The 57,671-nt window shown below is 66.1% G+C and carries 51 protein-coding genes and 2 pseudogenes (1 of these 53 cut by a window edge); 23 read left to right on the top strand and 30 right to left on the bottom strand.

What is annotated here, in order from left to right; genetic code table 11:
* Positions 1 to 3 precede the first annotated feature (3 nt).
* From cobO to mqo, 4 genes are all read right to left on the bottom strand, one after another.
* On the bottom strand, positions 4 to 618 hold the full coding sequence (gene cobO, locus ACFVAV_RS05955; RefSeq protein WP_379030678.1) for a cob(I)yrinic acid a,c-diamide adenosyltransferase: 615 nt from the start codon (positions 616 to 618) through the stop codon (positions 4 to 6).
* Between the two features lie 154 nt (positions 619 to 772).
* Complete coding sequence (locus ACFVAV_RS05960; protein ID WP_379031804.1) at positions 773 to 2,863, bottom strand: magnesium chelatase subunit D family protein; 2,091 nt, start codon at positions 2,861 to 2,863, stop codon at positions 773 to 775.
* Positions 2,864 to 3,069: 206 nt separating this feature from the next.
* Positions 3,070 to 3,507, bottom strand: a complete 438-nt coding sequence (locus ACFVAV_RS05965; protein WP_379030681.1) for a GNAT family N-acetyltransferase — start codon at positions 3,505 to 3,507, stop codon at positions 3,070 to 3,072.
* Positions 3,504 to 5,036 carry a malate dehydrogenase (quinone) gene (gene mqo / locus ACFVAV_RS05970; RefSeq protein WP_379030683.1) on the bottom strand — a complete coding sequence of 511 codons (1,533 nt, stop codon included), beginning with the start codon at positions 5,034 to 5,036 and terminating at the stop codon, positions 3,504 to 3,506. The genes ACFVAV_RS05965 and mqo overlap by 4 nt, the downstream gene beginning before the upstream one ends.
* Positions 5,037 to 5,269: 233 nt before the next feature.
* Between mqo and ACFVAV_RS05975 the strand changes: the two genes are divergently transcribed.
* Entirely contained in the window at positions 5,270 to 6,313 is a 1,044-nt protein-coding gene (locus ACFVAV_RS05975; RefSeq protein ID WP_379030686.1) for an alpha/beta hydrolase, read from the top strand.
* Positions 6,314 to 6,353: 40 nt separating this feature from the next.
* Here the strand turns inward: ACFVAV_RS05975 and ACFVAV_RS05980 are convergent, their stop codons facing one another.
* The 8 genes from ACFVAV_RS05980 to ACFVAV_RS06015 all read right to left on the bottom strand — a co-directional run bounded on the left by ACFVAV_RS05980 (position 6,354) and on the right by ACFVAV_RS06015 (position 15,012).
* On the bottom strand, positions 6,354 to 6,917 hold the full coding sequence (locus ACFVAV_RS05980) for an alpha/beta hydrolase (RefSeq protein ID WP_379030690.1): 564 nt from the start codon (positions 6,915 to 6,917) through the stop codon (positions 6,354 to 6,356).
* 321 nt (positions 6,918 to 7,238) lie between these two features.
* Positions 7,239 to 7,781 (bottom strand): hypothetical protein, encoded by a 543-nt coding sequence (locus ACFVAV_RS05985; protein WP_379030693.1) that lies wholly within the window; start codon positions 7,779 to 7,781, stop codon positions 7,239 to 7,241.
* A gap of 152 nt (positions 7,782 to 7,933) precedes the next feature.
* On the bottom strand, positions 7,934 to 9,136 hold the full coding sequence (locus tag ACFVAV_RS05990; RefSeq protein WP_379030696.1) for a HipA domain-containing protein: 1,203 nt from the start codon (positions 9,134 to 9,136) through the stop codon (positions 7,934 to 7,936).
* Positions 9,133 to 9,756 carry a helix-turn-helix domain-containing protein gene (locus tag ACFVAV_RS05995; RefSeq protein WP_379030698.1) on the bottom strand — a complete coding sequence of 208 codons (624 nt, stop codon included), beginning with the start codon at positions 9,754 to 9,756 and terminating at the stop codon, positions 9,133 to 9,135. The genes ACFVAV_RS05990 and ACFVAV_RS05995 overlap by 4 nt, the downstream gene beginning before the upstream one ends.
* 75 nt (positions 9,757 to 9,831) lie before the next feature.
* Positions 9,832 to 10,098, bottom strand: a complete 267-nt coding sequence (locus ACFVAV_RS06000; protein WP_379030701.1) for a YdeI/OmpD-associated family protein — start codon at positions 10,096 to 10,098, stop codon at positions 9,832 to 9,834.
* A gap of 12 nt (positions 10,099 to 10,110) precedes the next feature.
* Complete coding sequence (locus tag ACFVAV_RS06005) at positions 10,111 to 11,712, bottom strand: cobyric acid synthase (RefSeq protein ID WP_379030704.1); 1,602 nt, start codon at positions 11,710 to 11,712, stop codon at positions 10,111 to 10,113.
* Between the two features lie 127 nt (positions 11,713 to 11,839).
* Positions 11,840 to 12,703 (bottom strand): type I methionyl aminopeptidase, encoded by an 864-nt coding sequence (map, locus tag ACFVAV_RS06010; protein WP_379030707.1) that lies wholly within the window; start codon positions 12,701 to 12,703, stop codon positions 11,840 to 11,842.
* Positions 12,704 to 12,717: 14 nt separating this feature from the next.
* Entirely contained in the window at positions 12,718 to 15,012 is a 2,295-nt protein-coding gene (locus tag ACFVAV_RS06015) for an FdhF/YdeP family oxidoreductase (RefSeq protein WP_379030710.1), read from the bottom strand.
* Between the two features lie 150 nt (positions 15,013 to 15,162).
* Here ACFVAV_RS06015 and ACFVAV_RS06020 point away from each other — a divergent pair, with 150 nt between their 5' ends.
* Positions 15,163 to 16,146, top strand: coding sequence for a class I fructose-bisphosphate aldolase (locus ACFVAV_RS06020; RefSeq protein ID WP_379030713.1), 984 nt, complete (start codon positions 15,163 to 15,165; stop codon positions 16,144 to 16,146).
* A gap of 100 nt (positions 16,147 to 16,246) precedes the next feature.
* Here the strand turns inward: ACFVAV_RS06020 and ACFVAV_RS06025 are convergent, their stop codons facing one another.
* Complete coding sequence (locus ACFVAV_RS06025) at positions 16,247 to 17,395, bottom strand: GAF domain-containing sensor histidine kinase (protein ID WP_379031807.1); 1,149 nt, start codon at positions 17,393 to 17,395, stop codon at positions 16,247 to 16,249.
* 5 nt (positions 17,396 to 17,400) lie between these two features.
* On the bottom strand, positions 17,401 to 18,057 hold the full coding sequence (locus ACFVAV_RS06030; protein ID WP_379030716.1) for a response regulator: 657 nt from the start codon (positions 18,055 to 18,057) through the stop codon (positions 17,401 to 17,403).
* A gap of 104 nt (positions 18,058 to 18,161) precedes the next feature.
* Here ACFVAV_RS06030 and ACFVAV_RS06035 point away from each other — a divergent pair, with 104 nt between their 5' ends.
* Entirely contained in the window at positions 18,162 to 20,363 is a 2,202-nt protein-coding gene (locus ACFVAV_RS06035; protein WP_379030719.1) for a transketolase family protein, read from the top strand.
* Complete coding sequence (locus ACFVAV_RS06040; protein ID WP_379030722.1) at positions 20,360 to 21,070, top strand: HAD-IA family hydrolase; 711 nt, start codon at positions 20,360 to 20,362, stop codon at positions 21,068 to 21,070. Before ACFVAV_RS06035 ends, ACFVAV_RS06040 begins: the two co-directional genes overlap by 4 nt.
* A gap of 231 nt (positions 21,071 to 21,301) precedes the next feature.
* On the opposite strand, the gene ACFVAV_RS06045 is transcribed toward ACFVAV_RS06040, so the two are convergent.
* Positions 21,302 to 22,735 carry a DHA2 family efflux MFS transporter permease subunit gene (locus tag ACFVAV_RS06045; RefSeq protein ID WP_379030724.1) on the bottom strand — a complete coding sequence of 478 codons (1,434 nt, stop codon included), beginning with the start codon at positions 22,733 to 22,735 and terminating at the stop codon, positions 21,302 to 21,304.
* A gap of 46 nt (positions 22,736 to 22,781) precedes the next feature.
* Positions 22,782 to 23,258 carry a MarR family winged helix-turn-helix transcriptional regulator gene (locus ACFVAV_RS06050; RefSeq protein WP_379030727.1) on the bottom strand — a complete coding sequence of 159 codons (477 nt, stop codon included), beginning with the start codon at positions 23,256 to 23,258 and terminating at the stop codon, positions 22,782 to 22,784.
* Between the two features lie 120 nt (positions 23,259 to 23,378).
* Here ACFVAV_RS06050 and ACFVAV_RS06055 point away from each other — a divergent pair, with 120 nt between their 5' ends.
* Complete coding sequence (locus ACFVAV_RS06055) at positions 23,379 to 24,389, top strand: LLM class flavin-dependent oxidoreductase (RefSeq protein ID WP_379030730.1); 1,011 nt, start codon at positions 23,379 to 23,381, stop codon at positions 24,387 to 24,389.
* Between the two features lie 21 nt (positions 24,390 to 24,410).
* Here ACFVAV_RS06055 and ACFVAV_RS06060 read toward each other — a convergent pair whose 3' ends face one another.
* The gene (locus ACFVAV_RS06060; protein WP_379030733.1) at positions 24,411 to 25,019 is read right to left on the bottom strand and encodes a DUF4126 domain-containing protein; all 609 of its coding nucleotides are present in this window, start codon (positions 25,017 to 25,019) and stop codon (positions 24,411 to 24,413) included.
* 183 nt (positions 25,020 to 25,202) lie between these two features.
* Between ACFVAV_RS06060 and ACFVAV_RS06065 the strand changes: the two genes are divergently transcribed.
* Complete coding sequence (locus ACFVAV_RS06065; protein WP_379030736.1) at positions 25,203 to 25,679, top strand: DUF1772 domain-containing protein; 477 nt, start codon at positions 25,203 to 25,205, stop codon at positions 25,677 to 25,679.
* A gap of 50 nt (positions 25,680 to 25,729) precedes the next feature.
* A complete protein-coding gene (locus tag ACFVAV_RS06070; protein WP_379030739.1) occupies positions 25,730 to 26,128 on the top strand; it encodes a PPOX class F420-dependent oxidoreductase in 399 nt (132 codons plus the stop codon).
* Between the two features lie 316 nt (positions 26,129 to 26,444).
* On the opposite strand, the gene ACFVAV_RS06075 is transcribed toward ACFVAV_RS06070, so the two are convergent.
* Positions 26,445 to 26,843 (bottom strand): VOC family protein, encoded by a 399-nt coding sequence (locus ACFVAV_RS06075; protein WP_379030742.1) that lies wholly within the window; start codon positions 26,841 to 26,843, stop codon positions 26,445 to 26,447.
* A 103-nt stretch (positions 26,844 to 26,946) separates the two neighbouring features.
* On the opposite strand from ACFVAV_RS06075, the gene ACFVAV_RS06080 reads away from it, so the two are divergent.
* The 6 genes and pseudogenes from ACFVAV_RS06080 (at position 26,947) to ACFVAV_RS06105 (ending at position 37,820) form a co-directional block, all read left to right on the top strand.
* On the top strand, positions 26,947 to 27,960 hold the full coding sequence (locus tag ACFVAV_RS06080; protein ID WP_379030745.1) for a helix-turn-helix transcriptional regulator: 1,014 nt from the start codon (positions 26,947 to 26,949) through the stop codon (positions 27,958 to 27,960).
* A gap of 76 nt (positions 27,961 to 28,036) precedes the next feature.
* A pseudogene (locus ACFVAV_RS06085) lies at positions 28,037 to 28,172 on the top strand (transcriptional regulator); the annotation flags it as partial.
* A 74-nt stretch (positions 28,173 to 28,246) separates the two neighbouring features.
* Positions 28,247 to 28,423 (top strand): annotated as a pseudogene (locus tag ACFVAV_RS06090) (transcriptional regulator); the annotation flags it as partial.
* Positions 28,424 to 28,567: 144 nt separating this feature from the next.
* The gene (locus ACFVAV_RS06095) at positions 28,568 to 32,533 is read left to right on the top strand and encodes a Helicase associated domain protein (RefSeq protein WP_379030748.1); all 3,966 of its coding nucleotides are present in this window, start codon (positions 28,568 to 28,570) and stop codon (positions 32,531 to 32,533) included.
* Between the two features lie 530 nt (positions 32,534 to 33,063).
* Entirely contained in the window at positions 33,064 to 35,808 is a 2,745-nt protein-coding gene (locus tag ACFVAV_RS06100; RefSeq protein ID WP_379030751.1) for an ATP-binding protein, read from the top strand.
* Positions 35,809 to 36,386: 578 nt separating this feature from the next.
* Positions 36,387 to 37,820 carry a PIN-like domain-containing protein gene (locus ACFVAV_RS06105; protein ID WP_379030754.1) on the top strand — a complete coding sequence of 478 codons (1,434 nt, stop codon included), beginning with the start codon at positions 36,387 to 36,389 and terminating at the stop codon, positions 37,818 to 37,820.
* 189 nt (positions 37,821 to 38,009) lie between these two features.
* Here ACFVAV_RS06105 and ACFVAV_RS06110 read toward each other — a convergent pair whose 3' ends face one another.
* Positions 38,010 to 38,687 carry a hypothetical protein gene (locus tag ACFVAV_RS06110; RefSeq protein WP_379030757.1) on the bottom strand — a complete coding sequence of 226 codons (678 nt, stop codon included), beginning with the start codon at positions 38,685 to 38,687 and terminating at the stop codon, positions 38,010 to 38,012.
* Positions 38,688 to 38,738: 51 nt separating this feature from the next.
* Between ACFVAV_RS06110 and ACFVAV_RS06115 the strand changes: the two genes are divergently transcribed.
* The 3 genes from ACFVAV_RS06115 (at position 38,739) to ACFVAV_RS06125 (ending at position 42,090) form a co-directional block, all read left to right on the top strand.
* The gene (locus ACFVAV_RS06115) at positions 38,739 to 39,074 is read left to right on the top strand and encodes a hypothetical protein (protein ID WP_379030760.1); all 336 of its coding nucleotides are present in this window, start codon (positions 38,739 to 38,741) and stop codon (positions 39,072 to 39,074) included.
* 200 nt (positions 39,075 to 39,274) lie between these two features.
* Positions 39,275 to 40,924: a TerD family protein gene (locus tag ACFVAV_RS06120; RefSeq protein WP_379030763.1), complete on the top strand. Its 1,650-nt coding sequence runs from the start codon at positions 39,275 to 39,277 to the stop codon at positions 40,922 to 40,924.
* Between the two features lie 170 nt (positions 40,925 to 41,094).
* A complete protein-coding gene (locus ACFVAV_RS06125; RefSeq protein WP_379030766.1) occupies positions 41,095 to 42,090 on the top strand; it encodes a hypothetical protein in 996 nt (331 codons plus the stop codon).
* Positions 42,091 to 42,619: 529 nt separating this feature from the next.
* Here ACFVAV_RS06125 and ACFVAV_RS06130 read toward each other — a convergent pair.
* On the bottom strand, positions 42,620 to 43,141 hold the full coding sequence (locus ACFVAV_RS06130) for a hypothetical protein (protein ID WP_379030768.1): 522 nt from the start codon (positions 43,139 to 43,141) through the stop codon (positions 42,620 to 42,622).
* Positions 43,142 to 43,361: 220 nt separating this feature from the next.
* Between ACFVAV_RS06130 and ACFVAV_RS06135 the strand changes: the two genes are divergently transcribed.
* From ACFVAV_RS06135 to ACFVAV_RS06150, 4 genes are all read left to right on the top strand, one after another.
* Positions 43,362 to 43,508, top strand: coding sequence for a hypothetical protein (locus ACFVAV_RS06135; RefSeq protein WP_379030771.1), 147 nt, complete (start codon positions 43,362 to 43,364; stop codon positions 43,506 to 43,508).
* 814 nt (positions 43,509 to 44,322) lie between these two features.
* On the top strand, positions 44,323 to 44,583 hold the full coding sequence (locus ACFVAV_RS06140; RefSeq protein ID WP_379030774.1) for a hypothetical protein: 261 nt from the start codon (positions 44,323 to 44,325) through the stop codon (positions 44,581 to 44,583).
* 431 nt (positions 44,584 to 45,014) lie between these two features.
* Positions 45,015 to 45,320 (top strand): hypothetical protein, encoded by a 306-nt coding sequence (locus ACFVAV_RS06145; protein WP_379030777.1) that lies wholly within the window; start codon positions 45,015 to 45,017, stop codon positions 45,318 to 45,320.
* A 306-nt stretch (positions 45,321 to 45,626) separates the two neighbouring features.
* A complete protein-coding gene (locus ACFVAV_RS06150; RefSeq protein WP_379030780.1) occupies positions 45,627 to 46,142 on the top strand; it encodes a hypothetical protein in 516 nt (171 codons plus the stop codon).
* 213 nt (positions 46,143 to 46,355) lie between these two features.
* Here the strand turns inward: ACFVAV_RS06150 and ACFVAV_RS06155 are convergent, their stop codons facing one another.
* The 5 genes from ACFVAV_RS06155 to ACFVAV_RS06175 form a co-directional block, all read right to left on the bottom strand.
* Positions 46,356 to 46,958: a DUF5753 domain-containing protein gene (locus ACFVAV_RS06155; protein WP_379030783.1), complete on the bottom strand. Its 603-nt coding sequence runs from the start codon at positions 46,956 to 46,958 to the stop codon at positions 46,356 to 46,358.
* A 207-nt stretch (positions 46,959 to 47,165) separates the two neighbouring features.
* Positions 47,166 to 47,657, bottom strand: coding sequence for a DNA-directed RNA polymerase subunit beta (locus ACFVAV_RS06160; protein ID WP_379030786.1), 492 nt, complete (start codon positions 47,655 to 47,657; stop codon positions 47,166 to 47,168).
* Between the two features lie 3 nt (positions 47,658 to 47,660).
* On the bottom strand, positions 47,661 to 48,386 hold the full coding sequence (locus ACFVAV_RS06165; RefSeq protein WP_379030789.1) for a class I SAM-dependent methyltransferase: 726 nt from the start codon (positions 48,384 to 48,386) through the stop codon (positions 47,661 to 47,663).
* Positions 48,383 to 49,063: a B3/4 domain-containing protein gene (locus ACFVAV_RS06170; protein WP_379030792.1), complete on the bottom strand. Its 681-nt coding sequence runs from the start codon at positions 49,061 to 49,063 to the stop codon at positions 48,383 to 48,385. Before ACFVAV_RS06170 ends, ACFVAV_RS06165 begins: the two co-directional genes overlap by 4 nt.
* A 36-nt stretch (positions 49,064 to 49,099) precedes the next feature.
* Complete coding sequence (locus ACFVAV_RS06175) at positions 49,100 to 49,591, bottom strand: hypothetical protein (RefSeq protein WP_379030795.1); 492 nt, start codon at positions 49,589 to 49,591, stop codon at positions 49,100 to 49,102.
* Between the two features lie 193 nt (positions 49,592 to 49,784).
* Here ACFVAV_RS06175 and ACFVAV_RS06180 point away from each other — a divergent pair, with 193 nt between their 5' ends.
* Positions 49,785 to 51,059 carry an XRE family transcriptional regulator gene (locus ACFVAV_RS06180; protein WP_379030798.1) on the top strand — a complete coding sequence of 425 codons (1,275 nt, stop codon included), beginning with the start codon at positions 49,785 to 49,787 and terminating at the stop codon, positions 51,057 to 51,059.
* Here ACFVAV_RS06180 and ACFVAV_RS06185 read toward each other — a convergent pair.
* Complete coding sequence (locus tag ACFVAV_RS06185) at positions 51,056 to 51,703, bottom strand: HAD family hydrolase (protein WP_379030801.1); 648 nt, start codon at positions 51,701 to 51,703, stop codon at positions 51,056 to 51,058. The two genes, ACFVAV_RS06180 and ACFVAV_RS06185, sit on opposite strands and share 4 nt — an antisense overlap.
* A 285-nt stretch (positions 51,704 to 51,988) precedes the next feature.
* Here ACFVAV_RS06185 and ACFVAV_RS06190 point away from each other — a divergent pair, with 285 nt between their 5' ends.
* A complete protein-coding gene (locus tag ACFVAV_RS06190; RefSeq protein WP_379030804.1) occupies positions 51,989 to 52,837 on the top strand; it encodes a helix-turn-helix transcriptional regulator in 849 nt (282 codons plus the stop codon).
* A 97-nt stretch (positions 52,838 to 52,934) separates the two neighbouring features.
* A complete protein-coding gene (locus ACFVAV_RS06195) occupies positions 52,935 to 53,699 on the top strand; it encodes an SDR family NAD(P)-dependent oxidoreductase (RefSeq protein ID WP_379030807.1) in 765 nt (254 codons plus the stop codon).
* A gap of 96 nt (positions 53,700 to 53,795) precedes the next feature.
* Here the strand turns inward: ACFVAV_RS06195 and ACFVAV_RS06200 are convergent, their stop codons facing one another.
* The 4 genes from ACFVAV_RS06200 to ACFVAV_RS06215 all read right to left on the bottom strand — a co-directional run.
* Entirely contained in the window at positions 53,796 to 54,593 is a 798-nt protein-coding gene (locus tag ACFVAV_RS06200) for an ABC transporter permease (protein WP_379030810.1), read from the bottom strand.
* 2 nt (positions 54,594 to 54,595) lie between these two features.
* Positions 54,596 to 55,492 (bottom strand): 2-aminoethylphosphonate ABC transporter permease subunit, encoded by an 897-nt coding sequence (locus ACFVAV_RS06205; RefSeq protein WP_379030813.1) that lies wholly within the window; start codon positions 55,490 to 55,492, stop codon positions 54,596 to 54,598.
* A gap of 198 nt (positions 55,493 to 55,690) precedes the next feature.
* A complete protein-coding gene (locus ACFVAV_RS06210; RefSeq protein WP_379030816.1) occupies positions 55,691 to 56,902 on the bottom strand; it encodes an ABC transporter ATP-binding protein in 1,212 nt (403 codons plus the stop codon).
* 28 nt (positions 56,903 to 56,930) lie between these two features.
* On the bottom strand, positions 56,931 to 57,671 hold the 3' portion of the coding sequence (locus tag ACFVAV_RS06215) for a 2-aminoethylphosphonate ABC transporter substrate-binding protein (protein WP_379030819.1). The gene runs 306 nt beyond the window's last position; the window shows 741 of its 1,047 coding nt (coding positions 307-1,047); its start codon lies off the right edge, out of view; its stop codon occupies positions 56,931 to 56,933.

The raw sequence follows: 57,671 nt of genomic DNA on the forward strand, positions 1-57,671 counted from the left end.
CAGTCACCATTCGATACCGCGCTGGCCCTTGCGGCCCGCGTCCATCGGGTGCTTGATCTTCGTCATCTCGGTGACCAGGTCGGCCGCGTCGATGAGCGCCTGTGGAGCGTCGCGGCCGGTGATCACGACGTGCTGGTTACCGGGGCGGTTGGTCAGCGTCTCGACGACCTCGTCGATGTCGACCCAGCCCCATTTGAGCGGGTAGGTGAACTCGTCGAGCACATAGAAGCGGTGCTGTTCGGCGGCGAGGCGGCGGGCGATCTCCTGCCAGCCCGACAGCGCGGCGGCGGCGTGATCCTCCTCGGTGCCGTGCTTGCGGGTCCACGACCAGCCCTCGCCCATCTTGTGCCACTCGACCGCGCCACCGGCGCCGGTCTGCTCGTGCACGGAACCGAGCGTGCGGAACGCGGCTTCCTCGCCGACCTTCCACTTGGCGCTCTTCACGAACTGGAACACGGCCACGTCGAAGCCCTGGTTCCAGGCCCGCAGCGCCATCCCGAACGCGGCGGTGGACTTCCCCTTGCCCGGGCCCGTGTGCACGGCCAGCACCGGCTGGTTACGCCGCTGCCGCGTCGTCAGGCCGTCCTCCGGCACGACCTCCGGAACACCCTTGGGCACGAAGCCTCCTTCTCGTCGGTGCGCTGACGCGCGTGTTCGCGACCGAGGAACCGAGCCCCCGCCCGGTCGGGCCCCGGTCGCTGACCATTTCTATCAGGACGGGTCAGCGCCGTCCGCTACCCGTCGCCGGGCACACCGTGTCCCCGGCGTCGCCCTACGCTGCGCGGGCCGCTCCGAGACCAGTGGTGCGAACAACATCGGCGACGGTATCCCCGGTGAGTTCGTCCAGGCTCAGGTACCGGGCGCGCAGGTCACGGGCCAGTTCGGCGGCGAGGCCGAGGCGGATCATGCCGCGTTCGCAGTCGATGACCATCGCAGTGTGGCCTTCGCCTGCCAGCAGGCGGGCGGCGGTGCGGGCGCGGGGCAGCGGGTCGACGCCACCGGTGGCGCGGCCGTCGGTGAGCAGCACCAGCATCGGGCGGCGGCGCGGGTCGCGGACGTGTTCGCGGGCGATCACCTCGCGCGCCTTCAGCAGGCCGGCGGCGAGCGGTGTTTTGCCTCCGGTCCGCAGGCCGGCCAGGCGGCGGACGGCGATGTCGACCGAGGAGGTCGGCGGGAGGACGAGTTCGGCCTCGCTGCCACGCACGCTGATCACGGCCACCTTGTCGCGGCGCTGGTAGGCGTCGCGCAGCAGGGTGACGATGGCGCCGGTGACGGCGGTGAGCCGGTCGCGCGCGGCCATCGAACCGGAGGCGTCGACAACGAACACCACCAGATTCCCTTCGCGCCCTTCGCGATACGCGCCACGCAGGTCCTCGGCGGCCAGCGCCAGCGGGCCGCTGAACCGGCCGCGCTCGAATTGCCGTGGGGCGGCGGCGAAGACGGTGCCGAGCAGGTGCAGGCCGGTGGAGGTGTCGGTATCGGGGCGCACCATCCGGCCGGTGCGGGTCTGGGCGCGGGACCGGCGCCCCGGCGCACCTTCACCGATACCGGGGACCTCCCAGCGCGGGGCTGGTTTGCCCGCCGAACCCGGCGTGCCCGACAGGCTTTCGGCGGCCGGGCGGGAACCCGAACCCGGGCCACCGTTCGGCGGTCCGTCCGGGCCGCCGCCGTCGGGACCACCGCCGTCGGGGCCGCCGTCATCGGGGCCGCCGTCATCGGGGCCGCTGTCTTGGGGGCCGCCGTTGCCCTCGCCATCGTCGATCCCACGGAGATCGGGGCCTCCCCCAGCGCTAGAAGGCCGCCGATCAGCCGAATCGCCGTCCTCACCGCGTCCGGAAGCGTCATCCCGCGCAGCGTCGGCGCGATCGTCATCGCCCCCACCGGCGGCCGCGGATTCGTCGAATCCCGCAGCCTCGGCGGCATTCTCGACCTCATCGGCCGCCGCCTGCATCGCGTCGTCGAGCTGCTGCTCACTGATCCCCGGCTCGTCGAACGGATCGCGCCTGCGCCGATGCGGCAGCGCCAGCTGCGCGGCGATCCGCACATCGTCCTCGGTGACCCGATCACGCCCACGCCACGCGGCATGCGCGGTCGCGGTCCGCGCCACGACCAGATCCGCGCGCATCCCGTCCACATCGAAGGCCGCGCACAGCGCCGCGATCCGGCGTAGCTCGGTATCGTCGAGGGCGATCTCGGGCAGCCGGTCGCGCGCGGTCAGAATCCGTTCGGCGACAACCTGATCGGCGTCGGCGTAGCGAGCGGCGAACCCGGCCGGGTCCGCTTCGTAGTCCAAGCGCCTGCGCACGACCGCCATGCGGATGTCCACGTCGCGGGAGGCGGCCACGTCGACGGTGAGGCCGAACCGGTCGAGCAGCTGCGGCCGCAGCTCCCCCTCCTCGGGGTTCATGGTGCCGACGAGCACGAACCGCGCCGGGTGCGAATGCGAGACGCCGTCGCGTTCCACGTGCACGCGCCCCATCGCGGCGGCGTCGAGCAGCACGTCGACCAGGTGGTCGTGCAGCAGGTTCACTTCGTCGACGTAGAGCACGCCATGATGGGCCGCGGCCAGCAGACCGGGACGGAACGCCTGCTCCCCGTCGCGCAGCACCCGCTCGAGGTCCAGCGAACCGACCACACGGTCCTCGGTCGCGCCGACCGGCAGCTCCACCAGCCGCGCGGGGCGCGCGCCGGTCTCGTCGACCACCGGGGGCAGCAGTTGAGCCAGCGCCCGCACCACGGTCGACTTCGCGGTCCCCTTCTCGCCACGCACCAGCACACCACCGATCCCGGGATGCACGGCCGACAAGATCAACGCCAGCTGCAGTTGCTCCTGCCCGACCACCGCCGAGAACGGGAACCCCACCTCACCCGCCGACCGAGCGGCGGTGTGCGGACCAGCGGCGACATCAGCAAAACCAGGCACGCTCCCACTCTATGCGCGCGTCTGATCTTGGCCCGCGCCGGGCATACGCGGCCGGAGACCGGCGTAATCGTGCAATCGACGCGCTTCGAATCAGGATCCTGATCGATCGCCACGTATTGCACGATCACGCCGTTTCGCCGCGTGGGTTATCCCCGGCGCATCGGGATATGCGGGATGCCGTCGTCGAGGAACTCCTCGCCGTCCGGCGAGAACCCGTACTCGGCGTACATGTCCACGAGATAGGACTGCGCGTCGAGCCGGACGGTCGCCGCACCGGTCTCGGCCAGCGCCGCTTGCAGCAGCCGCGCGGAGTAGCCGTGACCGCGGGCGGGCACGGCCGTGCACACCCGGCCGAGACGGAAGCTCGTCACCCCGTCCTCGTGCTCCTCGAGCAGGCGGAGCGTGGCGATGACCTCGCCGTCGTCGTCGAGCCACAGGTGCCGGGTCTCCGGCAGCAGGTCACGCCCGTCCAGCTCCGGATAGGCGCACTCCTGCTCGACGACGAACACGTCGACGCGAAGCTTCAACAGCTGGTACAGGGTGGCGGTGTCCAGATCCGCCGCCCAGGCCCGGTGGAGGATCACACCTGAGCCAGGTGCGCGACTCCCGCCTGCTCGGGCGAGTGGTTCGCCTGATCGAGCTTGAGCGACTTATTGGTCCAGTCCCACACTTCCTGGAACAGGGCCTGGTTCTCCGACAGCTTCTGGCCCAGCGACGGGATCATCTGCTGGAGCTGCGGAGTCCAGCCCGCGTACTCGCGCGGGAAGCAGCGCTGCATGACGTCGAGCATGGCGGTGACACAGGTCGAGGCGCCCGGCGAGGCGCCGAGCAGACCGGCGATGCTGCCGTCCTTCGCGGAGATGACCGCGGTGCCGAACTCGAGCACGCCGCCCGCGCCCTTACGGCGGATGACCTGCACGCGCTGACCGGCGGTGATCAGCTCCCAGTCGCGGCCCTCGGCACGCGGCAGGAACTCCTCGAGCACGCCGACCTTGCCGTTCTGCGACTTGAGCAGCTCGCTGATCAGGTACTTGGTCAGGCCCATCTCGGTGAGGCCGACGCCGACGAGCGAACCGATGTTGTTCGGCTTGATCGACTTGAACAGGTCGGTGTTGGAGCCGTCCTTGAGGAACTTCGGGGTCCAGCCGGCGTAGGGGCCGAACAGCAGGCCCTTGCGGCCGTTGATGACGCGGGTGTCCAGGTGCGGCACCGACATCGGCGGCGCGCCGACGGCGGCCTTGCCGTACACCTTGGCCTCGTGCGCGGCGATCAGCTCCGGGTTGGTCGAGCGCAGGAACTGGCCGCTGATCGGGAAGCCGCCGAAGCCCTTGGCCTCCTTGATGCCCGACTTCTGCAGCAGCGGCAGCGCGCCACCGCCGGCACCCACGAAGACGAACTTCGCGTTGACGGTGCGGCTCTGGTAGGTGCGCAGGTTGCGGACGGTGACGTTCCAGGAACCGTCGGACTGCTTGTCGAGGTTGCGGACCTCGGTGCCGAAGGCGATCTCGCCACCGGAGTTGCCGATGTAGGCCAGCAGCTGCTTGGTGAGCGCGCCGAAGTCGATGTCGGTGCCGCCGTCGGTCCAGTTCAGCGCGATCGGGTCGGCGAAGTCACGGCCCTTGGCCATCAGCGGCAGGCGCGCGGCGAACTCGTCGGGGGTATCGATGTACTCCATCCCGCGGAACAGCGGGTGCGGCGCCAGCGCCTCGTAGCGCTTGCGCAGGTAGTCGACGTTGTCGGCACCGTGCACGAAGCTGACGTGCGGGATCGGGTTGATGAAACCGGACGGGTCGTCGAGGACGCCGGTGTCGACCGCCGAGGCCCAGAACTGGCGCGAGACCTGGAAGCGCTCGTTGATGTCGACGGCCTTGCTCACGTCGATCGAGCCGTCGGCGTTCTGCGGGCTGTAGTTGAGCTCGCACAGCGCCGAGTGACCGGTGCCCGCGTTGTTCCACGGATCGCTGCTCTCCGCGGCGGCGGCGTCGAGCCGCTCGAACACCGAGATCGTCCACTCCGGCTGCAGCTGCCGCAGCAGCGCGCCCAGCGTGGCACTCATGATGCCTGCGCCGATGAGAACTACATCGGTCTTTTCAGTCTTCGCAGCGTTCGACACGGGTACTTCGACTTCCTTGTCCTTCTCAGCTACTCACCGGCGAGTGAGTTCGCTTGGGCGCGGGCGCTTTGGGGTTTGATGCGACTCGCGGTGAATCGCCGGGGGGTAGGTTACCCGTCGTTCACCTGTTGCCAATTGTGCACCTCAGCCGTTCGTAGTACTGCAACCGACCTCCCGAATGTGATCTAAACCAACACTGCACGTCGCGGTGACCGCGCGATAGATTGAGCGGTGTGACGAACGAAACCTCACTCGAGCCGGCCGGCGCCGCCGAGCGGACCGATGAGCAGTGGCAACCCGATGTCCTCGGCACCGACTACCAGCAGCGCACGCTGCCGCTGGGCCCTGACCCCGACGGTGAGGGCGAGGTGGTGGCCACCCTCGTGCGCTACCTGCCCGACGCCGCGGCCACGGCCTCCGAGCCCACCGTGCTGTACATCCACGGCTTCACCGACTACTTCTTCCAGGAGCACCTGGCCGAGCATTTCGCTGCCCGCGGCCACCGCTTCTACGCCCTCGACCTGCGCAAATGCGGCCGCTCGCGGCGGGTCGGGCAGAGCGCGCACTATGTCAGCGACCTGGCGCTCTACGACGCCGAACTGAACGAGGCGCTGCGGATCGCACGCGCGGAAACCGGCAACGACGTGCTGATCGTCGCGCATTCGACCGGCGGGCTCGTCGTGCCGCTGTGGCTGAACCGGCTCGAGGCCGCGGGCGGCAGCGCGAAGGCCGGTGTGGTCGGCGTCGTCCTCAACAGCCCGTGGTTCGACCTGCAGGGCCCGTCCTACTACCGGACCGTCGGCACCCCGATCATCAAAGCCGTCGGCAAGTTGCGCGCGTTCGCCATGATCCCCGGTATGGGCGTCAGCACCGCCTACGGCGACAGTCTGCACCACACCCGTGCGGGTGAGTGGGATTACAACCTGGACTGGAAGCCGCTGACCGGCGAACCGGTGCGGCTGGGCTGGCTGCGCGCCATCCGGCAGGGGCAGACCCGCCTGCACCAGGGTCTGGCGATCGGTGTGCCCGCGCTGATCCTGCGCTCGCGGCTCACCAAGTTCGCCCGCGAGCACAGCCCCGCCGTCGACGTGGCCGACGCCGTGCTCGACGTCAAGCAGATCCAGCGCTGGGCGGGTTGCCTGGGCGAGCGCACCTCGATCGTGCCGATCGACGGCGCCCGCCACGACGTCTTCCTGTCGTCGGAAGCGGTGCGCGCCAACGCTTTCGCCGAAACCGACAACTGGCTCGACTGGCTGGCGGCCTACCGCAAGAGCTAGCTCGGGTGGCGCGCCGGGACCCCGCGGTCCCGGCCGCCGCTCACCAGAGGCTGGTGCGCAGGACGATCTCGGTGGCCAGCTCGTGGGCGCCCTCGGTGGCGACGTTGTCGACCTCGAGCGGGACCACCCGGAACTCGCCGTAGACGTAGCGGCCCGAGGCGTCGGCGGTGGCGCGCGGCAGGCCCTTGGTGACCAGCATGGTGACCGGCAGCTCCAGCGGTGGACAGGCCGGATCGGCAGCGGTGCCCTCGGCGTCGGGCACGGCCGGATGACCGTGATCAGCGACGACCAGGCTCATGAACCGGCCGAACCGTCCCGCACACAACCGCCAGGCCAGCGCCGCACCGGCACCACGGCCCGCGACATTGACATACGGCAACTCGAGTTCGTCGAGGATGGCGTGGATGGCGGCCGGTTCCAGCCCGTCGACGGACTCCAGCACGACGGTCTGCAAGTCGGATTCGTGCAGGCGCGCGCACACCTGATCGAAGACGTCGGCAGGGTCGTCCGCGTCGGGAAGCAGCAGTACATTGTGCCGCGATGACGGCCCGTCGACCCGCACTGTCCAAGCCCGGTCACCGACCGTGATCTGCCGAGATTTCATGCCGGTGTACGGTACACGGCCAGGCTGAACACGGCAGGTCGTTCCACGCGTGACGGCCGGTCTGTTTTCGCCCCTGTCCTGCGGTTTCCCAACGCGACAGGCCCGAATTGCCAGACCTGTCACAGGCGGACTCCGAACCCGTGGAGCCGAGATCGACAGCACGTCGGTGGCGCGATTGCGTCCCGGTCACACGACGTTATGGCTAGGCGCCAGGTTTCCTCGAGAGAGACGCCATCGACACGATGGTGTCGACATCGATCTGGCGATGGGCACCCACGCCTATGCAGGCGATTGGCGGCCGCCGCCGATTTCCTGTGGCTGCTAGGGATGCTCGTTCTCGGGCTGCCGGCACTGGTATTCGGCCGAGGACGTCCCCCGGGTCGCATGAACCCATTCGTTCAGCGCCCCGTCGCGGTATCGGTCGGGATGGTCAGTCGGGTCGTAGCCGGAAATGGGGACACATAATCCGCGTCCACAGAACGGCACATCGGTTGCCTCCGGGTCGAAGACCATCCCTGGTGGGCACTGCTCGGCCCGCAGTGACCAGCCACCGTCCCACGCGATGTACCCAGCCGGATTGTCTGGATTGATGCGCTGAAATTCTACCCCGTTCGGGTCTTCTCCTGATTCCTCGTACAGTTGGTCGATGACCTCCGGATACTCGCTGATGATCTGGCGCATCACGTCGATGTCTGTCACCTGATCCGAATACAGCAGCAGGTTGACTCGGTCCCGCAGCGCCTCGAATCGTTTTCGCTCGTGCGGATCTGCTGCGTTCCGGGCAAGTCCTCCGGCCAACCACCGTGTCGTCTTCAGGTACAACGCGGCGCGGGACTGCAGGTGTTCCAATTCCTCGGGGCTCACCTCAGTTCCGGGCCGCATGATCCGTTGCAGGTGGGCACCATGGCGCTCAGGCATATGTCATTGTCGCACTGCGTGATTTCGATGTCACAGCAGGCGAAACAGTCAGCGCCCGAAAGGTTCTCATCGATATCGGCACTGATCAGGCCGCCATATCAACCTGTGCCCATCGACTCGGTATTCCTGCGGATGAGATCGCGGCTCCGGACACTGTCGCCGAAAGACGAGTCCACCCCGGCGGTGTCGACGGCTTCCCGAAGGGAACGAGCCAGCGTTGTGACCGACTCTGCGACACGGTCTTCCGACAGGCCCGACGTCCGGGCGAGCTTGCGCCAGTGTGCCGGTGTCACCTCCGCGGCTCGACGCGCACCGCCAATCCGCATCGCCAATTTCTGATCGAACTCCGGGTACAGCCCAACCGGCACGACGTCGTACATCGGCGCGAGGGCAACCTCGTCGGGGCGCAGCAGCAGCGAGTAGTTCTTGGCATGTGCGTCGGCATTGCCGAGGAAAGTGTTGACCGCGAGTTGGCGCACGAAGGCGTACGCGACCTCGTCACTCACCTGTTCGCGGAGCAGCCGGATGACCTGCTGTGCAGTGACGTCATACTTCTCGTCAGGTCCCTTTCCCATGGCCTGCGCGATGTCCTCGGCGTGCAGCCGAACCGCGATCTGCCCGGAACGCACTCGATCGAATCGCTCGACGAGGTAGGCAGTCTGGTCCAGCATCTGAAGTACCCGAGCACTCGGGGCCCCGACACCGATCTTCGATGCCAAACCAAGCGCCATGACTTCCACTTCTTCGAGCCCCGGCACGTCAGGCCGCGCTGGTTTGACGATGTGGGTCGACGGCACCGTCGCGTTCGACCAATACCACTCACCGCCGATGTCAGCCAGCGCGAACTTTCCCTGGGTCCCGGCCAACGAGAACCGCGCGGGGGTTGCCGCACCCACCCAGTGGTCGGGCGTGCGCTTAACTGCGGCGATGCGAGCTGCCACATCCTCGTCGCCGGCCGGATCGAGCAGCAGCGGTCCGCCGGTCGGCGGTTCCTCCCGCGCAGTCAGCACCAACCCGCCTGCGACATCCCCACCTGCCTGCGCCAGCAAGTCGAACGTATCGATCGACCCGGCTCTGTACACCGAGGCCATGTGCTGCCGAGCCGAGGCGTGGTCGGGCAACAGGTTGTCGAGGAAATTCGCCGCAGCGCGACGGGTCGCGCCACCGTCTCGCGGCAGAGACAGCGAGATCGGCGTGGATGGGGCCTGGTCGTTGTAATCGAAACGGATCAGACCGGATGAACCACGACTGAAGGCCCCTGCGTACTGTCCCTCCAACCAGGCATGGAGGATCTGGGTCATCGCAGGTCCATGGCAGGTAGGGCCGTGGGCTCTACACCCAATGCCCGCAACACCTTTCGAAGACCTGCGAGGTCTCGCACCGGCATCGCTCGCTCGATGGTCACCACCAAGTTGCGGTCGACTCCAGCGCGCTCCGCCAGGTCACTGCGCGTCAGACCCTGGATGGCCCGTTCGTCTCGGACAACCCGCGCCAGTGTCGACGGATAGCGCAGATACCTTTGTCTAGGGCGGTGCAGAACCTCCCGCACTCGCTCTTTGTTCCCGGCGATAGCGTGCACGACCAGGTTGGACCCGCCGTCCAGGTGCGTCGGTGGTCGACCCGCCCACCAGTCGACCAGCAGTTCGGCCGGGTCCTCCACCGTTCGCAGCGACCTCAGCCGCTCGGCGGTGCGCGCACGCAGCTGCCCTGACAACCCCTCCAGCGACGTGGTGTGCAGCGCACGGACGAGGGCGTGCTGCGATGCTTCCGACAACGGCCGCCGAACCGCCCGCCGGCCCGGTGGCGCAGCAACCACCCACCGACGCCCGACCTTGTAGGCGGGCACCGCACCTGCCCGGGCAAGGGCGCGAACACGCCGAGGCGACACCCCAGCGAGTTCGGCATACTCGGCGACGTTCATGACACAACCGTACCGTTTGAACCCGGAGGCTGCCGCAATGTAGTAATTCCCGAACGCTCGGCTCGTCTCGCGCCGCTATCGGCCGGTGCGCTCGCGGTGTGTGCATCCTGGCCAGCAGCACGGCCTGCGCTGTCCTTCCGCCAGTTCTTCCTGGGTTCGCAGGATTCGGCGTTCCCGGGTCGCGGGCTGCTTGGCGTCCTCGACCCAGCAGATGAACTCGTTGCGGGCCAGGGGTGTGATGTCGCGCCAGGCCTCGAGCACCACCGGGTCGGCGATCAACGCTGACCGCAGGTCTGCGGGTAGCGCGTGCACCACGCCGCCGGGTACGGGCTGACTGCTCATGCGGTCACGCTATCAACTGAGCTCAGGGTGCCCGAGTGCCGTCTGGACTGTTCCGGTTCGGATGACCGGCAGGTCGACGGGGGCGCCGTCGCGGATCAGGCGGTCCAGCGCCGCGCGGTCGACGTGCTGTTCGACGAGATCGGCGAGCAGGTCCAGTTGGGCGGATCGGACGGCCGAGACCGAGGTGGCGGGTGCGACGGCGAAACCGGTGCGGCCGGCGTGGGCCGCGACGTCGGTGAGCCAGGTGCGGCGGAACTCGTCGGATTCGAGGAGCCCGTGGACGTGGGTGCCCCAGATCGCTTCGCGCGCACTGCCTTCGGAGGTGCCGTCGATGGTCAACCAGGCCGGGTCGGCGTTCCGGGTGACGCGGCCGTGGTGGATCTCGTAGCCGTGCAGCGGGAGAGGACCCGCCACACCTGTCACTTGACGGGCGATTTTGGGGTTCGCGAATTCGATGTCGAGATCGAGCAGGCCGAGTCCGTCGGCCACGTACGGCGGCACCGGGCCGGGCTCGGTCTCGGTGGACGGCAGGGCGGTGTGTTCGACGCCGTCGACGATGCGGCGGCCGAGCATCTGGTAGCCGCCACAGATTCCGAGGATCGGGCGGCCCGCCGCGGCACGGGCGCGTAGTGCTGTGTCGATTCCCTTGGTGCGCAACCATTCCAGATCGGAGATGGTGGATTTGGAGCCGGGGAGGACGACGAGGTCGGCGGTGGTCAGCTGATGGGGACTGTCGGCCCAGCGGACCGCGACGCCGGGTTCGCAGGCGAGGGCCTCGATGTCGGTGGAGTTGGAGATGCGGGGCAGGCGGATGGCGGCGACGGTGAGCCAGTCGGTGCCGTGGGGTGGGGCCGGCCGGCCGACGGGGGTGCCCGCGATGGTGCCGAGGGAGTCCTCGGCGTCGAGCCACAGCTCTTCGGCGAAGGGCAGCACTCCCAGGGTGGGGCGGCCGGTCAGGGCGGTCAGCTGGTCGAGGCCCGGCTGCAGCAGCGAGACGTCGCCGCGGAACTTGTTGACGAGGAAGCCCGAGATGAGTTGCTGGTCTTCGGGTTCCAGCACGGCGACGGTGCCGAACAGGTGGGCGAGCACTCCCCCGCGGTCGATATCGCCGACCACCAGAACCGGAAGATTCGCCGCCCGTGCCAGCCCCATGTTCGCCAGATCCGTGGCACGCAAGTTGATCTCGGCGGGCGATCCCGCGCCCTCACAGATCACCACATCGAATTCTGCCCGCAGTGAGGCGAGTTCGGCCGCGACCACCTCGCGCAGCTGCTGTCGACGAGTGAAATAGTCACGGGCCCCGACGGTTCCGACCGCTTGACCACGCACCACCAGTTGCGAGCGCCGATCGCTGCCGGGCTTGAGCAAGACCGGGTTGAACCGCACGCTCGGTTCCAGTCCGCACGCCCGTGCCTGCAACGCCTGCGCGCGCCCGATCTCCCCGCCGTCCAACGTGACGACGGAGTTGTTGGACATGTTCTGCGCCTTGAACGGCGCCACCCGCACTCCACGCCGGGCCAGCATCCGACAGATACCCGCCACGACAACGCTTTTCCCGGCGTCGGAGGTGGTGCCCGCGATCAGCAGCGCCCCGCGCAACGGCCCATCGCTCACGACGCGCACCGCCTACGTCCAGCCCAGCGCAGGGGCATCGAACCGGCGGACAGCCGGACGCCAGGGTCAGAATTTCCGCGCCTGTCCCGGTGACGGCCCGACGACGTGAGCCTCGACCCGGCCGGACTCACGGCAGCGTGAGAATTTCCGCGCCCGTTTCGGTGACGACCAGGGTGTGCTCGAACTGGGCGGTCCACTTGCGGTCCTGGGTGACCACGGTCCAGCCGTCGTCCCAGATGTCGTAGTCGATGCCGCCGAGGTTGATCATCGGCTCGATGGTGAAGGTCATGCCGGGCTCGATGACCGACTCGATGTTGGGCTGGTCGTAGTGCAGGATCACCAGGCCGCTGTGGAAGGTGGGGCCGACGCCGTGGCCGGTGAAGTCGCGGACGACGCCGTAGCCGAAGCGGTTGGCGTAGGCCTCGATGACCCGGCCGATCACATTGAGCGCGCGACCCGGCTTGACCGCCTTGATCGCCCGGTTGGTGGCCTCTTCGGTGCGCTCGACCAGCAGCCGCACCTCCTCGTCGACATTGCCGGCGAGGAAGGTCTTGTTGGTGTCGCCGTGCACGCCGTGGATAAAGGCGGTGACGTCGATATTGACGATGTCACCGTCCTCGATCACGGTCGAGTCGGGGATGCCGTGGCAGATGACCTCGTTGAGCGAGGTGCAGCAGGACTTCGGGAAGCCCTTGTAGCCGAGCGTCGACGGGTAGGCCCCGTGGTCACACATGTACTCGTGGGCGATGCGGTCCAGCTCGTCGGTGGTGACGCCGGGCGCGACCGCCTTGCCCGCCTCTTCGAGTGCCTGGGCGGCGATCTTGCCCGCGATCCGCATCTTCTCGATGGTCTCGGTCGTCTGCACCCAGGGCTCGTGCCCCTCGTTCGCGGTCTTCTTCCACACGTACTCGGGACGTTCGATGGAACGCGGGACGTCCCGGATCGGCGACTGGGTGCCGGGAACGAGTGGCTGACGGGTGCGCACGGACATAGAAGGGAGTGTAGCTAGGACCCCTGGTCGGTGCTGGGACGCGGTTCGAGGCGGACCACGATGCCCTTGGAGGTCGGGGTGTTGCTGATGTCGGCGACGCTGTCGAGCGGAACGAGCACATTGGTCTCCGGGTAGTACGCCGCCGCCGAGCCACGGCTGGCCGGGTAGGCCACCGCGACGAAGCTCTCTGCGCGCCGCTCGGTGCCGTCGTGCCAGACGCTGACGAGGTCGACCACGTCGCGATCGGCCAGCCCGAGCTCGGCCAGATCGTCCGGGTTGACCATCACCACCCGGCGCGCGTTGTGGATGCCGCGGTAGCGGTCGTTGTTGGCGTACGGGATGGTGTTCCACTGGTCGTGGGAGCGCAGCGACTGCAGCAGCAGATGTCCCGGCGGCACCGCGAGCAGGGTGAAGTCGTTGCAGGTGAACTCCGCTTTGCCGCTGGCGGTGCGGTAGATCCCCTGGTTGACCGGGTTGATCAGCCGCAGTCCGCCCGGGCGGTCGACGCGCTCGGTGAAGTTCTCGAAGCCGGGCACGACCCGGGAGATGCGGTCGCGCACGGTGTTGTAGTCAGCTTCGAATTCCGCCCACAGGATCGCCGGGGTCGCGCCGAGCGTGCGCTGCGCGAGCCGGGAGATGATGGCGACTTCGCTGAGCAGGTGGGGCGAGGCGGGGTCGAGCCTGCCCCGGGAGGTGTGCACCTCGCTCATCGAGTCCTCGACGGTGACGAACTGCTCACCGCCGGCCTGGATATCGCGATCGCTGCGGCCGAGGGTGGGCAGGATCAGCGCTGTCTCGCCGCAGACCGTGTGTGAGCGGTTGAGTTTGGTGGAGATCTGCACGGTGAGCGCGCACTGCCGCAGGGCGGCCTCGGTCACCGCACTGTCCGGTGTCGCGCGCGCGAAATTGCCTGCGACACCGACGAATACCTTCGCCTGGCCATCGCGCATGGCGCGGATCGCGGCCACCGAGTCCAGGCCGTGCGCGGTGGGTGCGGTGAAGCCGAACTCCGTGCCGAGTGCGTCGAGGAAGGTCTGCGGCATCCGTTCCCAGATGCCCATCGTGCGGTCACCCTGGACATTGCTGTGCCCGCGGACCGGGCACACCCCGGCACCGGGGCGGCCGAGATTGCCACGCAGCAGCAGGAAGTCGACGATCTCCCTGATCGTCGGCACGCCGTGCTTGTGCTGGGTGAGTCCCATCGCCCAGCACACGATGATCTTCTTCGAGGCGAGCACCTGCTCGTGCACCTGCTCGATCGCCGCCCTGGTCAGCCCGGTGGCCTCGAGCGCGGCGTCCCAGCCGAGCTGCTTGGTGTGCGCGGCGAAGGCGTCGAAGCCGGAGGTCTGGGTGCGGATGAAATCGTGGTCGAGGACGGTGCCCGGCGCGGCGTCCTCGGCTTCGAGCAGCAGCCGGTTCAGGGTCTGGAACAGGGCGAGGTCGCCGCCGGGGCGGATCTGCAGGAAGTGGTCGGCGATCGCGGTGCCGCGCCCGATCACCCCGCGCGGGACCTGGGGGTTCTTGAACCGGATCAGCCCGGCCTCGGGCAGCGGGTTGACCGCGACGACCTTGGCGCCGTTGCGCTTGGCCTCCTCCAGCGCCGAGAGCATCCGCGGATGGTTGGTGCCGGGGTTCTGGCCGACGACGAAGATCAGGTCGGCGGCGTAGATGTCCTCCAGCGACACGCTTCCCTTGCCGACACCCAGCGTCTGATTCAGCGCCGAACCGCTCGACTCGTGGCACATGTTCGAGCAGTCGGGCAGATTGTTCGTGCCGTAGGCCCGCGCGAAGAGTTGCAGCAGGAACGCGGCCTCGTTGTTGAGCCTGCCCGAGGTGTAGAACAGAGCCTCGTTCGGGGAGTCGAGCCCGCGCAGCGTGTCGGCGATCAGGTCGAGGGCGTCGTCCCAGCCGATCGGCTCGTAGTGGGTGGCGCCTGGCCGCTTCACCATCGGCTCGGTCAGCCTGCCCTGCTGATTGAGCCAGTAGTCGGAGGTGCCGTCGAGTTCGTCGACGGTGTGGGTGCGGAAGAACTCCGCGGTGACCCGACGGGTGGTCGCCTCGTCGCTGACGTGCTTGGCGCCGTTCTCGCAGTACTCGTTGCGGTGCCGGTGCTTCGGCTCCGGCCAGGCACAGCCCGGGCAGTCGAAGCCCTCGGTCTGGTTGACGTTCAGCAGCGTCAGCGCGGTGCGCGCGGCGGAGGTCTGCGACAGCGAGTACTCGAGTGCGTGGACCACCCCGGGAACACCCGCCGCCCAGGTCTTCGGCGGCGTGACCGACAGGTCGTCGGCGGGGTCATCGATCGAGGTCATCACCGGCTTCTTTCCGTGCCGCGGCACCGCGGTCAGACAGGATGACCCACAGGCTTCCCAGTTTCGTGCCGGTTGTCAACGCGGCAGTTCACACCCGGCATCGCCCGCAGGGGTGAGGACGCGGCCCGGGACCGCTCGCATGCTGGGCCCATGACGACACTTCCCGCCACGACCCTCGCCGCCGTCGCCCAGCAGCTGACCGGCGGCGGCCGCGGCATCCTCGCCGCCGACGAGTCGATCAAGACCATGTCCGCCCGCCTCGAACAGGAAGGGATTCCCGCGAGCGCGGCCGCCCGGCGTGACTACCGCGCGCTGCTGCTGACCACCGACGGCCTGGCGGAGTGGATCAGCGGAATCATCCTGTGCGACGAGACCTTCGGCCAGGAACTCGCCGACGGCCGCGCCTTCCCGGTCGCGGCCCGCGAGCTGGGCATCCTGCCCGGCATCAAGGTCGACACCGGCACCACCGGTCTTCCCGGCCAGGGCGGCGCGCTCGTCACCGAGGGGCTCGACGGGCTCGGCGCCCGGCTGGCGTCCTACGCCGAGCGGGGCGCCGCGTTCGCCAAGTGGCGGGCGGTCTTCGACGTGCGGTCGATCACGCCCTACGCCGCGCATGCCAACGGGCACGCGCTGGCGCGCTACGCCGCGCTGTGTCAGCAGCACGGCATCGTCCCGATCGTCGAGCCGGAGGTGCTGTGCACCGGCGACCACGACCTCGACGCCTCGGCCCAGGCGACCCGGCTGGCCCTGCGATCGGTGTTCGCCGCACTCGATGCCGCCGGTGTCGACCTGTCCGGCATCGTGCTCAAGCCGAACTTCGTGACGCCGGGTCTCGACGCCGCGCCCGCGTCGGTGGACGACGTGATCGGGGCGACCTTCGCGGTGCTGCGTGAGACCGTGCCCGCCGAGGTGCCCGGCATCGCATTCCTGTCGGGTGGGCAACCCACCGAGCAGGTCTGCGACTACCTGGGCAACCTCAACATCCTCGCAGGCCGGCCATGGGCGGTGACCTTCTCGTTCGGCCGGGCGCTCGTCAGCGCGGCCCTGCGTGCCTGGGCGGAATCCAAAGAAGTGACTGCGGCGCAAAAGATTCTGCTCGCCAATTGCCGAAGCGCGGCCGACGCGACCCGCTGACGATTCGGCCGTCCGGACCCGCAGCCTGGCATCAAGGCGCTCCGCTGACTACCGATCAGCAGCTCGGCCGGCCGCGCGCCGACATCAATGCGCCCGCTGACTACCGGATCGGCAGCTCTACCAGCAGGATCGTCCCGCGCCCCCGCATCGACTCGACCCGCAGCGAGGCCTCGATGACGGCGCAGCGCTCGGCGATCGAACTCAGACCGAAATGCTGCTCACCGTCGACGGCTCGCGCTTCCCGACGGGCGATCGGGTCGAAGCCGGCGCCGTCGTCGGAGCAGCCGAGGACAACCGAGTCGCCGACCCGGCGCAGCGACAGCACTATCCGGTTCGCGCCCGCGTGTTTGACGGCGTTGGCCAGCGCCTCCTGCGCGATCCGGTACAGGGCTGCCGCCGCGTGGTCGGGGATGTCGCCGACGGCGGCCGCCGGGTCGACGAGTAATTCGATCGACGGTCCGTCGCCGGTGCTCGCCGTGTGCACCAGCGATTCGATGGCGGCGACCAGGCCGAGGTCGTCGAGAACGAGGCTGTGCAGACCCGAGATCGCCGCCCTGGTCTCGTTGTAGGCGAAGTCTGCCAGCGCGCGGGCGCTGATCAGCTCTTCGCGTGCCCGCGCCAAGGCACGCGCACCGGTTTCGTCGCCGGTGGCAACGTGGGCGGCGAGTTCGGAGACGGTGAGGTCAGCCGCGGACAGGTGGAACGACATGGACGCGAGCGCGGTGGTCACCCCGTCGTGCAGGTCGAAAGCGATCCGGCGGCGCTCGGCTTCCTGTGCCGAGATCGCCTGCTCGACAAGGCGATCCCGCTCGCCGCGGTGCTGGTTGACCGCGCGCCACAGCCGGTGCGCGTGCAACGACAGGCCGAGGACCGCCGCGTAGGATTCGGCGCGCACGAGATCATCGGGCCCGAACGGTTCGGCCGGGTTGCGGTGAGCCGCCAGCACACCGACCACCGCGCCGTCGATTCCCGGCAGCGGCAGGCACATCCGGGCGACGGCCTGGTCGGTTTCCAGCTGTAATACCTTGCGGTGCAGTGCATTACGTGGCGAGTCGACCTCGAGCAGCACCGGCTTGCCGGTCCGGGCGACCAACCCGGTCACCCCGAACCCCACCTGCAAGGTGAGTGAACCCGCCGATGGATGCGCGGGCCACAGATCGACGATGCCGAGGTCCTGCCCGTCGACGGCGTAGACCAACACACCGTCGGCTCCGAGAAGCGGTGCGAGCTCGGCCGCCGTCGGCGCCACCGCGGTCAACGGAACAGCCCCTCGCGCAACGCGACCGCGATCGCCCCACTGCGATCGGACACCCCGAGTTTGCGATACAGCCCGCGGATGTGGGTCTTCACCGTGTCCTCGCTGACCACGAGCTTGCCCGCCACCGCCCGGTTCGAATACCCGGACACCAACAGCCCCAGCACTTCCGACTCCCGCTGGGTCAGCCCCAGGTGCGCGCCGGACCAGAACTGTCCCGCATCGAGCCGCGCCGCGGCCAGGGCCACCCGACCGGCCAGTGCCGGGTCGACGACGGTCTCCCCCTCCCCCGCCCGCAGCAGCTGGGCGACGAGTTCGCGCCCGTCGACACGTTTGAGGATGTAGCCCGCGGCGCCGGCGCGCAGGGCCTGGTAGAGGTAGTGCTCGTCGTCGTACACGGTGAGCAGCACGACCTTCGTCGCCGGGTACTGCACGGTGATCTGCCTGCACAGATCGAGTCCGCTGGCCTTGCCGATGCGGACATCGCACAGCACGATGTCGGGCCGATGCTCGGCGACCATGCGCAGCGCGGCCACGTCGGTGGTGGACTGTCCGACGATGACGACCTCGTCGGGAAAATGGCCGAGCATCGCGTCGAGCCCGTGCAGGACCATCTCGTGATCGTCGACGAGCACAAGCCGTAACGGGGTCGGCATACCGCCAGCCTACGGCCGAAAACACCGGTGGTTCCCGGCATTTCCCGATATCACCCGCGCGCCCACCCGCCGGGGGGAGGGCGCGGCGGCGGCGATGCGGTCCGATGGACGGACCCGATCAGGAAGGCCGCGCCATGTCGGAATCCACTGTCCATCGGCCGCTCGTCGCGCCGTCGGTCGAGACCGACCAGCTCGCCGTCGACACCCTGCGGTTCCTCGCCGCCGACATGGTCGAGGCCGCGAACTCCGGTCATCCCGGCATGCCGATGGGGGCGGCGCCGATGGCGTGGACGCTGTGGAGCAGGCATCTGCGGCACGATCCGGCGGACCCGGGGTGGGCCGACCGGGACCGGTTCGTCCTCTCCGCCGGGCACGGTTCGGCCCTGCTGTACGGGCTGCTGCACCTGTTCGGCTACGACCTGCCGACCGAGGAGCTGCGCCGCTTCCGGCAGCTGGGGTCGCGGACGCCGGGCCACCCGGAATACGGGGAGACACCAGGCGTGGAGTGCACGACCGGTCCGCTCGGTCAGGGGCTGGCGATGGCGGTGGGAATGGCCTTGGCGGAGCGCATGTCCCACGCCCGCTACCCCGAGATCACCGGTCACCGCACCTACGCGATCGTCGGCGACGGGTGCCTGATGGAGGGCATCAGCCATGAGACCGCGTCGTTCGCCGGGCATCTCGGGCTGGGCCGGTTGATCGTGCTCTGGGACGACAATGCCATCACCATCGATGGTGCGGTGGACCGTTCGTGCGGTGACGACCAGATCGCCCGCTTCGCCGCCTACGGCTGGCATACCGAGGTGGTGCCGGACGGCACCGATATCGAGGCGATCGACGCGGCCATCCGCCGCGCGAAAGCCGATCCGCGCCCGAGCTTCCTGGCCGTCCGGACGGTGATCGGTCATGGCGCTCCCGAGGTGGCGGGTACGGCGAAGGCACACGGATCGCCGTTGGGCGCCGATCAGCTGGCCCGGGCCAAAGAGACTGCGGGATGGAACTATCCGCCGTTCGCGGTGCCCGAGCAGGTCGGCGCGACGTGCGCGGTGCTCGCGGAGATCGGCGCCGAGGACCGCGCCGACTGGCTCGATCGGTTCGCCGAATTCGCCGCTGCCGCACCGGAACGCGCCGACGAGTACGCCCGTGCCGGCGCGCGGATCCTGCCCGACGGGCTCCCCGATGCACTGTCCGGAACAGTCGGGGATGCGCCGCGGGCGACTCGGCAGTCCTCGCAGGCGTGCCTGGATGCCGTGCTGCCGGTGCTGCCGGAGCTGGTGGGTGGCTCGGCCGACCTCGCGGGATCGACCGGCACGTCCTGCGGTCCGGTGGTGACCCGCGATGACTACTCGCGCACCGCGATCGCGTTCGGTATCCGCGAATTCGGGATGGCCGCCATCCTCAACGGGATCAGCCTGCACGGCGGATTCCGGGTGTTCGGCAGTACGTTCCTGGTGTTCGCCGACTATCTGCGTCCTGCGTTGCGTCTGTCGGCGCTGATGGGTCAGCCGGTGATCTATGTGTTCACCCACGACTCGATCGCCGTCGGCGAGGACGGACCCACGCACCAGCCTGTCGAGCACGTCGAGTCGTTGCGTGTGATCCCGGGCCTGCAAGTGCTGCGCCCGGCCGATGACGCCGAGACCGCCCTGGCTTGGGAGTTGGCGCTCACCCGCACCGACGGTCCGACCGCGCTGATCCTGTCCAGACAGGCTCTCCCACAACACGACACCCACCGCCCGATGAACCACCCCGGGGCCGACCCGCGGTTCGCCGCAGCAGATTCCGGCACCAGACAGGTGCCTATGTCCGGCCCGCACACGACCACAGCAGGCACCGAGAAGATCGCCCCCATCAGCTCGCTAGGCGCTGCCATCAACTCGCACATCGCCGACACCGACTCGCAAGGCGAGGCCACCGACTCGCAGTGCGCTGCCGAGACCGCAGACTTTGTCGAGATCGCGGCCACCAGCTCGCCCGGAGGCCAGGACCTCCGCACTGTCGAACTCGTCGCGACCGGCTCGGAAGTCGCGCTGGCGATGGCCGTCGCCGATCAGCTTCGAGCCGACGGCGACACCGTTCGTGTGGTGTCGGTGCTGGACCGGTCGCACTACTCCCCCGACCCCGCCGCGCACACCGTCAGCATCGAGGCGGGCAGCACCGCGGGCTGGGCTGGCCTGGTCGATCTCGCGATCGGCATCGACGAGTTCGGACACAGCGGTCCCGGTGCCGAGGTCATGGCCCATCACGGCTTCACCGTGGCGGCCGTGCGCACCCGGATCCGCGAATACCTGGGTGGGACAAGATGACTCGCCTGGACGCAGTGATCTTCGATGTCGACGGCACCCTGGTCGACAGCGAACGCGACGGCCACCGGGTCGCGTTCAACGCAGCCTTCGCCGAGGCCGGGCTACCAGACCGCTGGGACGTCGACTGCTACGGCCAGCTGCTGAAGATCGCAGGCGGCACGCACCGGATGACCTACTGGTTCGAAAGCACCGGCAGGTCACCCGCGCACGCCAGGGAGCTCGCGGAACGGCTGCACCCCAACAAGACACGGATCATGCGCCGACTGGTCGAGGACGGGCAGATCCAGCCGAGGCCGGGCGCACGGCAGCTCATCGAGCAGCTCACGGCACACGGTGTCGCGCTTCATGTGGCGACGACGGGCACCCGCGCCTGGGTGGAGCCGTTGTTGTGGAACGCATTCGGTGATGTGTTCGACACCGTCGTCACCGGAACCGAAGTCCCCGATCTCAAGCCGAGCCCGGCGGCGTACCTAGAGGTGCTGGCCAGGACGGGCTGCGATCCCGAACACGCCGTGGCCGTGGAGGACTCAGCCAACGGCGTCCTGGCCGCGACGGCAGCGCGATTGCGCTGTGTCGCAGCGCAGAACGCCTACACCCGCGCACACGATCTATCCGCGGCGACGCTCGTCGCCGATGGTCTCGACGACCCGGAACTCGTCAGCTGGTTCGACACCCGTCTCGCCGAGGATCAGCGGCTGGAACGGTAGCGACGGCCCGGACCGGACAGCAGGCTCCACCGGCCGTCGGGTTCGTCGGCCGCCCCTGTGCGAATGCGCACACCGCAGACCACTGGGATGCGCTGATGCAGTTCGGCCGGTACGAACTCGACAATCAGTCCCCGCGGACATGCAGCTCGCCGCCAGCATCAGGATGGCGGCGGCATTCTGCGAGGTCGAACCGGGGTGGCCGCAGGGGTCGTTCCCTCGCGGCCCGCCGGTTCAGAAGGCGGGAACCGGGGTGGCGGCGGGGGCGGGCTCGGTGGTGGTGCCCGGACGCCGCAGGACGGTGACGCTGACGACCAAGGCCGTCGCCAGCAGCCCCGCCGCCACGGTGAAGGCCAACCGGTAACCGCTGGTCAGCGCCACGGCATCCGACACACCCACCGCGAGCTCGGTGCCTGTCCGCGAGGCGGCCAGGGTGGACAGGACCGCGATGCCGATCGCCATCCCGACCTGCTGAGTGGTGTTGAACAGGCCCGAGGCCAGCCCGGCATCGTCGGCCGCGGCACCCGACATGCCCAGTCCGGTGAGCGCGGGCAGGACCAGTCCGCCGCCGGCGATCAGCACCATCATCGGCAGCACGTCGACGACATAGTCCGCATCCACCGGAAGCCTGGTGAGCCAAGCCATTCCGGCCAGCAGCAGTACCAGACCGGTGACGAGCATGGTGCGTTCACCGAAGCGGGTGATGAGCCGGGCCGAGGCGAACAGCGACACCCCGCCGATGGCGACGGCGGCGGGCAGCATGGCCAGACCGGTCTGCACAGCGTTGTAGCCCAGCACCTTCTGCAGGTAGAGCGCGACGATGATCTGGAAGGCGAACATGGCCGACAGCGTCAGCATCTGCACCACATTGGCGCCGGACACGGTGCGGGAGCGGAAGATTCGCAGGGGCAGCAGCGGATTACGGGCGGTCGCCTGGCGGACGACGAAGGCGATCAGCAAACCGGCCGCCAGCGCGCCGAGGCCCAGGGTGTGCAGCGAGTTCCAGCCGTACCGCTCGACCTCGACCACGGTGTAGATGCCGAGCATCAGACCGGTGGTCACCAGAACCGCACCGAGAACGTCGGCGCCCGCGGACCAGCCGAGCCCACGGTCGGCGGGCAGCGCCTTGACCGCGACCAGCACGGTGACGAGCCCGATCGGCACATTGATCAGGAAGATCCAGTGCCAGTTCAGCGCGTCGGTGAGCACGCCGCCGAGCACCTGGCCGATCGAGGCGCCCGCGGCGCCGGTGAAGCTGAAGATGCCGATGGCCGTTGCCCGTTCACGCGGGCCGGGGAACATCGTCACCAGGATGCCGAGCACCACCGAGGCGGCGATCGCGCTGCCGACGCCCTGCAGGAAGCGCGCCGCGACCAGCATGGCCGGGCTCGTCGCCGCGCCGGCCAGCAGCGATGCCGCGGTGAAGACGACATTGCCGGTGAGGAACATCGTCTTGCGGCCGACCAGGTCGCCCAGCCGCCCAGCCAGCAGGAGCAGGCCGCCGAAGGCGATCAGGTACGCGTTCACGGTCCAGCTCAGACCGGCGGGAGAGAAGCCGAGGTTGTCCTGGATCGCCGGCATGGCGACGGTCACGATGCTGCCGTCGAGGATGGTCATCAGCGTCGCCGCCGACAGCACCGCGAGGGCGATGCGCTGAGAAGTGGTCATGATGCGACCGTATTAGATAGTTTCGTTGCAGACAATCTATTACGGACTATTGCCGGGCGCGACGCGCGGGCGCAGCCTCCACCGCGGTCGACAAATGACCTTCCACCAGCAGATTCAACGCACGCACCAGAGTTTCCCGCTCCGCCTTCGGCAGCGAACCGAGCGCAGCCTGATGCACGCCGTCGACGATTTCCGTACTGCGCGCGGCGAGTTTCGCCCCCTCCGGCGTCACCGCGATGATGCGGGCACGGCGGTCGGTACTCGACGGCTTGCGCTCGGCCAGGCCGGCCTTCTCCAGCGCGTCGACGGTGACGACCATCGTCGTCTTGTCCATGTCACCGAGTTCGGCGAGCTGCGCCTGGGTGCGCTCGGCTTCGAGCGCGTGCACCAGCACGCAGTGCATGCGGGCCGTCAGGCCGATCCCGGCGAGCGCCGCCGCCATCTGAGTGCGCAGGACGTGACTCGTCCGGTCGAGCAGGAAGGACAGGTCTGGCTCGGTACGCGTCGGCGCGAGGGCGGTCATAACGGCCATCATAGTTTTGTAATAGATAATCCGCATCCATCCGCAATCGCGGGAATTTCGTCGGACCGCGGTCCGTTTAGGAGATGACCGGAGCAGACCGCATCCCGAAACGAGGTTCACATGGAACTGGGGCTGACCACCTTCGCCGAGCTGTACCCCACCGGCGACCGGCCCGCGCCGACCGCTGCCCAGCGCCTGCGCCAGGTCGTCGACGAGGCCGTCGCGACCGAGGCAGCGGGCCTGGATGTCTACGGCGTCGGCGAGCATCATCGCCAGGATTTCGCAGCCTCCTCCCCCGCCGTCGTGCTGGCGGCCGCGGCGGCCCGCACCGAGCGCATCCAGCTGACGAGCGCGGTGACCGTCCTCAGTTCCGACGACCCGGTCCGGGTCTACCAGGACTTCGCGACACTGGACGGGCTGTCGAACGGCCGGGCCGAGCTGATGGCCGGACGCGGGTCGTTCACCGAGTCGTTCCCGCTGTTCGGCTACGACCTCGCCGATTACGACGCGCTGTTCGAGGAGAAGCTGGCCCTGCTGCTGCGGCTGCGCGAGGACGATCCGGTGACCTGGTCGGGCCGGTTCCGCGCGCCGCTGCGTGCGGCGACGGCCTATCCGCGGACCGACGACCGGCCGCTGCCGGTGTGGATCGCGGTCGGCGGCAGTCCCGAATCGGTCATCCGCGCGGGCCTGCTCGGTCTGCCGTTGGCGATCGCCATCATCGGCGGCCAGCCGGCGCGCTTCAAGCCGCTGGTCGAGCTGTATCACCGGGCGCTGACCGAGGGCGGCCACGAGAAGCAGCCGGTGGCGGTGCACGCGCACGGGTATGTCGCCGACACCGACGCGCACGCCGTCGCCGACTTCTACGCGCCATACGCGCTGGCCATGTCGACCATCGGCCGCGAGCGCGGCTGGGGCCCGATGACCCGCGAACAGTTCGACGCCTTGCGCTCGCAGAGCGGTTCGCTGTTCGTCGGCACTCCCGACTACGTGGCGGGCAAGATCGCGGAGGTCCGCGACACCCTCGGACTGGACCGGTTCATGCTGCACACCAGCGTCGGCACCCTCCCGCCGGAGCAGGTCCTGCACAGCATCGACCTGCTGGGCACGAAGGTGGCGCCGCAGGTGCGCTGAGCCGTCACGCCGCGGGTGCGGCTATTCGAGCGCGGCAACCTCGCCTGTCCTGCGCGCTTCCCGGCGTTCCCTGCGGCGTCGGAGATAGCGCCGGATGCGGCTGGCGCATGCGTAGACCACCCACAAGCCGATCGCGAGCAGGATGGCGGCGATCACCGCGGCCAGCACCGGGAAGAACATCGCGAGGGTGAGAACGCTGCCGACACTCAGGTCTTCGGCGGTGCTCAGCGCGATATTGGTGACCGGTTCCGGGGAGGTATTGATCGCCATCCGGGTACCGGCTTTGACGATATGGCTGGCCAAGGCGGTCGTCCCGCCGACGGCCGCGGCGAACAGGGTCGGCAGCGAATCGTCCTGACCGGCGATCAAGGCCGATACCACCGCGCCAGAGGCGGGCCGCACCACCGTGTGCACGGCGTCCCAGAACGAGTCGAGGTACGGGATCTTGTCGGCGACGGCCTCGATCAGGAACAGCACGCCCGCGGCGACGAGCACATCGGTGCGTTGGAGCCCGGCGGGCACGTCGTCGGTCCAGCCGAGCCGGCCGAACAGCCCGAGCAGGAACACCACCGCATACGCGTTGATCCCGCTGGCCCAGCCCGCGGTGAAGATCAGAGGTAGCACCGACACCCGCTCAGCGTAGGCCCGCCGACCGACAGCTCGCGGCAGCTCGACAGCCATGGTCGCGGGTCGCCGAGGTGGGACGTTCCGCGGCAGCGATCTGGAATCTATCAGCGCTAGACAAGCTAGCGGACAAATGCTACCTTTGCTCCATCATCTAGCGCTGCTAGAAATCAGGAAAGGGAAGCCGAAATGCTCATCGTCACCGGCCAGATCATTGCCGCCGTCGCCGTTCTCGCCAATGCCGTCGTCTATGGCACCGATGTCTGCGGGGCCGTGATCACCCGGTCCGTCTACCGCAAGCTCGATGATGCGACCGTGACCATGAGTGCGGGATGGGGTCACTATTACGGCGACAAACGCATGCCGGTTTTCGGTGTGAGCGGCGTGGTCACCGCGGTGCTCACACTGCTGATCGCACTGTGGGCCGGGCAGATCGGCGCCGCCGTCGCGGCGGGAATCACGGTGGCGGCGCTGCTGACCTGGCTCGCCTTCTACGTCCGCATCGCCAAGCCGATCAATTCCCAGCAGACCGCCGCCGCACAAAGCGGCATCATTCCGGCCGATGCCCGTGCGCTGCAGGACAAGTGGGACAGCATTCTGAAGTACCGGGTCACCCTGCAGTTCATCGCCATTGCCGGACTGTGCGCCGCGCTGATCCTGTTCTGATCGCACCATCGACGCTCACCTGACATCGAATTCACCGAGGAGTAACCGACATGACCTTCACCATCAATGAACAGCAGTTCCTCGCCGAGGCAGGGATCGGCCGGCTGGCCACGGTGTCGCCCGACGGCGTCGTGCAGAACAACCCGACCAGCTATCGGGTGAACGCCGACGGCACGATCGACATCGGGGGCATGCGGATGCGCACCAGTCGAAAGTACCGCAATATCGAGGCGGGCAGCCGGGTGTCGTTCGTCGTCGACCAACAGGTTTCCTTGGATCCCTACGTGATTCGCGGCATCGAGGTACGCGGCACGGCCGAGGCGCTCGATGACGAGGAGCCCCCGTTCCCACCCCAGGAACGCGCGATCATCCGCATTCACCCCGAACGGATCATCTCCTGGGGCATCGACAGCGGATCCTTCGACTTCACCAGCCGCAGCCCCGAGTAGTCAGGCATCCTGGGCAATCCCACGAGAAAGGCCGTCACCGACCGTCCGGTAGCCACTGGATATTCGGCCCCGTCAGGTGCGTCCTGGCGGGGCCTTCAGGTGCCGTGACGGCCGTTCTTGGTGAGGCCGTAGATCGCCCGCTCGCACTCCGGCTCGAAGGAGCCGAAGATGCGGTCCCAGATGATGAGCATGCCACGGTTCGGTCCGCGGGCCCGGGACACGGGGTCCGGCGCGGACGGATGTCCCCAGATCAGTCTTCGACCACAGTGCTACCACCAAGTCGGTATAAGCATCGTGAAATGCCGATGAGCGGATATCAACCGGCGAACTTCGCGGCGGCCTGCGCGGTGACCGGGGTGAAGAGGTTGATCAGGTTGCCGTCGGGATCGCGAAACAGCAACGACCGGTTCCCCCACGGCATCGTCGTGGGCTCGTTGACGAAATCCTCGACCGTATCTCGCAACCGCCGGTAATCGGCATCGACGTCGGGGACCAGGAATTCGATGATCGCGGTGTGATTGTCGGCTGGGTGCGCGCTGCCCGCAGCGAACAGCGCCACGGTGCGGGTGCTTCCGATCGCGAGGGTGCCGGCCAGTGTGACGATTTCGGCGAAATCCGGTGTAGCCCAGTGTGCTTCGACGCCGGTCACGTGCTGATAGAAACTGACCAGCCGCTGGATGTCGTCAGTGATCAGACGGATCGAGACGAGCTTCATTGTGTGCTCCTGCTGTCGGATGAGGCGGAGGTTCCACCGCCGCACGCCACGGTAGAGCCGATACCGGACAGTTTCCGCCCGGTATGGATGCGAGAATTTCCCGATGACTCGCCCCACCGCCCGAGTGCTGGCCCTGCTCGAGCTGTTGCAGACCGGCGGTACTCATACCGTCGGCGAACTCGCCGGACGGCTCGGCGTCGATGAACGCACCGTCAGGCGATACGTCACCCATCTCACCGACCTGGATATCCCGGTCCGATCGGTGCGGGGCCGCTACGGGGGATACCGGCTCGCTCCCGGATACCGAATGCCACCGCTGATGCTGACCGACGACGAGGCGGTGGCCGTGTTACTCGGGCTCCTCACCAGCCGCGGCGCCGACCGGCCGACAGCGTCCGCCCGCGCAGCCGACAGCGCGACGGCCAAACTCCGCCGCGTCCTACCCCCACGTCTGACGGCCCGGCTGGACGCACTGATCAACACGGTCGAATTCACCGCCGACGCGCGCCCGGAAGTGGCTGTCGAGACCGCCGTCCTGCTCCGGCTCGCCGAGGCCACCCGCGAGCACCGACCGGTCGCAATCGGGTACACCGACCGAAACGGGCGGTCCAGCCAACGGACCGTGCACCCCTACGGGCTCGTCGACCACTCCGGCCGGTGGTATCTGACAGGGATGGACAGCAACAGCGACGAACTACGCCAGTTCCGGCTGGACCGCATCACCGCGGTGAGCACACAACCCGGAACATTCGCTCCGCCAGCCGAATTCGAGCCAGCCGCTCATCTGCTGTCCGCATTGGCCAACGCGCCCTATCGACACGAGGTATCGATCCGAGTCCAGGGCACACTCACCCAGGTCCGCCCGCTGCTCCCCGCGACGATCGCGACCGTGCATGAGATCGACTCGCAGCCCGCTGACACCAACCCGTGGGTCCGGATCCGAATCCGCGCCGAACAACTCGACTGGATTCCCGCCCTGCTCGCCGGCCTGAACCGCCCGTTCATCATCGAGCACCCCGACACACTCAACGACGCCGTACGCGCCCTGGCCCGCCGACTCACCGCGTCCGCCGACGGCCGATACCAAACCATAGGTAGCCGCCCGGACGCCGGTTGAGCGGGGGCGACCTGGGTATGACGACGTAGCGACAGTGGCGGACACTCGCGCCCTGGGCAGGCCGCAGCGCAACGAGCTGGGCTACCTTCCTGAAACCGCGCCGCGCGCGCATCGTCCCGAAGGACGTCGGCCTGCCGCTGGGCCCGCGTCGGCGGACACCCGGCCTGCGGCGCGAGGAGGTCGCTCAGCTCTCGGGGTGCGATCTCGGTTACACACTCGCCCAGCGTAAACCGGCTCACCGACATCGAGCGGCACCCCGACTCCCCACGGTTGTTACCTTGGTTTCATGGTCAGTGCGGCATCGACCCGGCGGCGTGAAGAGTTGCGCGATTTCCTGCGGTCGCGGCGGGAACGGGTCCGGCCCGGCGATGTCGGGCTGCCCGCGGCGGGTCGTCGACGTACGCCCGGTCTGCGGCGCGAGGAAGTCGCGATGTTAGCCGGGGTGAGATGTCGGTTACACACTCCTCATAGCCCGACTGGGAGGCAAACGCATGACACCGCATGCAGCAGCCCCTAGCTGGTGTGTCGGTGATGACGATGGTCAGTCGCACTGAAAGGTTCGAGGATCGCTCATCTTGTGTCGGACGGTTGATCTAGTGTCCGATGCATGGGGAGCTTTGACGAACTCGTTGATCACTTGGATGTCGATCCTGTCCTGCGAGGCAAGCAGTTCGAGCATCTCTGCAAGTGGTTCTTGACCAATGACCCTACCTATATGGCCACGCTACAACGGGTGTGGTTGTGGGATGACTGGCCGGGCCGCTGGGCTGCCGACGCTGGCATTGACCTGGTTGCCGAAGATCGCAGCGGGAAGTTCTGGGCCATCCAGGCCAAGGCCTACGCTACGGATAACGCGGTAACCAAGAACGACGTGAACAAGTTTCTCGCCGAGTCATCGCGTGCGATCTTCTCCTTTCGGCTGCTGATTGCTACTACCGACAAACTGCACCACATCGCGCGGCGAACGATCAATGACCAAGAAAAGCATGTCAGCTTTGTGGGTTTGAGTGACCTGCGGACATCGGAGGTCGACTGGCCGAGCGAGCCGACGGACCTCCGTCCGTCGCCGCTGCCGAAGTCGGCTGAGCCACGTGACTACCAGTGTGAAGCCATACGCAACGTCGTCGAAGGCTTCCGGACCGCTGACCGTGGGCAGCTCATCATGGCTTGCGGCACCGGGAAGACCCTCACTTCCTTGTTCATCAAGGAAGAACTCGATGCCAAGCGGACCCTTGTCCTGCTGCCCTCGCTGTCACTGCTCAAGCAGACGATGCATATCTGGAGGGTGAACGCCAAGACGCCGTTCGAGTCTCTGCCGGTCTGCTCCGACGATACCGTTGCCGAGCACGCCGACGAAGCTGTCACTCACATAAGCGAGTTGGGCGTGCCTGTCACAACCGAACCTGCCGATATTGCGGCGTTTCTGCGTCGACGGTCGGGACCTCGGGTGGTCTTCTCGACCTACCAATCGTCTCCGCAGATCGCCGCAGCTTTCACACTCGGACGGCTGCCCGCGTTCGAGCTGGTGGTCGCTGACGAGGCACACCGGGTCGCCGGTGACGAGTCCACTATTTTTGCAACGGTTCTCGAAGCTGACGCTATCAAGGCGCACCGCCGCCTGTTCATGACCGCAACGCCGCGCTATTACACCGGTCGCGTTCGAAAGGCCGCACAGGACGCGGAACTGGAGGTTGCGTCGATGGACGATCCGACCAGATTCGGTGAGGTGTTCCACCGACTGAGTTTCGGCGAGGCCATCAGCCGGAAACTTCTCACCGACTACCAGGTCGCCATTGTCGGTGTAGACAACGCGACGTACCTCGAGTGGGTGGAAAAGGGCACCTTGATCATGCGCGAGGGCAAAGCCACCGACGCACGGACTCTGGCAAGCCAGATTGGGCTGGCCAAGGCGATGCGGAAGTACGACCTCCGGAGGATTATCAGCTTTCATTCCCGCGTCGCCCGCGCCCGCGCGTTCGCTTCCGAGATGCCGGAGGTCATCGAGTGGATGCCAGCCCGCCAGCGACCGAAGGGCACGTTGTGGACCGGACACGCCTCTGGAGAGATGACCGCCGGTGAACGCCATGTTCGCCTCCGACGGCTGCGGCAACTTGAGAACGGCGAACGCGGGCTGTTGGCCAACGCTCGATGCCTCTCCGAGGGGGTCGATGTCCCGACACTCGACGGTGTTGCGTTCATCGACCCTCGCCGAAGTGAGGTGGACATCGTGCAGGCTGTCGGCAGGGCGATCCGGTTGGCAGAAGACAAGACCATCGGAACAATCGTTATTCCGGTATTCATCGACACCGAGACCGACCCGGAGACGGCGCTCAACCATTCCTCCTTCAAACCAGTGTGGGATGTCATCAATGCGCTCCGGGTCCACGATGACGAGCTAGCCGAGCAAGTCGACAACGCCCGCTTCGAACTCGGCAGGATGGGCGGTCGCGCAAAGCTTCCGGACAAGATCCATCTCGATGTATCGCCGCGGGTCAGTGCGAGTTTCGCCCGTGCATTTGACGTTCGCCTGGTCGAGAAGACCAGCGCGAAATGGGAGTACTGGTATGGGTTGCTTGCCAGGTACGCCGCTGCGAATGGCGCGGCACAGGTTCCCGTCGACTTTGTCATCGAGGGGTTCGCGCTCGGACAGTGGGCGAGTGTGCAGCGCGGTATGTACACAAAGGGAACGCTGAGCGACGACCGGCGAGCCAGACTGGAGACGCTACCGGGCTGGTCGTGGGATTTCCTGTCGGAGAGGTGGGAGGTCTGGATGGGCTTGATGAACAAATTCGTCGCCGAACATGGTCATGCCAACGTGCCGTTTCCCTACATCGTCGGCGCGTACAACCTCCGCAGCTGGGTTGCCGTCCAGCGCGGGGCATATCGCCGAGGAAATTTGCCCGAAGCACGTATCCGTGAACTCGAAGCTCTGCCGGGCTGGTTGTGGGACGTAGTTCAGGACGTCTGGCAGCAGAATTACGACGCTCTCACGATGTTCGCTGAACGTGTCGGGCACGCCCGTGCCCCACAACGGCATGTGGAGGGCAAGTTAAACATCGGGACGTGGGTCACGGTTCAACGCAGAAACCGTGAGGAGATGTCTGCGGAACGGCGGGCCCTTCTGGAAGCCCTCCCCGGATGGTCATGGGACCCCTTCACCGAACGCTGGGAGATTGCATACACGGTCCTGGTGAAGTTCAACGAACGGGAGGGTCATGCTCGTGTTCCCAATTCGCATCGCGAGAATGGCATTCCGCTGGGGACATGGGTTACGCAGCAACGCAGCAAGCAGGACAAGCTAACCATCGAGCAACGGAAGCGGCTGGAGGCACTTCCGGGCTGGAACTGGGACGCACGGTCGGACATGTGGAATCGAAAGTTCGCGCTCTTGCGACAGTTCCAGCAGCGGGAAGGACACGCACTAGTTCCACAAAAACACATCGAAGACGGCATCAAGCTTGGATCGTGGATCAACGAGCAACGGAACAGAAAGGAGCAGATCGGTGACGAACGGCGGGTGCTTCTGGAGTCCGTGCCCGGGTGGGCATGGGATCCGCATACCGCAGCCTGGGAACGCGGATACCGCGCCTTGGTTGACTTTGCACATCGAGAGGGACACGCTCGCGTCTCCGCCGGACACGTCGAGGCCGGTGTGAGGCTTGGAGTGTGGGTGGGTGAGCAACGGGTAAACCAAGTTACGATGTCCCCGGAACGTAGAAGGCGGCTCGAAACAGTCCCGGGCTGGAGCTGGAATTCCATAGAGGACTCCTGGATGGAGCACCTTGAGGTGTTACGAGTATTCGCCGCGAGGGAGGGACACACCAACGTTCCCGTGGACCACATCGAAGACGGCTTAAAGCTCGGGCAGTGGACAAGGCTCCGGCGGCGCGAGGATACGAAACTCACACCGCGCAGAAGAGAGTTACTGGAAGCCGTTCCTGGATGGTTCTGGGGCAAGAAGGCGGACTATGTCTGGAGTCAGAAGTTTGGGCTCTTGGAGCAGTTCGTCGCGCGCGAAGGTAACGCGCGCGTTCCGTCTACTCATATTGAAGTGGGTGTAAAGCTCGGCGGCTGGGTGACAGAGCAGCGGGCGGGGAGAGCGAACCTTCCTGCTGACCGAAAAGCCAAATTGGAAGCCTTGACGGGTTGGAGCTGGACATTCGACCAGGACGTATGGAGCGAACGATACGACCTAGTAGTAAAGTACGCGGCCCGAGAGGGACACTCCCGTGTGCCGCAGAGTCACATCGAGGGCGAGATAGCGCTCGGTTCGTGGGTCGCAGTTCAGCGGCAGAAACGAGATGCGCTGACCGCGGAGCGCCTAAAGAAGCTGGAAAACCTTCCCGGTTGGACGTGGAGCCCGCACGATGCACGATGGGATAGCGCGTACGAGCTTTTGCGGGAGTCCATCGAGGAGTACGGTACTAGTCATCTGCCATATGACCGCATATACAAAGGCATGAGACTAGGCAGCTGGGTAAGCCTCCAGCGCAGCAATTATGCGAAGGACAAGTTGAGCACGGAGCGTCAACACAAGCTAGAAAAGCTCACCGGGTGGGAGTGGACTACTTAGACCGCGTCCGATCGCGCAGCAGTGAAGCGGAACTGGCGGGACCCGTCTGTTCAATCCACTCGCGCCGAACTAGCAGGTCAGGTCATCGACGCTGAGCGCTCGGGCTGGTCCGGGGGCGAGTAGTGCCTAGTTAGCACTACTCGCCGGGGAGAGATGTTCGTTACACACTCCTTGATGTGTCTGGTGTGCCGTCTGGCGTCGACGGCTGATCAGTCGCGATCACGGGTAGTCGCAATGAGAATGTGTGGGTCTGGACCCCCGCCGCCGGTCAGGAACCCGCGATCCCTTCCGGTGGCCCCGCTACGGTACCGGCGGTAGACACCATCCGAAAGGACGAGCGCTACTACGCAATTCGAGAAGCGGCCACTTGCAGACACTGACCATCTGAGGTGAGTGTGGGCTGCGGCCGAGGCATGGTGGGCGCGTAACGTGCTACTGCTTGCCAGCGACGAAGGGGCAAGCACGGTCGAACCAATAGGTGAGTCGGGCGTAGCCGAAGATGCGGACAAATCCAGGGAGGCGGAGGCAAGATGACGAGTGACGGTGGCGCTGTCGCGGCGTTTGGATTCCGATTCCAATATCTTGTCACGGTCGAAGAGTTCCTTCGTACCGTGACCGGCAGCTCGGATGACCCGGGTTCCCTCGTTCTGATCGTGGAGCCAAGACGACATGACATCGGTGTTGGCAACGACGACGACGTCGTCGACTTTGCGATCGAGCGCAACGGGCGAGTCGAACGCCATGTGCAGGTCAAATCGTCCGTGGTGCCGTCCGAGTCGAACACACTCGGATATGCCGACGTCGAAAAGATCTTCGCCAGAATGGGCAGCGAGGGGGAGGAGGCAGCGGTCCTGACGAACAGGCCATTGGCGCCGAAACTCGTCGGCGCCTGCGGTAATCCGTCGAGATCTGCGGAGGGCAGCGTGGCCTATCTTGTCACGGCTGCCGAACTCACGCAGGGCGAGTCGTCGCCACGCAGGATGGTCATGCGGGATGATCGCGGCGCTGCGGCAATTAAAGGATCAATTCTGGCGTTGATCCGTGGGATCCGACGCGATCGGGCGCTCGGCCAAGGCGAGACTTCCGCGGGGTTGCTTGCCGCGCTGCTGATGGATGCTGTGTTTGATTCGGCCGCGGACCTGGCCGCACGCCGGATCAGCGGCGCCGACATCAACGATCTGCTGTGCATCCCGGATGCACAAGTTGCGCATGTGCTGCGTCGCTTCGACTGGGGTGTGCCGTTACTCGAGGTTCCACGCCTTGTGTCCCCAGTGGCGCGGACAGCTGAGCTGATGGAGCTGACCGCCTTGTTTACCGAAAGCGTCGCGTCGCGGAATCCGCGCGCTGTTGTGCTGACCGGTGTGACAGGGTTCGGTAAGAGCACCATCGCCGCCGATTTCTGTCACCTGAATCGACATTTCTACGAGCACGTCTGCTGGATCGACTGCCGTACACAGGGACTGGTGGAAGCCAAGGCGAAGTCCATCCTCGTCGACCTCGGGGTCGACGAGGAAGCGATCGGAGACGTTCCGACTGCCTTTCGATCCGAGATGGCCCGCCTCGGTGGTCCGTTCGTTTTGGTCTTCGACGGTGCCATCACACGGCAGCAGATCGAGCCGTACATACCGTCGAGCGGATGCGGATTCGTCATCGTCACGTCCACCAACAGCATCGGATGGTGGAGCGCAGCAACGCAACTGCAGATTGACGCCTTTACTGAAGAGGAAGCGGTTGCCTGCTTCGAGGCATTCGCTCAGTTCGAGTCGGATACCCACACGCCCGCGATCATCGAGATTGTCGAACGGCTCGGCCGGGTGCCTTTGGCGACCGCTATGGCAGCGTCGTACTTCCGCAATGCGGATGAAGACGTCTCCCAGCTGTCGAGGCAATATTTCGCACGGCTCGACTCGCTGTCCGAAGCGACGGCAGTGCCCGAGGGGTACGACAAGACGGCGTTCGCAGCGATCCGGTTCGCGGTGGCGCAACTGGGGCTCGACTCCAGCCCCGAGCGCAGGAGTGAGACTCGGGCGTTGATCTACCACGCCGCTTTCATGGCACCAGAGCTCATCCCGGTGAACCTACTCCTGCAGACCGTGTCCGAGACGACCACAGTCAATCTGCTGGATCCCCCCAAGCCGCAAATCGCCGATCAAGCACGCCGCAACGGGGTCCTTACTAATCTCCGAACTCAATCAATCGCGAAGCGACGCCACTATGCGGACTCATCTACGGTCGTCAATCCGGCCAGCGACACGATTAGTATCCACCCACTCGTCCATGAGATTCTCCGCGAGATCCACCGCCGTAGCGCGCCGGACGAGTACGTGGTGGATCTGCTGGCTCTCCTGATGACCTGCACGATGGGTTGGATCGCGGCGCTCCGATCCAAAGGTCAATTCTTCGCCTTGGAACAGCTCATGGTGCACGCACGGTGGATCCTGGAACTGGTTTCGGCGGTTCAGCTAACAAGCGTCATCGATCCCAGCAGGGTCTATGTATTTCGATGCGCGAGGTTGTTCCTCCGATACGAGATCGCAACCACTCACGCATCCCGCGGTCACTACGACAACAGTGTGAACGAGATCGAGCTTGCGCTGGACGAGGTCAGCGATCTGACCTTGAGCCATGGCGCTCAGTTCCTTGCCGCTACGGCGGCGTGTGCGGCACTCGCTGACAACGTTCTGGGCAATCTAGGTCAACAGCGCTGCGCGATGTGGGCCGATCGGGCGCTGGCGGAGTTGATCAAGTTCGATGCGGTGGGCGGACCGAACCGCGGTGACCAGTTGGTCCGGCTGGCGATCCAAGCTGCGCAATCCATCGAACAGTCAAATATCGAGAGTAAACAGGACCTCATCGACAAGTTCGGCGAGATCGCCTGCCGTCAGAGTATTTCGGCGGTTCCCGACGCAGTACAGATCGAGAGCCTTCAAGAGCTTGTTGTCCGGGGCGAGTTCGCTGCGGTTCTCGAACTCGTACAGCGGATGCGGGGTTCGGAGCCTTCTGCGGACGAGCAGGTCATGTACGACCACTTCGACGCCATAGCCTACCTTCATCTCGGCCGATTCTCGGACGCCGAACAGGCAATCGACCGCATCTTGCAACTCGCAGGAAGATGGTCGTACCTCCATACGTCACTAAGACTGGCAAGCAAGGCGATCGACAGAGCGTTGCGGCAGACACGACCTGAATGGCACGCTCGATCAGCTCGACTCCAAACCCAACACGTTGCAGTGCAGCAACTTCTGGACCGCTTATCCGCTGAGGCTGCCTCCTAGGCACGGCTCGGGTCGGCCGAGACGACACGGTCTCGACCATCGCCGCCGGGATCGGTCGGGCATGTGGAACCGTGTTTGGCGCCGGCGCTGAGCGAAGGGCGAAATAGCGGCTCGCCTCGTTCGCGCTCTTGACTTGGCGGGAAACCTATGAAATCCCGAGATCAGGCGCGGGATCGCGTCAGTCCACGTCTGTGAGCGTCAGCTCGACGGATCTTCTGTAGCTCCTGCTACATGGAGTGCAGAGGTGGAACGACTCGCAGGGGTGAGATGTCAGTTACACACTCCTCAATTTGAGTCCGAGCAAAGTAATGGCCGCCAGAAGGGGAAGCGGGACACCTGCGCGAGCGGGGCCGTCAGTAGCGAGAGTTAGGGTGCGCGGCCTGCCGGACGATTGCCAACGCAGGTCCTGTGCCGTGCTCGGCGTGGACGGCAACTTACACGGTTGCCCGCGAGCGTTGGCGGTTCAGTGCAGGCGTACGCTAGTTGGCGACAAGAGCGATCAGTAGCTCACGAGCGAATGTCTAAGTGCCGCAGACTATCCCGTGAGGTGCTGGATGAACGGGGAAGGCTGACGAGGGTTGGACAAGCCAAAGGGCGGACTCTTCAGCGGATTCGAAGGATTCATTGTGCCAGGCCCGCCTGAAACGAGCGCGGCGTTGCGGACAGGGATTCTAGCTGTCGATACCAATGTCCTATTGAACCTGTATCGATACAACGAGACCACGAGGAAGGACCTCCTCGCCGTCCTGAGCGCTGCGGGCGGACGCCTGTTCGTACCTCATCAGGTTGTCCGAGAGTTCTGGCGCAATCGGCAGTCTGTGCTCGGCGGACTCGGCGGGGCGAAGCGGGAGGTTCAGTCTGCCCTGAATAGGAACTGCACCTCGACGAACGATGCGATCAGACGCTGGGCGAAGAGCGTCGCGTTATCGGAGGAACGACTCAACCAGTTGCTCGAACAGACGAACTCCTTCTTTGAGTCGATCAGCGGGGAGTTGGGGGACGGACCCGCCCGCGTGAGCGCCCACCTTCCAACATCCGAGGATAGCGTGCTAGCCGAGTTGGCTTCCTTGTTGGCCGAAGCGGTAGGTGGCGAACTGCCCCCAGGAGCGTGGGCGGCCGCGGTAGCCGAAGGCGAGCGCCGGGTGAAGGACAACGAGCCACCAGGATTCAAGGATGCGGACAAACTTGAGTCCGATCTGCCCGAACGTGCATCGGGTGACTACATTATTTGGCTGCAGCTTCTAATCGAGGGTGAGGCTGCAGGTAAAGATCTGGTGCTGGTCACTGCGGACACCAAGGAAGACTGGTGGGACCGTGCTGAACGTGGTCAGCTGATCGGGCCGCGGAGGGAGTTGATCGAGGAGTATTTCGGTAGGACCGGCCGCCGGTTTTTTCTTCTTGAGCCATCTAGTCTTTTGCAGCACTCGGCATCGCTTGGCGTAGGGACCAGCGTGGAGTCGGTACAGGAAATCCAGCGTGTCCGGGACGAGCCCGATGATATTCCGTGGGACTTCAGCGCCGTTATGGCGGTCCTGACACGGTTGGATCAAGGAAAATACGTTCAGGCGCAGGTTATCAGGGAGGCGGCAGCGAATGGCGGTGGTATCTCGCGGCGCCGTGTCTACGAACTTGACGGTCGTGATCAGGAGCAGACACTCCGTGGGTTCACCCGTCCGGTAACAAGGGTCACCGCCGAACTTCAGGAGGTAGGGCTGGTGCCGTACGGTGTTGAACCACTTCTAGACGCAAGATACGACGCGGGGGTGAAATCCTCGCATTTCGCGGTGCCAGCGGAAGTGGTAGACATTCTGCGTCGTCAGACATCTGCGATCTCTGACATCCAGGCTCGAGTTGAAAAAGCATTCGCAGAGGCAAATTTCGGCTACGAAGCAATTGATCCAGTGAATATCTATGACACGGGCCAGTTCAGGATCGCGGAGTCGTTGGAACAGGAACTTGAAGCGATGCGCGAAGCGCGCCGCCAGGTCGGAAGGAGACCCCGGAGCGACTGAAGCCATGTCCTGAGTATTCATCGGTTGACCTTCTCCGCAGTTGCTGTCATATGGCGTGCGGAGGGGTGTCAACTTGCTGGTCTGAGTCTCACCTGGCACACGTGGCTGGACCAAGCATGGCGAATGAGGTGCGTAGTCAGCAGGAGCGGGCTGACAATGCCTTCCAGCAGCAACGGGCGGCGGAGAAGGTCAGGCGCTGTCGCCTTCGATGCCTCGTTGGTGGAGTTGGTCCACGGGCAGACACGCGTGGCGGCGGTGTTGAGCTGCACGGGGATTGTGGGCTGATTCGTAGTCCCACCATTGTTCAGCCCGCTTCCAAGATGGTCCGCGCACGACTTGGCGTACCTGAGAGCGGCGAAGGCTGGGCAGCGCGACCTGCATGGCACGGTCTCGAAGGTGCGTGACGAATCGTGGTTCGTCGCTTCGGTCGACTCCGGGTATGCCGGGGGTGAGGTCGAATGCTCTAACTGCAGATGCGCGGGCAAAAAGTTTCAATACCGGCGCCCAGTTGGGTGCCGTTGGGGTGTCGTCGCTGTGGCTGGGGTGCACGCTGGTCAGCAGATGGTGGAAGCGCGCAGAGTCCAGATAGTCAGCGGGCAGGTAGCCGCCGCCGAGTGCAAGATCCCATCGGGAGTAGTTGCTGGCGACAACCTGCCGGGGCGGCACGTGCATCAGGACTGCCACATGACCGGGCGAGACATGGTGACGGTTGCAAACGGGTAGGCCATCTCCGCACGACGAATCACACACAAGGTTGCGCAGATCGGTGGTCGACTCGGCACCGCGTTGGTTGGTGATGTAGGCCCATACCGGGGGACTCGGATCATCGAGCGGGACCAACCCTTGCAAGATCATGGCGTTGGTCATCAGCGCATACATCCCACGCCGGTCTTCCCGGACAGTGCTCCACGTCGGAACATGTTCACCGTTGGTTCGTTCCGCCACGCATCGGTGCGTTGCCTCCGACCAGCAGACCAGCCGCCCTCGGTCATCGGTGTAGTCGAGGACCTGTCGTTTGACGACAGCCAGTTGGTGTTCAAGGGTGAAGACCGACGCTTTCATCATCTCCACCGCCTGGGCTTCGATCCGAAGCCCAGGCGCAGTCTCATCGGCAGTCAGGCGAGGAAGATCGGCAACCATCGCCATTACGCGTTCTTCATCGAGTGCGACTATTTCGCCGGTGCTGTAAGGCTGGGGTTCGATGCGGGGAGAGACGGCGGGCTGGCGTGGTACGAAGGCACCTCACAAGGCTGAGCTATCGACTCGACTACTCTAGCGGCTGGATGGCAGGAGCCGGTCGGAGAGATCACCAACCCATCGCATAGAGGGCGCCTTACGTTCGCGAGTTCAAAAGCTGTAGTAACGCACAGCCTGCAGATCGAGCCTCTACGGCACTTCTGCTTCGGAAACGCTTGGCGCGTAACAGAGCTCGCCGCAAGAACGGTTTGCACGATGTGAAGCTCTCCAGAGGTGAAAACGCTACTGTCACTGCGTCAACCGTCGCGGTGATGCTTAGGTGGGGATCCCAGTACGAAGTCGATCCGCAGGCGCTTCTCCTGGCCGAGAACGGAAAGATCCGGACGAACGACGATTTCGTATTCTATAATGCGGCTCGCCACCCGTCAGGTGCGGTCTCGCTGACCGAATCTGGCACTGGCCGTGCCGTTCTCACGGTCTCGCTTGCCGGTGTTGAAACAGCGGTTTCCCGCATCGTCGTCTCGGCATCTGTTGACGAGGGATCGTTCCGCGACGTCCGGGACTTCGTGCTGACGGTCCAGGACGGGAGCGACGCACTGATCTCGTTCGAGGTCGATCAGCCCGATGCTGTTGCCGCGATGGTGCTCGGCGAGTTCTATCGACGAAACGGCACGTGGAAGTTCCGGGCGGTCGGCCAGGGCTGGACAAGCGGGCTGCGTGGACTTGCCGAAGAATTCGGTGTGGAAGTTGACGACGCGCCCGCGCACCCACAGCCAGCAGGATCGCCGGTTCCCGCACCTAACGGCGCGGCACCCGAGCAATCCCCGGTGCGGATGGAACCGGGGTGGTATCCGGAGGTGGCGCGCTCAGGTCAGCTGCGCTGGTGGAACGGCGCCAGTTGGACCGACGACACGCGGCAACTAATTCCGTCGGATCCGGCGTTGTGCGACCGCTGTGGCAGAGAACGGCGGATCCCCCGGTTCGGTAGCCCGCCACCGTGCCGGTGGTGTGAGTCCGACGTCAACAGATTCATGCAGACGTGGCGATCCCAGGCTTGGCGGGTGCTGACAGAGTCCGGGCCCCGCGGCAGCGGATGGGAAGAGCTTTGGGTCGCTCTGCGTTTCGAACGGATTCATGAAGCCAGCGGACGAGAAGCTATGCGTCCTCTCGCCGTCGCCTATTTGGAACGCGTGGTCGCGTTCGCCTTCGCCGACGACGAAATCGAAGCCAATGAGCTGGATGACTTCGAGCGAGCGGTCGTCAATCTTCAGGCGGCGGTTGACCTGGGGGTCGCCCAACGACGTGTCGAAGAGCTCCGTCAGCGCATGCTCAGGGGTCGATCGCTGACACAGGTTCGTGCCGGCGAGCTCCCTCGCATACAGCGATCGGACCTGCACCTGGAAGCGGACGAGACGCTGTACGTCGACGTCAACGCGTCACAGATCAAGTACCTGGCCAGCGGACCACGGCACAACAGCGGCAGGTTGATTGGTAGCAGCAAGAAGCTCCGCTTCATCGGCGCCGGAGCTGGTACCGAGCTGCCTTGGACGAAAATCGTCTCGATCACGAGTGAGTACGGGAACGTCATCGTCTCCGCGACCACCGCCCGTGGAGGTGGAACATACGGCGTCCCCGATCCCGAATACGTTGCAGCGGTGTTGGAGGGAGCGCTGCGGATCGCGAAGCGACTGGTTCTCGCTCCGGGACAACGCGATACCCGATCGATACCGCCCGATGTGAAATCCGAGGTGTGGCAACGAGACGGCGGCCGCTGTTGCCAATGCGGCGATGCCCACTACCTCGAATTCGATCACGTCATCCCGTTGAGTCGAGGTGGCGCTACCAGCGTCGGAAACCTCCAAATCCTGTGCCGTCGGTGCAATCTTGAGAAGGGCGCAAGGATCTGACCGATGTGTCCTCGTCGCCACGAAGCGCAAGTGCGCATCAACCTTTTCGGACGGCGCACTGGCAGCTGGTGAGACTGGGCTCAGCTCAGTCTCACCAGCGCGGACCACTGTCCAGCCGCCGAGGTGCTCGCCGGTGGTGCTCATGCGTGCCGGTAGCGCATGATGTGCGGATGAGCGCGACTGCTTCTGAAAAGCCGCCGACTGTACTGGCTTTCGAGCCCATCCTCAACGGCGTCGACTTCCTCGACCGTGCGATCAACGAACTGTTGGAAGCCCACAACCATCGCGAGCTCAAGTATGCGGTGCTGCACTTGCAGGCTGCGGTCGAGATCCTGGTGAAAGTCCGACTCCAGCGTGAGGGCTACGAGCACATCTTCGAGGACCCGGCGCTCGCCGACAAGGACCGTTGGACGCGGGGTGATTTCAGGAGTGTCGGCCTCTCAGCAGCGTTGGCGCGGCTGGAGGATCTCGCCGAGATCAAGCTGGAGAGGAAGGAACGAAAGGCGTTCGATAGGCTGGGCCGCGAACGGAATAAGCTACAGCACTACGGCTCCACCAGCAACCACGAGGTCGTGCTCAACACTGCGGGCAAGGCCATGGAGGTCCTGTCCCGATTTATCGTTTCGTACCTGGTGCCCGACGCACCGGAAGACGAGCTGGCACCGCTTGAGAATGCTCAACGATTGATCGGTCAAGCCCTGCGCGAGATCCAGTCGGTGACCCGTGCACGGATGGACCGGGTGGCACCCCAGCTCGACCGATGGTCGGGCATCGTCATCCAGTGCCCTGAGTGCATTCAGATGGCATGGACGTTCGAACCGCACAGCGAAGACAGCGTCTGCCACCTCTGCTCTGCCAAATGGTGGGACGTGGAAGGCCGATTTGCTGCGGAGCAGTATGCAGAGAACATCCTCTATGAGTCTCGACATCTGGCGGCTCAGGGCAAGAGCGGCTGGTCGATCGGATTGTGCCCCGAGTGTGACGAGGAAGCACTGACCGACGTCGCCACTAGAGCCGCCCCGGAGACATCTCCGTCCGCCTGCTTCGCCTGCGGCTTCACCACCGACGAAAGGCTTGACAGCTGCAGCGATTGTGGGCGCGCCATCATCGACATTGAGTTCTCTCTGTGTCCGGGTTGTTTCAGTTACCGCGTTGCCAAGGATTAGCGGATTACTCGCAGCTCAGGCGCTAGGAGTGTAGAGGTGGTACGACTCGCCGGGGTGAGATGTCGGTTACACACTCCTCAATCCCCGCGTACCACCGCACGCACACCTGCCTCGCCTGCGGAACGACCCTGTACAGCCCACCGCTACACGGCGACTGCGAGCACTAACTCGTTCGTGTGGTCACCACAGCGCGAAGCGCTATCTGCGATGCGCAGATAGCGCTTCGCGTGCCGGTGCGGGCGTCGAGCGGATGGTCGCGACTTCCACCAACCTCTCCCGACCGACAGCATCAGTCCAACGGCACGCCGGGTGGCTGCGCGATCAGGCCACGGGATCGACCACACTCGAGGTACGCACAGTCCAAGCACAGGACGCGGTTGCTTGACCCCGGCACAAAGATGAATCCGCCGCCCGATCCAACGCCTTCATGGCATTCGATGCACAACGCGCCGAACTGATTCAGCAGCATTTTCAGTCGCATTCGGTCCTCCTGACCGGTCCAGACTTCCTTGACGTTGATGCCTAGAGATCAATAGCTGCTGAGCAGAACGAGAACCGCCAGCATGAGACAGACGGCGAGCAGGACCTTCACCAGCCTCGCGCGCCAAACCAACGCGGCCTCGGTGCGGTTGTGCGCTTCGCGCTCGGCTTCGAGTTGGGCTTCCAGAGCGGAGGCCGCCCCGGCGTGCTGGTCGCGCTGGCCGATGGCCTTCTCGATCAGCGACCGAGCCTTCTCGAAGGTTTCGGCATCACGGGCCTTTTGGCGCTTGCATTCTTCGACCTTGCCCTGCTCCAGCGACAGGTCGGCCTTGGCGCCCTTCAGGTCCGATTCCACCGCGTCGATCCGCGCACTCGGCTTGCGCACTTTCGTATTGAGCCGCTCGATCGTGTCCGTCGCCTTGCCGAGTTCACCGCCAAGTCGCTGGATCTCTTCTGCCTGCTGCTTGGTGTGCTGCGCCCAGTCCTGCACAGTGGCCCATCCTGCCTTCTCGAAGTCTCGGTAGGCCCAAGCGATCTCGCCGTCGAGCCATTGATGCAGCACCTGCCTCACTGGCCGGATGGCCGTCCTGAGTCCACCGCTCGGGGTGAGTGCAAGGAAGCCGAACTCGGTTCTGTAGCCATCGCTGTCGGGATTGAACCCCGTGTAGGCCGAGCGTGGGCAGCTTCTCGACCCACGTATAGCCGCGGGTCAACCACATGACCTCGTCGGCGCCAGCGCGTCGAAGATCTGCCGTTCGCTCCTGAGCGGTGGCGAGACTCAGCGACGACCATTGGACTTCGACTGCGAACCGTCGGCCATCACGTACTGCGAGCACGTCGGGGCGGCGGTCACCGAGTTGCTGTTCGACTTCAGCGATCGCGCCGGCCTCGCGCAACTGGTCAGCGACCCAGTACTTGCATCGCTGGTGCAGAAATGACTCGTGCGCAGTCCTCTTCGCAGCCGCGGAAGCCGAGGTTCCCTCTCCGCTCTGATGACGAACGAACCGGTTCTTCTGGGTGGACAAGAACGGCGTGACGACGCGACGGCAGAGCACGCAACGCAGACCCAGCTTCCCGAGTCCGTGCCACTGCTCCCAGTTCTCATCGACGCGAATGTCGATGAGATGGTCGCGATACGGATCTAGTGCCGCGTTCATCTTGTACGCGACGCACAGATCTTGGTTGTCCCCCATCGAGCACCCCTGCCTTACCAATGGTCTACCGCCCCAAGGTAACTCAAGCCTACGACAAGGTCGGGAGTTGATGTGTCGGCATCAGTTCAATTCGCACTGCCGCCGGCGATCCGTGGAGGTGACCCGCTGGCGTCGACCGGCCAGTCGTTGTAGAGACTCGACGACTCGGGCGTTCACGTCCGATGGGTCGTCCAGAAATCACTTCTTGTGACCAACATCACTCACGCAGCTGAACGGGTCCTCATTGAGGACTCAGTGGGTACCTCGCGGTACCTCATGGAACCTCATAGCACCCGTGCCACAGGCGAATTCCGCCCACCAGCGCGGCCGGCAGTGCAGTTTGTCGCACCTTCGGCAGTAGACTCTGAACCGGCGAATCCACTGCGCGAAACTGCAGCGGATTCGGCACCTTGTTTGCTTGCTCTCCCGGAACCGTGGTCCGCAAAGAGTGTGGCGGGCGGGAAGTCTCGATCAACCGGCATCGAGACTTGCCCGTCCGCCGCAACCAGCGGCGGCATCCACTGGGTCGTTGACCCCCGACTGAGAGGTGGAGCCCTGAATGGGACCCGCGAAGGCGAACAACAACCGCGCCCGCAAGGTCGCAGCGACCGCCGCCTGCAAGGCAATGGCTATCACCCGCAAGGGCGTAGCCGACAGCCGAGCAAGCGCGCTGATGCTCATCGAGTATCTGCGCATGGTTCGCACGGTGCACTGGCTGATGTACGTGGTCGGAAACGACGACGCCGTCAGCCCGGCGCATACCGTGCTGACGGCGATCGTGCAGTACGGAGAGATCCTGATAACCAGCCTCGGAAACTGACAGGATCAACTCTCCGCTAGGGCAGCCCCCGGTCCGAGTACGTCGTACTCGGACCGGGGGTTTCGTGGTTTCGCTGTTACTTGTCAAGCCAAAGAGCACGACTCAGCACTGAACGAAACCTTCTGCTCGTCCCATCTTACGCATGTTACGCATTTCTAGCCGACCGCCCAGCGTCTCCTCAGATCAGGATGTCGCTCACATAGGAGACCAGCAGTCCCGGAGAACGAGCACGTCACCGCCCCGCCACAGGCACCACACGGGGTCGCTAGCAACGTTCGACCGGGTGCGAAACCACATTTCTGTTGCGCGTAACAGGCTGCGTAACCAGGCTTCTGTCTTGCCGTTCGGCTTACCGGTCCCGTGCAAACCCCGCCTTCAGGATCTCCAACGATGCCTCACCGCAGATTCCACACAGAATTGGACCCGCGCCGGTGGGCAGTGTCGCCGCGCGGATCCTGCGGACCGGCAAGGTGCATCCGCAGGTCAAGCTGGATCGTTGCGGGGTGCCGTTGGGGCTCGTCTTGGTTCGGCGTGGTTTCGGCGCCGTCGGTGTCGGGGCTGTCGCTAATGACGGCGATCGCGGCGCGCTCGATGTGGCGGTGCGCGACGAGCACGCCGGCGAGGTCGTCGACCTGTGTGCGGTAGAGCTTGGCAGTCTCCTCCGGCAGGCGGTCTGCGACCAGCCGTTACTCATTTGCCGCTCGACAGTGAGGCCGATCTCGACCGCCCGCGATTAGGACTTCTTGATGTGTACGCCCCGCCGCGGCTGGCGTCATGGATGCCACGTACTCCGGCGATGCCGTGCGCGGCACACCGCGAATGAAGTCGCTGTGGCGACGAAGGTGCGGGACGCCTTCTGGGCCATGTCGCTGGATGACGTTCTCCGACCGGACATTGGGCCAATCATCGATCAGGAAGCGAATGATCGTCGGCGCCGTGTCGTGCGTCTTGGCGAACTGACGAGGCTCCACAGGAGTTCCGGTCGAGCAACGAGTCCGAGCCTACTTGACCGAGATTCCCAGGACATTTGGCACGATCGAACGGTGACGCCCTATTACCCAGCAGAATTGGCTCAAGCTGTCGGATATGTCGTTCTGGAAGCCTCCGATGCAGAGGACTCGATCGGTGAGCTGATCGTTTTGCGGACCGGCATCGACGAACCCGACCCGACCTGGTGGTCGAGCGGGACAAGGTTGATCGACGCTCTGGAATCGATCGGCGACCCGACCCTTACGCCCATCGCGACCGAGGCACGAACCCTCTTGCCGTTGCGACACCACGTTGTGCACGCGTTGTGGCTGGTCGGGAAGGGGGGAGAACACATAACCATGCTTCGCACCAAGTCGACGAAGAAGGACCCCAGGCCGCCAGGGTTTGACTTCGGAGATGGCTGGTCAGAGGACTCGCTCGCCGATCTTGCCGAGAGATTTCGCGTTCTCGACCGGATGGCTGACGATGCGATCAGCGACGCAATGGGTCTAGCGCGTAGCCCGGGGTCGCTGCTGCCCCCACTCACGGCGCCGGTCGTCCTGCCGAACAGAAAGCCCCGCACTTCGTAGGGCAAGTGCAGGGTCGATGCACGACAAGGAGAAGGCGCGTAGACCATCGGTTAGCGGAAAGGCAGCGCGAGCGCCGACATGGGACGTAATAGCACCGCGCCCGAATGCACCTACGCCCGGCTCAGCAGCAAGGGATGTGACAAGCCAGGCCCCGAGCGGGGTGCCGGTGGCCGGGGCGCAACGTGTCCGGGCCTGCCGCTGCGTCGACCGGGGCTAGCTGGAGGTGTGGGTCGCGAGTGCCCGGTTGAGGATTGTTCGGGCGTCCTCGCCGTAGGCGGCCTGGGCGGCGAGCCGATCGAAGCTGCGCGCGGCCAGGGCGATGTCTTCGACACTGGTGGCGGTGACAGCGCCTGCGACGGTCTCGATCTCGACCGACACCATGTCATTGATGACGAAAAGCGTTGCGGGAGTGACGAATGCGGCGGCAATCGGAATAATCCCGATTTCCACGTTGGTTCGGGCCGCGAGGATTTCGCGGAGAAACCTGATCTGGGATGCCATCACCAGCGGACTGCCCACCGTGCGCAGCAAGGCGGCCTCGCTGAACAGCAGCCGGAAGCGGTGGTCGGGAGCGTCGAGTACGGCCTGCTGGTGCAGGCGGGCGGTGACGGTGTCTTCGGTGTCGTCGGACACCTCGAGGGCGGAGACGCACGCGGAGATGACGGCGCGGGCGTAGGCGGGGGTTTGCAACAGCCCGGGGATCAGGTCTGAGCTGTACCCGCGCTGGTTGGTGGTGGCGTACCCGAGGTCGACCAGGCTGCGTTGCAGGGCCGCCAACCCATCGTCACAGGTCTCGTAGTAGCTGGTGTAGGACATGAGGATATAACCCTTCAGCAGAGGCTTGATGGTCGATCAGATCGATGGATGGTCCCGCCCGGGGATCGTGAGTGCGGGTATCCCCCGGAGGTCGCGGCGGGGGCTGCGACCTCCGGGGGAACCTCCCCACCCTCGAGGCCGGTCGGCCTCAGCGCTGGGATCGCTGACGGCCTCAAGGTATTCGGGTGGTTTCGGTGTGCGGTGCGGTCAGTAGGGGCCACGGTTTCGGGGCTTGGCGGCGTCCAATAGTTCGCGCACGCAGGACAGGACGGTGGTTCCGGAGGGGCGGAACGGTGTGGTCGCGGGGACTACCCAGGTGCGGGCGATGTGGTGCTCCGGCCCTGGGGATGGCAATGCGATCTCGCCGTCTCGGACTACGGCTACGCGCGCACGCCACAGTTGAGCCAGCACGGCAGGATCGCCGATCGGGTCCATGTCGGCCCGGATGAGAAAGGACCACGTTCCGGCGCGGAGGTGGCCGATGATCGGGCACGGTCCTACGTTGCGGCGGTGCAATTCGACCTTGACCCGCTGGGCGAGGTCGGCTGGCATCATGACCGCGCCGGTTGATCCGGCCGACATCATGATCCGCCCTGTGGTCGGGTCCACGAAGGTCGGCAGGCCACAGACCTTGCGATAGAACAGGCTTCGCGTCTGCGGCGAATCCTGTGTGGCGGCGCTGCGGTGTGCGTGTGTCACTGCTCACCCCTCTAGCGAGGTCTCTCCCGGGGTCGCGGTGGCGAGAGCAACGATGCGGTCGATGTCGGTGACGTCGCATCCGAACCCGGCGGTCTCGAGTAGATCGGTGAGTTCCCCGACTGTCAGCGGCCATTCGCCGTAGGTCGACAGCAGCCCGACCGCTTCGGCGTGGGGCAGGTGTGGGTAGAACGTTTCGGCGACAGCGGCGCGCATCGCCTCGACGGACAGGGGCGGGTCGGGTTGGATCTGGTCGGCCAGGATCAGCCGTCCGTCTGCGGCGACCACGCGCCGGAACTCCCGCAACACCGCCAACTGTTGGGTGGGCGGGACGTGGTGGAGGGTGAACGTCGACACGACCAGATCGAACGCGCCGTCGTCGAACGGCAACGCGCACAGGTCGGCGTAGACGAACGCCAGCGCTCCCCGCGGCTTGCGGGGAGCGTGCAGCCGGGCTTGGTGCAGCATCGCCGGTGACAGGTCGCAACCGACGATCTCGGACTCGGGGTGCAGGTCCTGGATCAGTCGGGCCATCGTCCGACCGCTGCCGGTGCCCGCGTCCAGTGCCACGCATCGGCCGGTGGGCAGCTGCCGCGATATCTGGTTCAGCACCTGTTCGCGGACGGGGGCTTGGGTGAAGTCGGAATCGAACCCGTCGGCTCGGCGGTCCCAGTGGGCTTCGCGCGCTTCGATTCCCGGGTCCTCGGTGCGGGTGTCATATTCGGTACTCATGCCAGGGCCTCGAGGTCGATCGGCGAACTTGCACCGAGGTGCTCGGTCAACAGCGCGGCCAACCGGTCGCGCGCGTCGGTCAGGTCGCCGGGCTCGCGGCCGGGGCCGGCGTGGACGATGAACAGGGTGTCGGTGGTCGCGGAGGTGGCTTTGGACTTCTCGCACTGACGGACCTCGAGGCGACACAACACGTCGGTGTCATCGAGGTATGCGTATTCCCCGGCAGGCACCGGTACCGGTTCGGTCGCGCCGAGGGGCACGAACCGTTCGGAGCCGGTCGTCATCGCCAACTGCACATCCCCGGTGATCGTCGTCAGGTCGTGTGCGCCGAACGCCAACCTGGTCTGTGCCGACACGAGGTTGTAGATGTCGACGAGTGGATTGATGCGGGGCAGCCGACCGGCGCGGTGCAGCAACCGGTGCAGGGTTTCCGGAGCGGCGACTTCGCTTTTCGCGGCCTTGCCGACCAGGGTGTGCACGGCGCGGAACGCTTTGAACTCGGGTTCGGTCTTGAGGGTCTTCGGATCGGTCGCTGCCAGCAGCGCCTTTTCGACGGATTCGATGGTGTGGTCGAGTTCGGGGCTGGACCGTTTCGGCACGGTGATGCCGCCGACGACGAACGCGATGGCCCGGATGCCGAGGTCGCTGACCTGTGGATCGATACTGAACGCGGTCACTACTTCTCCTGACTGGGTGGTGGCGAAAGTGTTTGCTCAAGCGCGGGAGGCGCGTTGGAACCGCGCGTGTCGCGCCAATCGGTACATGCGAGACATCATCGAATCCTGTTGTGTTGCAGCCGGTATGACACTCAGCCAGGGCGGAACCAGTGCGGAGGCTGCGTCACGCAAGGCCTCAAGGGGCTCATCGGCGGTGAAGTCAGCGGTGCCGGGAGACGATTCATCCCGGCACCGCGACGGTTGTGCGGCCCACTCGCGGACAGCGGCGGCAACCCGGGACAACTCAGCTGCCGGAGCGCCGATGTAGTCGGCCGGGGCGGGACCGAATCCGGCGAGGTGGCAGCCGGGATCCCGCTGCGGCAGCGGGACCGAGTGGATCAGCCCGAGGCTTTCGAGGCTCTCCAGCAACTCGGCAAGCTCGCGCCTGCCCTCGGTACGGGCAGACAGCGGGTCGATTGAACGCGAAGGTACCGGCGGCTCGGTCTCGACAGCGGTGGTCTGACCTACGGATGGGTCGGGCTCGTTCATCGTTCCTCCGTGCCATCCGTCTCGGATGTCCGTTTGTGTGACGAGGCGGTCCGCTCGGGAAGCTCGGCGGAACCACGAGACCAACATTGACCGATTGGAACGGTCGAAAGAAGGCCAAACAAGAGGACATAGTGCGGCCGTCGGCGATCCTAGGCCTCGTCAAATGTCCTGATAGCGGACTACTCTCGCTCGCATGGCAACCAATGGAAATGCGGCACTGCGGGCGGCTCGGCAAGCATTGGGATATAGATCCCAGGCAGCTCTGGCTGACGCGCTGACGGAAGCAGCTCGCGCAATCGGCCTCCGTATCGAGGTAGCCGCCCGCACCGTACGACGCTGGGAGTCAACAGACCCGCCGTGGCCGCATCCAGAACACGCCGCCGCGCTGGAAGCTCTGTTCAAACGCCCCATAACAGAACTTGGATTCACCCCACCGTGGCCGAATGGCACGGACGGGCGTAGTCCACGGGAACCGTTGAGCACCAATGGAAACCAGAAGGCTGGACGTTATCGGCGCGTGGTGGGCGGCGTGGAGTTGCCAGCGGCTGTCGCGAAGAACTATGTGGCGATCACGGTCGCTCATCGCGGGATGTACTGGTCATTGCCTGCGAAGCAGCTGCAACGGTCCGTCTCTGACCATGCTCGGCTGGGCGCGGATCTCATTCCGCAGATCGATGTACGTGCTACGACCACCCTGGCCAGAGCCGTGTCGGAATCGGCGCTGCTCGCGGGCCGCCTCGAGTTCTTCGACCTCCAGCAACCCGAGGAGGCTCAGGCCAGTTTCGTTCTCGCACTTCAAGCTGCCCACGAAGCTGCGGATACCTTGCTGGGCTGTGCAGTGCTCGCGCACATGGCCTTCATCCCCGCGTTCTCAGGTGAAGTCAAGCGAGCTGAGGAGGCGAGGGAGCGGGTTCGTGCGGCTCGGGCATTCGCACGGCGGGGTGAGGGGAATCATGAGCTGACGGCGTGGCTCGACGCGGTGGAGGCCGAGGTCGAGACGCGGTTCGGCAACACTCGTCAGGCTCTGAGCCTGATCCGGCACGCCGAACAGTCCTACGCCCAGCACGATCCGCAGGATCGGCCGTCGCCGGAGTGGCTGGATTGGTTCTCCCCGACGCGGCTCGCGGGCTTCAAAGCCAACACCCTGATCTCTGCGGGTGATGGTCGTTTGGCGTTGGAGACATTGCGGCAAGTGCTCGACGAACTTCCTGCCGAATCAGTGAAACAGCGGTCGGTCTACCTCGCCGATGCCGCCGCTGCGTGTGTGTTGGACAAGCTTCCCGAGCAGGCGTGCCGCTTCCTCGAGGATGCGTTGGACGGGATCGGTGAGTACTGGTACGCAACGACTCTGGACCGAATCAAGGCAGTCAGGCAGGACCTACGAAAGTGGGACTCGCTGCCTGAGGTGAGGGCGCTGGATGAGCGGTTGTACGACTGGCATACAACCGTCAACTCGCTGTCCGGCTAGCGCTCGGCCTTCACGATGTCGGGGAGCTCGGACAGGCTGGCGATTCGCCAGTCCGAAAGCTCCTTGACATCCTGGCGGTCCCGGTGAATCCATCCCCATGGTCCGCGCTGGATGTAGGCGGTCCGCATACCCACCTTCACAGCGGGAGTGATGTCGTTGTCGATGCGGTCACCGACGTAGATGATCTGATCGGCCGGGCATCCGGCGACCTCGACAACCTTCTCGAAGAACGCGACATCGGGCTTTGCGACACCCCAGTCATCGGAGGTCGCGATGAAGTCGGTCGGCAGATCGAGCCCACGCAGCAGCCCGCCAGCGCGCACAGTCTGGTTCCCGACGATGCCCACCCAGACACCCATCTCGCGGAGTTTCGACAGGGCGGGGCGCACATCCGGGTAGAGGTCGTCCTCACCGAACCACTCGGGCTTACCTGCGTCCGCGCGCGCCTGGCGCTGCTGATCCAAATCGAAACCGGGCTTGAACACCTGGAACGTCTCCCGGTAGTCCAGCCCCTGGGCGATCACCGCGCCGAACACCGAGACAAAGGTGTGGCGCGGAACGCCCAACCAGTCCGCCCAGGTGCCGTATTCCCTGGTCTCGTCCACAAGGGTCTCGCCGACGTCGAATACAACAGCCTGGATCACCACAACTCCTACCTCGACCGCCCATCGCGCGGCACCAACCTTGCCCGAGCCAGTGTAGGGCGCGCAGGAAAGACGGGTATGCCCCTAGCTGCGCTCGTTGTCGCCGGGCCCAACGACGGCTACCAGTCCAGGTCGTAGTCCATTCCACGCTGATAACCCTGATCGTTTCCGGGGCTCGAAATCGGCCCCGAAATCGGAAACGGTTGCGCTCACGCCATGGCCGAACGCGGCGTTGACCGCAGCATCGATGGATGCGCCGACCCCGCACGTTGTTACCTTGGTTTCATGGTCAGTGCGGCATCGACCCGGCGGCGTGAAGAGTTGCGCGATTTCCTGCGGTCGCGGCGGGAACGGATCGGTCCGGGTGAGGTGGGTCTGCCGGTAGTGGGGCGGCGGCGTACGCCCGGACTACGGCGCGAGGAAGTCGCGATGCTGGCCGGGGTGGGGGTGTCCTGGTACACGTGGCTCGAGCAGGGGCGTGACATCACGGTGTCGGGTGAGGTGCTCGACGCGGTGGCGGGGGTCTTGCGGTTGAGCGAAGCGGAGCGGGCGCACCTGTATCTGCTCGCCGGGCTCAATCCGCCGCCCGCGAGCGGTTCGGCGGGGACCGAGGTGACTCCCGAGATCCGTCGGCTCATCGATGGCTGGGAGCGCGGACCCGCCGTGGTGCGTGATCGGTACTGGAACATCCTGGCGTTCAACGCTATCGCCGGACGGGCGTTCGGTTGCGACGACGGCGAACCGCACAATTGCCTGGTCACTTTCTTCACCAGCCCGCGCTATCGCGGCCTGCCCGAGCTGTGGGATGCGGCAGCGCCGGGGATTGTCGCCGCGTACCGCGCCGATGCTGCGCTCGCACCGCACGATGACGAATTCCTCCGGGTGGCCCGCGAACTCGCCGCCACCGAGCCGGAGTTCGCGCAATTGTGGGACCGCCACGAGGTCGGCGCCCCGCTGCAGGCGGTGAATGCGCTCCGTCATCCCGAGGTCGGCGAGCTGTACTTCGACGCGACAACGCTGACCATCGCCGATCATCCGGACTGGTCGCTGGTGTTGTACAACCCGAGACCGGGCTCCGATACCGCCGAGCGCCTCACCCGCATGCCGCGACTGCGCCTGACCGAATCTGCTTGACGCGCTACGGAACTACCGCCATCGGCGAGCCTGGTGTTGCCACACCCCTGATAACTGCGCACTGCCCACTCACCAGTCGCGCAGCCACGCTGAATCCATGACACACAACAGTTCTCGATTCGACGGCAAGACGGCACTGATCACCGGCGGCACCAGCGGGATGGGTCTGGCCACCGCGCACCGGTTGATCGCCGAAGGCGCCGAGGTCGTGGTGACCGGTCGCGACAAGACCCGGCTCGACGCCGCGGTGGCCGAACTCGGCGAGCGCGCATACGGCATCGCGGGCGATGTCACCGATCTCGGCGACCTCGACACCATGGTGGCCGTCGTCGCCGACCGCTTCGGCCGCCTCGACGTGGTGTTCGCCAATGCGGGCATCGGCTCGTTCCAGCCGATCGATCAGGTCACCGGCGCGCTGTTCGACGACGTGATCGGCGCGAACGTCAAGGCCGCGTTCTTCACCATCCAGAAGGCGCTGCCGCTGCTGCCCGATCACGCCGCGATCGTCATCAATGCCTCGTTCGGCCTGCACCGCGGCGTCCCCGGCACGGCCCTGTACTCGGCGAGCAAGGCCGCCGTCCACAACCTGACCCGCACGCTCGCCGCCGAATTGGCGCCTCGCCGCATCCGCGTGAACTCGGTCAGCCCCGGTTACATCGATACCCCGGCTTTCCGCGCCGAACTGTCCGAGGAAGCCCAGCAGGGTGCCGCCGGCCTGTCCCCCGCAGGCCGCGTCGGCACGTCCGAGGATGTCGCCGCCGCCGCCGCATTCCTGGCATCCGGTGACGCCACCTACATCAACGGCCATGATCTGCGGGTCGACGGCGGACTCACCGCGGTGGACGCCGCCGCGCTCCTGTAAACGACTCACTGGCCGAACAGCGCCATCGGGACCACTCTCATGACCTGCCAGCTGCAGATCCCGCGACGACAGCCGGTTCGCCCCGCCGGCTCCTGGTCAGCGCAGCGCTGCGCGCCCTCGCACCCGGCCGAGGACGACGAGCACGACCAGCGTCACCACCACGAGCACCGTGGTTCCGGCCGCGGCATCGAACACCTCGCCGCGGTCGGTCTGGGCGAAGATGCTGACGGGCAACGTCTTCCAGGTGGCGGGGTAGACCATGATCGTGGCGCCGAGCTCGCCCATGGACAGTGCCACCGCCAGACCCGCGGCGGCGCCGAGGGCGGGCAACAGCAGCGGCAGGGTGATCTGGCACAGCACCCGCACCGGGCCGGCGCCGAGCGATTCGGCGGCCTGGCGGTAGGCGGGGTCGAGACGGTCCAGTGCGGCGGACACCGCGCTGAACGCGTAGGCCAGGACCAGGACCGTGTGCGCCACGATCACGATCCACTTGGTCCCGCCGAGCAGCAGCGGGCGTTCGTTGAAGGCGATGAGCACACCGAGACCGACGGCGACCGAGGGCACCGCGACCGGCAGATGGAATACCGCGGCGGTGAGGCGGCGCAGCCAGGCAGGTGCTTCCCGCGAGGCCAGTGCCGCCCAGGTGCCGATGACCAGGGAGAGCGCGCCCGCCAGCAGTGCGGTCTGCAGGCTCACCGACAGGCTGGCGGCTTGCTCACCGCTGAGGGCCTTGCCCAGATTGGTGAAGCCGAGGTCCGACGGCAGCGGGCCGGTCCAGCTGCCCGCCAGTGCGGCGGCGACCACGGTGGCGATCGGGGCGACGAAGACCGCCGCCACCACGAGCGCGAACACGCCTAGTACCAGGGCTTTTCCCCGTGGAGTCCAGACGAGCACGATCAGTCTCCCTTCGGGCGGGCGGTGAACCGGGCGAAGATGAGCCGGTAGGTGAGGTACAGGGTGAGCGAGAGCAGCACTTGCACCGAGGCCAGCACGGCGGCGCCGGGCAGGTCGAAGGTGACGATGCCGCGGGTGTAGATCAGCGCGGGCAGGGTGATCACGCCCTTGGCGCCGGTGAACAGCACGATGCCGAACTCGTTGAGCGTCAGCAGCAGCACCAGGCTGCCGCCCGCCGCGAGCGCGGGCCACGCCTCCGGCAGTACGACCTGCCGCAGCACCCGCCACGGCGACGCGCCGAGACTCGCTGCCACGTCGAGTTGTTCGCGCGGCAGCTGCGCGAACGCGGCGAGCACCGGCCGCACCACGAACGGGGTGAAGTAGGTGATCTCGGCCAGGATCACCCCGAGCGGGGTGGTGAGGAAATCGACGACCGGCTGTGTGGCGCCGGTCAATTCGGCCAGCAGCGCGTTCACCGCGCCCGCCGTCCCGTAGAGAAACGTGAAGGCGAGGGTGATGAGGAACGACGGCAGGGTCAGGATCGTATCGATGAGCCTGCCGACCACACCCGAACCCGGGAACGGCACGAACGCGAGCACAATCGCCAGGAACGTGCCGAGCACCAGGCAACCGGCCGTCGCGCAGACGGCGATGGACACGGTGCGCCACAGCGCTTCCCGGAACGCCTCGGACCCGAGCACCGAGGTCCACACCTCGGTACCGCGCCCGGTCGGTGTCTGGGTGGACTCGGTGAGTACCCGCAGGATCGGGTAGCCCGCGATGCCGAGCACGACGAACACGGGCGGCATAGTCCACAGAATCGGCAGCCACGAACGCTGCGCTGCAGCGGGTTTCACCTCAGCCGCAGGAACCGGCTGATCGAGGACCGGAGTGGTCATCGCCGCACCTCCGCGTCGCTGCACCGAGCCGGAGCAGGCATTGCGGTGCCCGACGGCAGCGCCCCGGAGACCAGCCGCGATACCGAGAGGGCGGATAGGAGAGCGTTCTCGGTCATGAGCCTTTGACCTGTCGTACGACCTTGGAACCGCTACCCCGCATCACGGCGTCTGCCGAGGCGAGCGGCGAAACGGTGGCTTTCATGACGCGTTCCCCGGCCGCCGAACGGAACTGTCTGCGGCACCGCCACTTCCGCTGCCGACTGCATGGGGGATCAGCACCCCGGCCGGATCGGGCAATCGCACGCCGACGATCGCGCCGACCTCGGTGGTGAAATGCCCTGGCACGTCGGCGGCGAGCTCACCGGGCAGACCGTCGACCGCCAGCTCGACGCGGGTCGAGGCGCCGCGCCATACGGAGGTCAACACGGTGGCACGGAGGGTGTCGCGGTCACCGGTCTTGCCGATGGTGATCGTGTGCGGCCGGATGCACAGCAACGCAGCATCATTCGGCGCCCGGTCGGCCGGCCCGAATCCGGGCCGCGGCGCCTGCGCGCGCAAGGTCGCGGTACCGGCGGTGACCAGTGCCGCGGTACCGGAGACGTGATCGACCGTGCACGGCACCAGGTTCGCGCCGCCGAGGAAGCCGGCGGTGAAATCGGAGGGCGGTCGCTGCCACAGGTTCTCGGCGGTGTCGATGTCGACCAGCCGGGAATCGCGCATCACCGCGATCCGGTCGGCCAGGGCCAGCGCCTCGGCCTGATCGTGGGTGACATACAGCATCGCCGTGTCGGGCAGGGCCTTGCGCAACTGCTGGAGCTCGCCGAGCATCGAGTGCCGCAGCTGCGCGTCGAGCGCGGCCAGCGGCTCGTCGAGCAGCAGCACCCTGGGCCGGATCGCCAGCGCGCGGGCGATCGCCACCCGCTGCTGCTGGCCGCCGGACAGCTCGCGCGGCAGCCGCTGGGCGTAACCGGCCATCCCGACCATTTCCAGCGCCTCGGTGACCCGCGCGCCGATCTCGGCGCGCGGTACCCGATGCGATGTCAGCCCGAACGCGACATTGCTGTGCACGCTCATGTGCGGGAACAGCGCGTAGGACTGGACGACGACACCGATCCCGCGCTTGGCGGGCGAGAGATCGGTGACGTCGCGCCCGGCCAGCCGGACCGCGCCCGAGGTGAGCCGGACGAAGCCGGCCAGCGCCTTGAGCGCGGTCGATTTGCCCGACCCACTCGGGCCGAGCAGCGCGACGGTCTCGCCGACGGCGACGCGCAGGGTGAAATCGGCCAGCGCGACCGCGGCCTTGCGGCCCCTGCCGTACCTGACCCCGACCCGGTCGAACACGATCGCCGGCTCGTTCGCCGCCGCCGCGGTGCGAGTGGCGGACTTCATGCGGAGGTCACCGTCGGACATCGTCAACTCCCTTACAGCACAGCCGGATTCAGCTGCCGGTTGCTTTCTGGTACGCCGCGAGATCGGCGTCCAGCTCGGTGAGGACCTTGTTCCAGTCGACCGCGACCACGTCGACGCCCTGCAGCGTCGCAGCCGGTCCGCCGGCGGCGGGCGCAGCCACATCGGTGCGCGGCGACACGGCGAAGGCTTCGGGGCCCAGCTTGCTCTGCGCGTCGGTGGCGAGCAGGAAGCTCATCAGCTCGGTGGCCTCGTCCTTGTGCGGCGCGCCCTTGGCCAGGCCCATCATGTAGGGCACCGACACGGTGGAGCGCTTGCCGTCGGCGGCGGGGAAGAAGACGGTGAACTGGGAACCCTTCTCCTGCACCGTGGTCAGGTTCATCTGCACGTCGCCGTTGGCGATCAGCAGCTCACCCTTGTCGACCTTGGCCTGCAACTTGCCGGTGGACGAGGACGGGCCGACATTGTTGGCCTGCAGCGCGGCCAGGTAGTCCAGCGCGCCCTGCTTGCCGCGCAGCTGCTGCAGCAGCACCAGCACCGCGGTGCCGTCACCGGCCTGGCCGGGGGTGGAGTACTGCAGCCTGCCCTTGTACTCCGGCTTCAGCAGGTCCTCCCAGGTCAGGGCCGAGGCGTCGACCGAGGGGTTGGCGATGAAGCACAGATAGTTGTTCGCGAGGGTCACGTAGGTGCCCTCGGCGTCCTTGTCCGCGGCGGGGATCGCCGCGGTGTCGATGCCGCTGGGCTGCAGCAGCCCCGACTTCTCGGCCTTCTG

The organism is Nocardia sp. NPDC057663 (assembly GCF_042799895.1).
GTDB lineage: Bacteria > Actinomycetota > Actinomycetes > Mycobacteriales > Mycobacteriaceae > Nocardia.

Excerpts from the sequence above, each read along its gene's own strand:
- ACFVAV_RS05980 (WP_379030690.1), bottom strand. The coding sequence starts at position 6,917 with ATGAAATCTCGGCAGATCACGGTCGGTGACCGGGCTTGGACAGTGCGG.
- ACFVAV_RS05990 (WP_379030696.1), bottom strand. The coding sequence starts at position 9,136 with ATGACCCAGATCCTCCATGCCTGGTTGGAGGGACAGTACGCAGGGGCC.
- ACFVAV_RS05995 (WP_379030698.1), bottom strand. The coding sequence starts at position 9,756 with ATGAACGTCGCCGAGTATGCCGAACTCGCTGGGGTGTCGCCTCGGCGT.
- ACFVAV_RS06000 (WP_379030701.1), bottom strand. The coding sequence starts at position 10,098 with ATGAGCAGTCAGCCCGTACCCGGCGGCGTGGTGCACGCGCTACCCGCA.
- map (WP_379030707.1), bottom strand. The coding sequence starts at position 12,703 with ATGTCCGTGCGCACCCGTCAGCCACTCGTTCCCGGCACCCAGTCGCCG.
- ACFVAV_RS06015 (WP_379030710.1), bottom strand. The coding sequence starts at position 15,012 with ATGACCTCGATCGATGACCCCGCCGACGACCTGTCGGTCACGCCGCCG.
- ACFVAV_RS06020 (WP_379030713.1), top strand. The coding sequence starts at position 15,163 with ATGACGACACTTCCCGCCACGACCCTCGCCGCCGTCGCCCAGCAGCTG.
- ACFVAV_RS06030 (WP_379030716.1), bottom strand. The coding sequence starts at position 18,057 with ATGCCGACCCCGTTACGGCTTGTGCTCGTCGACGATCACGAGATGGTC.
- ACFVAV_RS06035 (WP_379030719.1), top strand. The coding sequence starts at position 18,162 with ATGGACGGACCCGATCAGGAAGGCCGCGCCATGTCGGAATCCACTGTC.
- ACFVAV_RS06040 (WP_379030722.1), top strand. The coding sequence starts at position 20,360 with ATGACTCGCCTGGACGCAGTGATCTTCGATGTCGACGGCACCCTGGTC.
- ACFVAV_RS06045 (WP_379030724.1), bottom strand. The coding sequence starts at position 22,735 with ATGACCACTTCTCAGCGCATCGCCCTCGCGGTGCTGTCGGCGGCGACG.
- ACFVAV_RS06050 (WP_379030727.1), bottom strand. The coding sequence starts at position 23,258 with ATGACCGCCCTCGCGCCGACGCGTACCGAGCCAGACCTGTCCTTCCTG.
- ACFVAV_RS06055 (WP_379030730.1), top strand. The coding sequence starts at position 23,379 with ATGGAACTGGGGCTGACCACCTTCGCCGAGCTGTACCCCACCGGCGAC.
- ACFVAV_RS06065 (WP_379030736.1), top strand. The coding sequence starts at position 25,203 with ATGCTCATCGTCACCGGCCAGATCATTGCCGCCGTCGCCGTTCTCGCC.
- ACFVAV_RS06070 (WP_379030739.1), top strand. The coding sequence starts at position 25,730 with ATGACCTTCACCATCAATGAACAGCAGTTCCTCGCCGAGGCAGGGATC.
- ACFVAV_RS06075 (WP_379030742.1), bottom strand. The coding sequence starts at position 26,843 with ATGAAGCTCGTCTCGATCCGTCTGATCACTGACGACATCCAGCGGCTG.
- ACFVAV_RS06080 (WP_379030745.1), top strand. The coding sequence starts at position 26,947 with ATGACTCGCCCCACCGCCCGAGTGCTGGCCCTGCTCGAGCTGTTGCAG.
- ACFVAV_RS06095 (WP_379030748.1), top strand. The coding sequence starts at position 28,568 with ATGGGGAGCTTTGACGAACTCGTTGATCACTTGGATGTCGATCCTGTC.
- ACFVAV_RS06100 (WP_379030751.1), top strand. The coding sequence starts at position 33,064 with ATGACGAGTGACGGTGGCGCTGTCGCGGCGTTTGGATTCCGATTCCAA.
- ACFVAV_RS06110 (WP_379030757.1), bottom strand. The coding sequence starts at position 38,687 with ATGACCAACGCCATGATCTTGCAAGGGTTGGTCCCGCTCGATGATCCG.
- ACFVAV_RS06115 (WP_379030760.1), top strand. The coding sequence starts at position 38,739 with ATGTTCACCGTTGGTTCGTTCCGCCACGCATCGGTGCGTTGCCTCCGA.
- ACFVAV_RS06125 (WP_379030766.1), top strand. The coding sequence starts at position 41,095 with ATGAGCGCGACTGCTTCTGAAAAGCCGCCGACTGTACTGGCTTTCGAG.
- ACFVAV_RS06140 (WP_379030774.1), top strand. The coding sequence starts at position 44,323 with ATGGGACCCGCGAAGGCGAACAACAACCGCGCCCGCAAGGTCGCAGCG.
- ACFVAV_RS06155 (WP_379030783.1), bottom strand. The coding sequence starts at position 46,958 with ATGTCCTACACCAGCTACTACGAGACCTGTGACGATGGGTTGGCGGCC.
- ACFVAV_RS06165 (WP_379030789.1), bottom strand. The coding sequence starts at position 48,386 with ATGAGTACCGAATATGACACCCGCACCGAGGACCCGGGAATCGAAGCG.
- ACFVAV_RS06175 (WP_379030795.1), bottom strand. The coding sequence starts at position 49,591 with ATGAACGAGCCCGACCCATCCGTAGGTCAGACCACCGCTGTCGAGACC.
- ACFVAV_RS06180 (WP_379030798.1), top strand. The coding sequence starts at position 49,785 with ATGGCAACCAATGGAAATGCGGCACTGCGGGCGGCTCGGCAAGCATTG.
- ACFVAV_RS06190 (WP_379030804.1), top strand. The coding sequence starts at position 51,989 with ATGGTCAGTGCGGCATCGACCCGGCGGCGTGAAGAGTTGCGCGATTTC.
- ACFVAV_RS06195 (WP_379030807.1), top strand. The coding sequence starts at position 52,935 with ATGACACACAACAGTTCTCGATTCGACGGCAAGACGGCACTGATCACC.
- ACFVAV_RS06205 (WP_379030813.1), bottom strand. The coding sequence starts at position 55,492 with ATGACCACTCCGGTCCTCGATCAGCCGGTTCCTGCGGCTGAGGTGAAA.
- ACFVAV_RS06210 (WP_379030816.1), bottom strand. The coding sequence starts at position 56,902 with ATGTCCGACGGTGACCTCCGCATGAAGTCCGCCACTCGCACCGCGGCG.